The 56,613-nt window shown below is 62.7% G+C and carries 53 protein-coding genes, 1 tRNA gene and 1 riboswitch (1 of these 55 only partly in view); of the genes, 21 read left to right on the top strand and 33 right to left on the bottom strand.

Annotated features, from left to right (window positions below; genetic code table 11):
- The 4 genes from NKG99_RS27670 to NKG99_RS27655 all read left to right on the top strand — a co-directional run.
- Positions 1-331, top strand: the 3' portion of a protein-coding gene (locus NKG99_RS27670; protein ID WP_352872198.1) for a YaiI/YqxD family protein. 137 nt of this gene lie to the left of the window's left edge; the window shows 331 of its 468 coding nt (coding positions 138-468); the start codon falls outside the window, past its left edge; its stop codon occupies positions 329-331.
- 32 nt (positions 332-363) lie between these two features.
- Entirely contained in the window at positions 364-1,035 is a 672-nt protein-coding gene (locus NKG99_RS27665) for a DUF1345 domain-containing protein (protein WP_352872197.1), read from the top strand.
- Positions 1,036-1,138: 103 nt separating this feature from the next.
- Entirely contained in the window at positions 1,139-2,020 is an 882-nt protein-coding gene (locus NKG99_RS27660) for a cytochrome b/b6 domain-containing protein (protein WP_352872195.1), read from the top strand.
- Position 2,021: 1 nt separating this feature from the next.
- Positions 2,022-2,813, top strand: a complete 792-nt coding sequence (locus tag NKG99_RS27655; RefSeq protein WP_352872194.1) for a molybdopterin-binding protein — start codon at positions 2,022-2,024, stop codon at positions 2,811-2,813.
- A gap of 39 nt (positions 2,814-2,852) precedes the next feature.
- Here the strand turns inward: NKG99_RS27655 and NKG99_RS27650 are convergent, their stop codons facing one another.
- Positions 2,853-3,647 (bottom strand): maleate cis-trans isomerase family protein, encoded by a 795-nt coding sequence (locus NKG99_RS27650; RefSeq protein WP_352872193.1) that lies wholly within the window; start codon positions 3,645-3,647, stop codon positions 2,853-2,855.
- A gap of 210 nt (positions 3,648-3,857) precedes the next feature.
- Here NKG99_RS27650 and NKG99_RS27645 point away from each other — a divergent pair, with 210 nt between their 5' ends.
- Positions 3,858-5,138: a D-amino acid dehydrogenase gene (locus NKG99_RS27645; RefSeq protein WP_352872192.1), complete on the top strand. Its 1,281-nt coding sequence runs from the start codon at positions 3,858-3,860 to the stop codon at positions 5,136-5,138.
- 8 nt (positions 5,139-5,146) lie between these two features.
- A complete protein-coding gene (locus tag NKG99_RS27640) occupies positions 5,147-5,875 on the top strand; it encodes a GntR family transcriptional regulator (RefSeq protein WP_352872191.1) in 729 nt (242 codons plus the stop codon).
- A gap of 38 nt (positions 5,876-5,913) precedes the next feature.
- Here the strand turns inward: NKG99_RS27640 and NKG99_RS27635 are convergent, their stop codons facing one another.
- Positions 5,914-6,915 (bottom strand): hypothetical protein, encoded by a 1,002-nt coding sequence (locus NKG99_RS27635; RefSeq protein WP_352872190.1) that lies wholly within the window; start codon positions 6,913-6,915, stop codon positions 5,914-5,916.
- Between the two features lie 281 nt (positions 6,916-7,196).
- A riboswitch (glycine riboswitch) is annotated at positions 7,197-7,284 on the top strand.
- A 149-nt stretch (positions 7,285-7,433) separates the two neighbouring features.
- On the opposite strand from NKG99_RS27635, the gene gcvT reads away from it, so the two are divergent.
- From gcvT to gcvP, 3 genes are read left to right on the top strand one after another with little or no spacing between them, the layout of a single operon-like run.
- Positions 7,434-8,534, top strand: a complete 1,101-nt coding sequence (gcvT, locus tag NKG99_RS27630; RefSeq protein ID WP_352872188.1) for a glycine cleavage system aminomethyltransferase GcvT — start codon at positions 7,434-7,436, stop codon at positions 8,532-8,534.
- Between the two features lie 5 nt (positions 8,535-8,539).
- The gene (gene gcvH / locus NKG99_RS27625) at positions 8,540-8,908 is read left to right on the top strand and encodes a glycine cleavage system protein GcvH (protein WP_352872186.1); all 369 of its coding nucleotides are present in this window, start codon (positions 8,540-8,542) and stop codon (positions 8,906-8,908) included.
- Positions 8,909-8,925: 17 nt separating this feature from the next.
- Positions 8,926-11,736 (top strand): aminomethyl-transferring glycine dehydrogenase, encoded by a 2,811-nt coding sequence (gene gcvP / locus NKG99_RS27620; RefSeq protein WP_352872185.1) that lies wholly within the window; start codon positions 8,926-8,928, stop codon positions 11,734-11,736.
- A gap of 8 nt (positions 11,737-11,744) precedes the next feature.
- On the opposite strand, the gene NKG99_RS27615 is transcribed toward gcvP, so the two are convergent.
- The 10 genes from NKG99_RS27615 to cpaB all read right to left on the bottom strand — a co-directional run bounded on the left by NKG99_RS27615 (position 11,745) and on the right by cpaB (position 21,897).
- Complete coding sequence (locus NKG99_RS27615; protein WP_352872184.1) at positions 11,745-12,920, bottom strand: GGDEF domain-containing protein; 1,176 nt, start codon at positions 12,918-12,920, stop codon at positions 11,745-11,747.
- A 166-nt stretch (positions 12,921-13,086) separates the two neighbouring features.
- Positions 13,087-13,557 (bottom strand): hypothetical protein, encoded by a 471-nt coding sequence (locus NKG99_RS27610; protein WP_352872183.1) that lies wholly within the window; start codon positions 13,555-13,557, stop codon positions 13,087-13,089.
- 132 nt (positions 13,558-13,689) lie between these two features.
- Positions 13,690-14,529: a PA3715 family protein gene (locus NKG99_RS27605; protein WP_352872182.1), complete on the bottom strand. Its 840-nt coding sequence runs from the start codon at positions 14,527-14,529 to the stop codon at positions 13,690-13,692.
- A gap of 78 nt (positions 14,530-14,607) precedes the next feature.
- A complete protein-coding gene (locus NKG99_RS27600; protein ID WP_352872181.1) occupies positions 14,608-15,570 on the bottom strand; it encodes a type II secretion system F family protein in 963 nt (320 codons plus the stop codon).
- Between the two features lies 1 nt (position 15,571).
- Positions 15,572-16,537, bottom strand: a complete 966-nt coding sequence (locus NKG99_RS27595) for a type II secretion system F family protein (protein ID WP_352872180.1) — start codon at positions 16,535-16,537, stop codon at positions 15,572-15,574.
- Between the two features lie 4 nt (positions 16,538-16,541).
- Complete coding sequence (locus tag NKG99_RS27590) at positions 16,542-17,963, bottom strand: TadA family conjugal transfer-associated ATPase (RefSeq protein ID WP_352872178.1); 1,422 nt, start codon at positions 17,961-17,963, stop codon at positions 16,542-16,544.
- Complete coding sequence (locus NKG99_RS27585) at positions 17,960-19,174, bottom strand: CpaE/TadZ family protein (protein WP_352872177.1); 1,215 nt, start codon at positions 19,172-19,174, stop codon at positions 17,960-17,962. The genes NKG99_RS27590 and NKG99_RS27585 overlap by 4 nt, the downstream gene beginning before the upstream one ends.
- 44 nt (positions 19,175-19,218) lie before the next feature.
- Entirely contained in the window at positions 19,219-19,488 is a 270-nt protein-coding gene (locus NKG99_RS27580; protein WP_352872176.1) for a hypothetical protein, read from the bottom strand.
- A 4-nt stretch (positions 19,489-19,492) separates the two neighbouring features.
- The gene (locus NKG99_RS27575) at positions 19,493-20,938 is read right to left on the bottom strand and encodes a type II and III secretion system protein family protein (protein ID WP_352872175.1); all 1,446 of its coding nucleotides are present in this window, start codon (positions 20,936-20,938) and stop codon (positions 19,493-19,495) included.
- Positions 20,939-20,970: 32 nt separating this feature from the next.
- Positions 20,971-21,897, bottom strand: coding sequence for a Flp pilus assembly protein CpaB (gene cpaB, locus NKG99_RS27570; RefSeq protein WP_352872173.1), 927 nt, complete (start codon positions 21,895-21,897; stop codon positions 20,971-20,973).
- A 237-nt stretch (positions 21,898-22,134) separates the two neighbouring features.
- Between cpaB and parE the strand changes: the two genes are divergently transcribed.
- Both parE and NKG99_RS27560 read left to right on the top strand, forming a co-directional pair.
- Complete coding sequence (parE, locus tag NKG99_RS27565; protein ID WP_352872172.1) at positions 22,135-24,189, top strand: DNA topoisomerase IV subunit B; 2,055 nt, start codon at positions 22,135-22,137, stop codon at positions 24,187-24,189.
- Between the two features lie 131 nt (positions 24,190-24,320).
- Positions 24,321-26,387 (top strand): FUSC family protein, encoded by a 2,067-nt coding sequence (locus NKG99_RS27560; protein ID WP_352872171.1) that lies wholly within the window; start codon positions 24,321-24,323, stop codon positions 26,385-26,387.
- A gap of 6 nt (positions 26,388-26,393) precedes the next feature.
- Here the strand turns inward: NKG99_RS27560 and NKG99_RS27555 are convergent, their stop codons facing one another.
- The 3 genes from NKG99_RS27555 to NKG99_RS27545 form a co-directional block, all read right to left on the bottom strand.
- The gene (locus NKG99_RS27555; RefSeq protein ID WP_352872169.1) at positions 26,394-26,852 is read right to left on the bottom strand and encodes a HEPN domain-containing protein; all 459 of its coding nucleotides are present in this window, start codon (positions 26,850-26,852) and stop codon (positions 26,394-26,396) included.
- Positions 26,845-27,183, bottom strand: coding sequence for a nucleotidyltransferase domain-containing protein (locus tag NKG99_RS27550; protein ID WP_352872168.1), 339 nt, complete (start codon positions 27,181-27,183; stop codon positions 26,845-26,847). Before NKG99_RS27550 ends, NKG99_RS27555 begins: the two co-directional genes overlap by 8 nt.
- Positions 27,184-27,261: 78 nt before the next feature.
- Entirely contained in the window at positions 27,262-28,386 is a 1,125-nt protein-coding gene (locus NKG99_RS27545; RefSeq protein WP_352872166.1) for a DUF2336 domain-containing protein, read from the bottom strand.
- 152 nt (positions 28,387-28,538) lie between these two features.
- Here NKG99_RS27545 and NKG99_RS27540 point away from each other — a divergent pair, with 152 nt between their 5' ends.
- Positions 28,539-28,991, top strand: a complete 453-nt coding sequence (locus tag NKG99_RS27540) for a MaoC family dehydratase (RefSeq protein ID WP_352872164.1) — start codon at positions 28,539-28,541, stop codon at positions 28,989-28,991.
- A gap of 3 nt (positions 28,992-28,994) precedes the next feature.
- Positions 28,995-29,876, top strand: coding sequence for an HpcH/HpaI aldolase/citrate lyase family protein (locus tag NKG99_RS27535; RefSeq protein WP_352872163.1), 882 nt, complete (start codon positions 28,995-28,997; stop codon positions 29,874-29,876).
- A gap of 104 nt (positions 29,877-29,980) precedes the next feature.
- Here NKG99_RS27535 and NKG99_RS27530 read toward each other — a convergent pair whose 3' ends face one another.
- From NKG99_RS27530 to NKG99_RS27520, 3 genes are all read right to left on the bottom strand, one after another.
- Entirely contained in the window at positions 29,981-31,882 is a 1,902-nt protein-coding gene (locus NKG99_RS27530; RefSeq protein ID WP_352872162.1) for a CASTOR/POLLUX-related putative ion channel, read from the bottom strand.
- A 157-nt stretch (positions 31,883-32,039) separates the two neighbouring features.
- Positions 32,040-32,648: a flavin reductase family protein gene (locus tag NKG99_RS27525; protein WP_352872161.1), complete on the bottom strand. Its 609-nt coding sequence runs from the start codon at positions 32,646-32,648 to the stop codon at positions 32,040-32,042.
- Complete coding sequence (locus NKG99_RS27520) at positions 32,649-33,233, bottom strand: nitroreductase family protein (protein WP_352872160.1); 585 nt, start codon at positions 33,231-33,233, stop codon at positions 32,649-32,651.
- Positions 33,234-33,390: 157 nt separating this feature from the next.
- Between NKG99_RS27520 and NKG99_RS27515 the strand changes: the two genes are divergently transcribed.
- A complete protein-coding gene (locus tag NKG99_RS27515; protein WP_352872159.1) occupies positions 33,391-34,353 on the top strand; it encodes an RgsD C-terminal domain-containing protein in 963 nt (320 codons plus the stop codon).
- 15 nt (positions 34,354-34,368) lie between these two features.
- Here NKG99_RS27515 and NKG99_RS27510 read toward each other — a convergent pair whose 3' ends face one another.
- The 5 genes from NKG99_RS27510 to NKG99_RS27490 all read right to left on the bottom strand — a co-directional run bounded on the left by NKG99_RS27510 (position 34,369) and on the right by NKG99_RS27490 (position 39,540).
- Complete coding sequence (locus NKG99_RS27510; protein ID WP_352872158.1) at positions 34,369-35,307, bottom strand: lysophospholipid acyltransferase family protein; 939 nt, start codon at positions 35,305-35,307, stop codon at positions 34,369-34,371.
- Positions 35,308-35,391: 84 nt separating this feature from the next.
- The gene (gene thrS, locus NKG99_RS27505; protein ID WP_352872200.1) at positions 35,392-37,368 is read right to left on the bottom strand and encodes a threonine--tRNA ligase; all 1,977 of its coding nucleotides are present in this window, start codon (positions 37,366-37,368) and stop codon (positions 35,392-35,394) included.
- Positions 37,369-37,546: 178 nt separating this feature from the next.
- On the bottom strand, positions 37,547-38,374 hold the full coding sequence (gene blaOXA / locus NKG99_RS27500; RefSeq protein ID WP_352872157.1) for a class D beta-lactamase: 828 nt from the start codon (positions 38,372-38,374) through the stop codon (positions 37,547-37,549).
- Positions 38,375-38,519: 145 nt separating this feature from the next.
- A complete protein-coding gene (gene yidD, locus NKG99_RS27495) occupies positions 38,520-38,897 on the bottom strand; it encodes a membrane protein insertion efficiency factor YidD (protein ID WP_352872156.1) in 378 nt (125 codons plus the stop codon).
- A gap of 193 nt (positions 38,898-39,090) precedes the next feature.
- Positions 39,091-39,540: an iron-sulfur cluster assembly scaffold protein gene (locus NKG99_RS27490; protein WP_352872155.1), complete on the bottom strand. Its 450-nt coding sequence runs from the start codon at positions 39,538-39,540 to the stop codon at positions 39,091-39,093.
- A gap of 239 nt (positions 39,541-39,779) precedes the next feature.
- Here NKG99_RS27490 and folE point away from each other — a divergent pair, with 239 nt between their 5' ends.
- The 3 genes from folE to NKG99_RS27475 all read left to right on the top strand — a co-directional run bounded on the left by folE (position 39,780) and on the right by NKG99_RS27475 (position 41,963).
- Positions 39,780-40,439, top strand: coding sequence for a GTP cyclohydrolase I FolE (gene folE, locus NKG99_RS27485; protein ID WP_352872154.1), 660 nt, complete (start codon positions 39,780-39,782; stop codon positions 40,437-40,439).
- A gap of 9 nt (positions 40,440-40,448) precedes the next feature.
- Positions 40,449-40,907: a phosphoribosyl-AMP cyclohydrolase gene (hisI, locus tag NKG99_RS27480; protein ID WP_352872153.1), complete on the top strand. Its 459-nt coding sequence runs from the start codon at positions 40,449-40,451 to the stop codon at positions 40,905-40,907.
- A gap of 84 nt (positions 40,908-40,991) precedes the next feature.
- Positions 40,992-41,963, top strand: a complete 972-nt coding sequence (locus NKG99_RS27475; RefSeq protein WP_352872152.1) for a patatin family protein — start codon at positions 40,992-40,994, stop codon at positions 41,961-41,963.
- 90 nt (positions 41,964-42,053) lie between these two features.
- Here NKG99_RS27475 and NKG99_RS27470 read toward each other — a convergent pair whose 3' ends face one another.
- A complete protein-coding gene (locus NKG99_RS27470; RefSeq protein ID WP_352872151.1) occupies positions 42,054-43,547 on the bottom strand; it encodes an MFS transporter in 1,494 nt (497 codons plus the stop codon).
- 154 nt (positions 43,548-43,701) lie between these two features.
- Between NKG99_RS27470 and NKG99_RS27465 the strand changes: the two genes are divergently transcribed.
- Complete coding sequence (locus tag NKG99_RS27465) at positions 43,702-44,673, top strand: GlxA family transcriptional regulator (RefSeq protein ID WP_352872150.1); 972 nt, start codon at positions 43,702-43,704, stop codon at positions 44,671-44,673.
- A gap of 80 nt (positions 44,674-44,753) precedes the next feature.
- On the opposite strand, the gene recJ is transcribed toward NKG99_RS27465, so the two are convergent.
- From recJ to NKG99_RS27425, 8 genes are all read right to left on the bottom strand, one after another.
- The gene (recJ, locus tag NKG99_RS27460; RefSeq protein ID WP_352872148.1) at positions 44,754-46,538 is read right to left on the bottom strand and encodes a single-stranded-DNA-specific exonuclease RecJ; all 1,785 of its coding nucleotides are present in this window, start codon (positions 46,536-46,538) and stop codon (positions 44,754-44,756) included.
- A 184-nt stretch (positions 46,539-46,722) separates the two neighbouring features.
- Positions 46,723-46,947 carry a DUF6434 domain-containing protein gene (locus tag NKG99_RS27455; protein ID WP_352872146.1) on the bottom strand — a complete coding sequence of 75 codons (225 nt, stop codon included), beginning with the start codon at positions 46,945-46,947 and terminating at the stop codon, positions 46,723-46,725.
- Positions 46,948-47,040: 93 nt separating this feature from the next.
- Positions 47,041-48,024, bottom strand: coding sequence for a class II fructose-bisphosphatase (gene glpX / locus NKG99_RS27450; protein ID WP_352872145.1), 984 nt, complete (start codon positions 48,022-48,024; stop codon positions 47,041-47,043).
- Between the two features lie 204 nt (positions 48,025-48,228).
- Positions 48,229-48,396, bottom strand: a complete 168-nt coding sequence (locus tag NKG99_RS27445) for a Thivi_2564 family membrane protein (RefSeq protein ID WP_352872144.1) — start codon at positions 48,394-48,396, stop codon at positions 48,229-48,231.
- Between the two features lie 71 nt (positions 48,397-48,467).
- Positions 48,468-48,824: a hypothetical protein gene (locus tag NKG99_RS27440; protein ID WP_352872143.1), complete on the bottom strand. Its 357-nt coding sequence runs from the start codon at positions 48,822-48,824 to the stop codon at positions 48,468-48,470.
- A gap of 132 nt (positions 48,825-48,956) precedes the next feature.
- Positions 48,957-50,270, bottom strand: coding sequence for a homoserine dehydrogenase (locus NKG99_RS27435; protein WP_352872142.1), 1,314 nt, complete (start codon positions 50,268-50,270; stop codon positions 48,957-48,959).
- Between the two features lie 43 nt (positions 50,271-50,313).
- Complete coding sequence (locus tag NKG99_RS27430) at positions 50,314-51,531, bottom strand: LL-diaminopimelate aminotransferase (RefSeq protein WP_352607046.1); 1,218 nt, start codon at positions 51,529-51,531, stop codon at positions 50,314-50,316.
- A 44-nt stretch (positions 51,532-51,575) separates the two neighbouring features.
- Positions 51,576-52,064, bottom strand: coding sequence for a hypothetical protein (locus NKG99_RS27425; protein WP_352872141.1), 489 nt, complete (start codon positions 52,062-52,064; stop codon positions 51,576-51,578).
- Positions 52,065-52,066: 2 nt separating this feature from the next.
- Between NKG99_RS27425 and NKG99_RS27420 the strand changes: the two genes are divergently transcribed.
- From NKG99_RS27420 to NKG99_RS27410, 3 genes are all read left to right on the top strand, one after another.
- Positions 52,067-53,902, top strand: coding sequence for a PHA/PHB synthase family protein (locus NKG99_RS27420; protein ID WP_352872140.1), 1,836 nt, complete (start codon positions 52,067-52,069; stop codon positions 53,900-53,902).
- A 215-nt stretch (positions 53,903-54,117) separates the two neighbouring features.
- Positions 54,118-55,368: a YcbK family protein gene (locus tag NKG99_RS27415; RefSeq protein WP_352872139.1), complete on the top strand. Its 1,251-nt coding sequence runs from the start codon at positions 54,118-54,120 to the stop codon at positions 55,366-55,368.
- A gap of 304 nt (positions 55,369-55,672) precedes the next feature.
- Positions 55,673-55,747 (top strand) — tRNA-Glu (locus NKG99_RS27410).
- 555 nt (positions 55,748-56,302) lie between these two features.
- Here the strand turns inward: NKG99_RS27410 and NKG99_RS27405 are convergent.
- Positions 56,303-56,613: pilus assembly protein (locus NKG99_RS27405; protein ID WP_352872138.1), on the bottom strand; the 311-nt coding region annotated here is incomplete at its 5' end.

Genomic DNA, 56,613 nt, shown 5'->3' with positions numbered 1-56,613 from the left:
CCGCAACGTCGTTGTGTCCAAGGGCGCCGATGCCGCCGACGACTGGATCGTCGACAATGCGCGGACCAACGACATCGTGATCACCGCGGACATTCCGCTGGCCGCCCGCGCGGTGGCGCTCGGCGCGCATGTGCTCGGGCCGACCGGACGTCCCTTCACGCCGGAAACGATCGGCATGGCGGTGGCGATGCGCGACCTCAAACAGCACCTGCGAGAGACCGGCGAGAGCAAGGGCTACAACGCCAGCTTCGCCCCACAGGACCGTTCGCGCTTTCTCGGCGAACTCGACCGCATCTTGCGGCGGGCGCTTAAATCCGTCACACCGCAATAGAAACCGAGCGCCATTCCAAGGTTGGAACCGCCATGGCTGCCGAAACCCCGACGAAGTCTCCCTTGCAGCGCCACATGCTGTTCGCGGTGTCGGCCTGCTTCGGCGTCGTGGCGCTTGCCGTGGCGTTGCTGCTTCATGCTTCGCTCGCCTATTCGATCGGCGCCAACGCATTCTTTGCCGCCTACGTCAGTCTTGTCGTTGCCCATATGCCAAAATTCACCGGCAGATATCTGAGCAAGAATGCGCGCGCCACCGACCAGCCGGTGCTGGTCATCTTCGCCGTGACGCTTGTCGTCGTCGGCGTTGCCACCTTCTCGCTGTTCCAACTGATCAATCAGAAAGGCAGCGCCCATCCCATCGAACTCATCTTCGCGCTGCTCTCGATCCCGCTCGGCTGGTTCACCATCCATGCCATGGCGGCGCTCCACTATGCCCATGTCTACTGGATGGACGGCGATGCGGTCGACGCCGAGACCAAGAAGAATATCCCCGTCGGAGGACTGCTGTTTCCGGGCGACAAACGGCCGGAAGGCTGGGATTTCCTCTACTTCTCGACGGTTATCGGCATGACGGCACAAACCGCCGACACCAACATCACGACCACGCATATGCGACGTGTCGTGCTTATCCATTCGATCCTTTCCTTCTTCTTCAATACGGTCATCGTCGCCGCCGCCGTCAATCTCGCCATCAATCTACGCTAGTCGTAATAAATCCGTGATCGGATGAAACATTGGTTTGGATCGCGACGTATCAGGAGGACAATGAACGCGCAGGCCACGCCGTGAGGCCCGGAGACGAGACAAGATGGAATCCGTTGCCAGAAGCCAATCCGCCGCCGATCCCGGTGCTTCGGCGTCGAACGAAAAACCGCTGATCTACCGGCAGTCGCGCTGGACGCGGCTGACGCATTGGCTCTGGGCCATCTCGCTGTTCTTCATGCTGCTGTCAGGCTTGCAGATCTTCAATGCCCGTCCGCAGCTCTATATCGGCAAGGAGTCAGGCTTCGGCTACAACAATACGATCTTCGCCATCGGTGCCGAAAACACCGACGCCGGACCGCGTGGCTACACCGAAATCCTTGGGCATCGCTTCGACACCACGGGCGTACTCGGCTGGTCGGGGCCGGCGGGCCAGGAGACGTCCCTCGCCTTTCCTTCCTGGGCGACCATACCGTCCTACTATGACCTCGGCACCGCCCGCGTCGTACACTTCTTCTTTGCCTGGATACTGACCACGACCTTGATCGTCTGGCTGGTCGCCAGCACTGTGAACGGCCATCTGCGCCGCGATCTCACGCCACGCCTCGATGATCTCAAGCGCCTGCCGCGGGACATCGTCGACCACGCGAAACTCAAATTCCATCATACGCGGGAATACAACACGCTGCAGAAGATGGCTTATGGCGGCGTGCTGTTCGTGCTGTTGCCGCTTATGATCATCACCGGCCTGGCGATGTCACCAAGCATGAATTCAGTGCTGCCGTATCTCAACGATCTGCTCGGTGGCCGGCAGACGGCACGCACCATCCATTTCACCGTCATGGTGCTGCTGGTCGCCTTCTTCGTCGTTCATATCCTGATGATCCTCGCCGCCGGCCCGATAAACGAACTGCGTTCGATCATCACCGGCTGGTACCGCACCGATCCATCCGCACAGGACGACAAGACAACCGAGAGGAGTGCGTGACATGGCGAAGTTTGAGATAAGCCGCCGCAAATTCCTGACGGGTGCCAGTCTCGGCGCCTCCGGCATCATGCTGTCGGGTTGCGATGCCTTCGACAGCCAGTTGAGCGTTGGCAGCGGCTTGCGCGGTTTTCTCGAAAACGCCAATGACCTGACATACCGGGCACAGCGCCTGCTTGCCGGACATGACGCCCTGGCGCCGGAATTCACCGAAGCCGACATCCGCCAGCCGCAGCGGCCGAACGGTGTCACCGCTCCCGATGATGATGTCTACAAAGGCCTGCTCGCCAACAACTTCGCCGACTGGCGGCTGGAAGTTTCAGGCCTGGTCGAAAAGCCGCTGTCGCTCAGCCGTGAGCAATTGATGAACATGCCGAGCCGCACCCAGATCACCCGCCATGACTGTGTCGAAGGCTGGAGCTGCATCGCCAAATGGACCGGCACGCCGCTGTCACTGGTGCTGGACCAGGCGATGGTCAAGCCGCAGGCACGCTACGTCATGTTCCATTGCCTCGACACGATCGACCGCGGCCTCTCCGGAGACATCAAATATTACGGCAGCATCGACCTGATCGATGCCCGTCACCCGCAGACGATCCTCGCCTATGGCGTGAACGGCAAGCCGCTGCCGGTCGAGAACGGCGCACCGCTGCGCGTTCGTGTGGAACGCCAGCTCGGCTACAAGATGCCGAAATATCTCTACAAGATCGAGCTGGTCGACGGCTTCGCCACTATCGGCGGCGGCAGGGGCGGCTATTGGGAAGACAATGGCTACGACTGGTACGGCGGGATATGAACCGCATGCCGCAAGCGCCTCGGCTCGAAATGGACGCGCCTACAGCGAGCGGCGAAACAGCTCGCCTTTTCCAGCAATCTGCTCGCTAATGCCGCCAAGTCGCAGCATATGCCAGGCAAGTGCATGATTGCTCGATGTGACCGGTTTCTTCAGCTCCTTCTCGACCTCCTCGATGACCCGGGCAACGCGCATGCTGGTGCAGGAAACGAACACGGCTTCGCAGTCGCTCGACGCGCCGATCTCCAAAATGGCCTGCTTGACCGATGCCGGCGTTATGCGCGCAACGACATTGTCGTCCGCTTCGTTGAAGGAGCCCATGACCGGAATATCCATCCCCCGCGCCACCAGCGATGCCCGCAGGGAGTGATTGATTTTCGCGAGGTAAGGGGTGAGCAGCGCGATCCGCGAGACGCCCAGGGCCTTCAGCGCGGCCCGCGCCGCCGTCACCGGGTTGGTCACTTGCACGCCCGGCAGCACCTCGTGAACGCGCGCGGCAACCTTGTCCTCGCCGATGACAAGCGCTCCCGACGTGCAGGCAAAGCCGATCACATCGAACTTGACGTCGGGCAACAGGCCGACCGTTGCGGGGATGACGGCCGACATCTTCATCAGGTTTTCCGGCGTGATCTCGACATCGCTGTAAAGACGAGCCTCGTACAGCGCGATGTCGTTCGCGGGCAGCGCGTAGCGGAATTCATCCTCAATGGTCTGATCGGTCCGCAGCACGAGCAGGCCGAGATTGGCGCGGGTGCCGATACCGTCGTCGGTCTTGAAGGGAATGTGTTCCTTGTCGAGGACAAGCGCGTTGTCGGCGCGGGTAACCGGGGCGTCCATGGTGCAGTCCCCTTTCCTGATCCCAATCAGAATTGTCGACAATAGAAACGGCAACAATGCCAGAGGTGTCAAGGGCTCCGCGCAGATTTGGCACCAGGAAATGCTTGCATTATGCGTTTGAGTGGACCGCTTGTCCATGCGCCGTTGACAAGGACCGGCGTCTTCCTATTGAATTGTCGACAATAGAAACGACAGTCATTCGGGACGGCGATGCGCGTATTGATCTTGGGCGGTGGCGTAGTCGGGATCACCACTGCCTATCAGCTGCAAAAGGACGGCCACGCCGTCACCGTTCTCGAGCAGGCACCGCGGGTGGCCGAGGGCGCAAGCTGGGCAAATGCCGGCATGATCGCGCCCGGCCACTCCTTCGTCTGGTCATCGCCGGCCGCCCCCAAAATCCTGCTGAAGTCGCTTTTCCTGAAAGACCAGGCGCTTCGTTTCAAACTCTCCGCCGACCCGCATCTCTACAGCTGGTCGCTGCGCTTCCTCATGCAATGCACGGCCGCCAGGGCGCGCCGCAACACCCTCCTCAAACATCGGCTTGCGGTCCATTCCCAATCGGTCCTGCAGGCCGTCGTCAGGGAGGAAGCGATCCAATACGACAGGACGTCGGCCGGCATTCTTTACTTCCATCGCAGCCGTCAGGCGCTCGACAAGGGCGTCGCCAACATGCGCCTGCTGGAAGCCGACGGCCAGGAGGTCCGCATTGTCGACGCGCGGGAAATCGTTCACCGCGAGCCGGCGCTGGCTTCGTCGCGCGGCAGCATTGCCGGCGGCATATTGTGTCCGACCGACGAAACCGGCGATGCCGCCAAGTTCACGCGCGCGCTGGCGGCCATCGTCGAAACGAGGGGCGGCAATATCCTGACCGGCACCAGGATCGTCGGGATCGAACGCAGAAACGACGTGATCGCGCGGGTCGTCACCGACAAGGGAGAGTTTCTGGCCGACGCCTACGTTCTGTGTTTGGGCGCGGAGAGCCCGATCCTCGCCCGCAAGATCGGCCTTGGTCTGCCGATCTATCCGGTCAAGGGATATTCGCTGACCATTCCAATCGTCGACCCCGCCCTGGCTCCAAAACTTCCCGTTATCGACGAGCACAATCTCGTTGCCATCACGCCGATGGGCGATCGCATCCGCGTCACCGCGACCGCTGAGTTCGCGGGCTATGATCGCAGCCACAAACCCTCGGATTTCGCCTTCATGAAGCGCGTGACGCAGGACCTGTTCCCGCGCGGCATCGCCTATGATCGCGCCGAAATGCGGGCCTGCCTGAGACCGATGACGCCCGACAACCTGCCGGTCCTCGGCCTGCGCAACATCAAAAACCTCTGGCTGAACACCGGCCACGGCCACATCGGCTGGACCATGGCGCATGGCTCGGCCCGCATCGTCGCCGATCTGATCGCCGGCCGGTCCGCGCCGATCGCCCTCGATGGTATCCTTCCCACACAGGCCCGGTTCACCGAACCGAGTGCCGCAAAGGCATGACAGACGCCATGCTCCGACCCATCAGGCAAACCAACCAGGACAACAGCGCCGCGTTGGCATCCAAGCCGATGAAGACCGGCCCGCGTGTCTATGAAGAAATCCGTCGCATGGCGATGGATTATCGCTTCAAGCCGAACGAACGCATCAACGAAGTGGCGCTTGCCGCGAGGCTGAATGTCAGCCGCAGCCCGATCCGGGAGGCCCTCCAGCGGCTGGTCACGGAGGAACTCATCACCTTTCAGACCAATCGCGGCTTCTTTTGCCGCGGCTTCGATGTCGACGAGATCGTCAATCTTTCCGACGTGCGGGCCGTGCTCGAGGAGCGCTCCGTCAGGCTGGCGATTGAGCGCGCAACCAATGAGGAACTCGCCGCGCTCGTCGACTGGTGGGCGCTCACCATGGCGCGCGCCGACTCATTTTCCAGCGCCGAACTGACCGCCAGGGACGAGGAATTTCACATCCGCATCGCCAGGCTGTCGGGCAATCCCGAACTGGCGCGCATGCTCGAAGGCATCAACACGCGCATCCATTTCGTTCGCAAGATCGAAGTGGAGAAGCACCGGCGACTGTCGACGACCTACACCGAACACAGCGAGATCGCCCGAGCCATGGTGACCCGCGATGCCGACAGGGCCGCCAGGCTGATGCATGACCACATCGCCATCAGTGTCGCCGATGCCATGTCGACCGTTCGGGAAGGTTTGGCCCGGATATACATCGACGCCGACCAGATCTGATCAGGCAACCCAGATTTGATCATTCGACCCTTGACCGGTCAGGCAATCTTGTCGAGCAGCGGCCTCAGCACCGGATGGATTTCCGGCGAGGCGTGTTTGATCAGCGTCAGCAGCGCGCGTTCGTTCTCATACAGAGGCCGGTCCACGCCGATATGCTCGATCAGCCAGCCGGCTTCACCGGCATCGATCGTCTCGGCGCGGCGCGCCAGGGCCTCGGCCGCCCTGTTCTTGGCTTCCCACTCCGCTTCGATGTCATCAGGGGACCGATAGGCCTCCATGATGCCGGCAAGGCCGCCGGAGACCATCCGGCTGAAGAAGCCGCCGATTTCCGGATCGGCGTGTTCGAGGAAGGCATCACGGCGTAGTGCCACATCGCGCGTCGGCGCTTCATAACCGGCGGAACACATGACGAAATTGGCGATCGCCTTGACGAACAGCTCGTTCCAGGACGGATCGTTGCTGGCTTGGGCGGTCCGCTCGTTGATCTTGAACAGCACCTCTGCCTCGGCGCGCGTGATGGCAATGTTGCCGTCGCCACCGTGGGCGTGGAGGATACGGCGCAGCAACTCGACCTCCGCCTTGGCGATCAGCCCGGGAACCAGTGCGCCGCCGAGCATCAGCGGCCCCTTGCCGTCGATGACCGCGTGGGCGACCTGTTGCAGCGCATAGACGCAAAGCTGGCCCGGCGACGATCTCGCCTCTTCCAGCACGTGAACCAGCAATTCGAGTTCGGTCCGGCTGTCGACCATGCCGTCGCGCGCGATCGTACGGATCAGCCAGTCGGCATTGTCCTGCGAGATATAGCCCGACGGCTTTTCCTGGTGGACGATGTAGTCGGTGACCGCCTCGATGAAGAAAAGCGGCCATTCCGGGCATTTGTCCTTCGGCGAGGCATCGAGCGCGAACAGTGCCTCGGCCTCGCCGCGCGTCACCACACCGTCGCCGAACACCTCATGGCGCAACATCGCCACGTCCTCCGCGGCGATGCGGCTTTTCGAGGTCAGCCCGGCCACCGGCGCACTCATGATCAATTCGCCCATTTGTCGTCCCCGTCCGCCGCCGTCCAATGCCGGCCCCAAAGCGTCATGGCCGCCAACATATCAGCAGTGTCTTGAAAAACCGGCAAACGGCGTGGTTAGCGAAGGCTTGTCGGCCAATGCATGTCGCCCAAAAGTGTGCCGCGGTTTTGGGCGAACGACAGGCATCAAAACAAGGATCGAAAGCGCATCGCCAGCGCGACGCGCTTTAGATGTCGCTGACAGGTGACAAGCCGTCGCGCACAAGCTATGGATGGCGCGTCGAGGACTCAGGGTCTGAGTCCTACCTGTTTGCGGGAGAGAGCAGCGAAAGCTGCCGCCGAAGGGGAAATCGCCCGAAATCTCTCAGGCAAAAAGAACCGTAGACGGGAAAGACACTCTGGAAAGTCGGGGCTTGCCCCCGCGCCGAAGGTGTAAGCGCCGCTGACAGAGTTCCGGCTGCGCAAGTCTCTCAGGCTTCAGACAGAGGGGCACGGACTGGTCGCCATTCGCGACCGATTGCGTGCGACTCTGGAGATGACATGACGGGCGACGACACAAAACACCTTCCCCTCGAAGATATCCATGTGGCCGCTGGTGCGCGCTTTGGCGCCTTTGCCGGCTGGTCGATGCCGCTGACCTATCCGGCCGGCGTCATGAAGGAACACCTTCACACCCGCGAACAGGCCGGCCTGTTCGATATCTCGCATATGAAACTGTTTGAGGTCAGCGGGCCGGAGGTGGTTTCACTGCTCAATCGCGCCTGCCCGCTGGACGCCGGCGCGCTCGAAATCTCGCAATCCAAACTGTCTTTCTTCCTCAACGAAGCCGGCGGCATTCTGGACGATCTGATCGTCACCAGGCTGGGCGATATCAGGTTCATGGTGGTCGCCAACGCCGGCAACGCCGTCGCCGACGAAAAGCATTTGCGTGCGCTTGCCGCGGATTTCGACGTCAGGGTCGAGCCGCTCGACCGCGTCTTCCTTGCCATCCAGGGTCCTGAAGCGTGGGCGGCCCTTTCCCGCGCCGGCATCGAGACCGGCTCGCTGCTGTTCATGCATGGGGTCGAACCGAGGAAGAACTGGTTCATGAGCCGCTCCGGTTATACCGGCGAGGACGGTTTTGAAATCGGCCTGCCGGAGGCCGATGCGCGCGATCTCGTTGCGAAGCTGCTCGGCGATGAACGCGTGCTGTGGATCGGGCTGGCCGCCCGCGACAGCCTGCGGCTGGAAGCAGGGCTCTGCCTGCACGGCCAGGACATCACGCCGGAGACCGACCCGGCCAGCGCCGCACTGATGTGGGCGATCCCGAAGGAGATCCGTGCCACCGGCGCTTTCATCGGCGCCGATGCGCTGCGCGCCGCCGTGGAACGGGGACCCGCGCAGAAGCGGGTCGGGCTGAAGCCGGAAGGCCGCCAGCCGGTGCGCGCCGGTGCCGCGCTCTTTGACGCCGACGGCAAGCCCGCCGGCCATGTCACGTCAGGCGGCTTCGGCCCGTCAGCCGGCCATCCGGTCGCCATGGGCTATGTCACGGCATCACTGGCCAAGCCCGGAACACGGGTTTTCGCCGATGTTCGCGGCACGAAGATCCCCGTCGATATCAGCTCCCTGCCCTTCAGACCGCATCGCTACCGCAAAGGATGATTTCAATGGCAACGACCTATTTCACATCAGATCACGAATGGCTCCGCGTCGAGGGCGGCATCGCCACTGTCGGCATCACCGACTACGCGCAGGAGCAGCTCGGCGATCTCGTCTTCGTCGAACTGCCGGAGATCGGAAAGAAGCTGAGCAAGGGCGATACCGCCGTCGTCGTCGAATCCGTCAAGGCGGCATCCGATGTCTATGCGCCGGTCGATGGCGAGATCACCGAAGCCAACGGCACGCTGTCGTCGGATCCATCACTGGTCAATTCGGCAGCAACCGGGGCCGGCTGGCTTTGGAAGATGAAGCTTGCCGACGAAAGCCAGCTCGCCAGCCTCATGGATGAGGCCGCCTACAAAGCTCGTATCGGCTGATATCAGGACGTATTGACATGACCGCAGCACTCACTCCCTTCTCGGCCCGCCATATCGGTCCTGATGTCAACGATGTCAGAGCCATGCTTGCCGTGATCGGCGTTCCGTCCGTCGAGACGCTGATCAGTCAGGCAGTGCCGCAGTCGATCCGCCTTGACTCGCCGCTGACCCTGCCCGCGCCGGCCAGCGAAGCGGAGGCGCTGGCCGAATTGTCGGCGACCATGGCCAAGAATACGGTGCTGAAGAGCTTCATCGGCGCCGGCTATCACGGCGTCCATGTGCCGCCGGTGATCCAGCGCAACCTGTTCGAGAATCCGGCCTGGTATACGGCCTACACGCCCTATCAGGCCGAGATCAGCCAGGGCAGGCTCGAGATGCTGTTCAACTTCCAGACGCTGGTCACTGAACTGACCGGCCTGCCGGTGGCATCGGCCTCCTTGCTCGATGAAGCGACCGCGGTCGCCGAAGCCGTCGGCATCGCCTTGCGCCACCACCGCGACAAGCGCACCAAGATCGCATTTGCCGGCACGCCGCATCCGCAGACGCTGGACGTGGTGCGCACCCGCGCCGAGCCGCTCGGCATCGAGATCAATGGCGACACGATCGACGACAACACCGCCGCCCTGCTCGTCTCCTGGCCGGATACGTTTGGCGTCTATGGCGATCACAAGGCAGCTATCGAAAAGGCCCGGGTGACCGGTGCCATCGTCGTCTTCATCGCCGACCCGCTCGGTCTGACGCTGACCGACGCGCCGGCCAAACTTGGCGCCGACATTGCCGTCGGCCCGATGCAGCGTTTTGGCGTGCCGATGGGCTTTGGCGGGCCGCACGCCGCCTATTGCGCCGTCTCCGACAGACTGACGCGGCTGATGCCCGGCCGCCTGGTCGGCCAATCCACCGATAGCAAAGGCCGGCCCGGCTACCGGCTTGCCTTGCAGACACGCGAGCAGCATATCCGCCGTGACAAGGCGACATCCAACATCTGCACCGCGCAGGCGCTGCTTGCCAACATGGCGACCGCCTATGCCATCTGGCACGGCCCCGCCGGGCTGCAGGGGATTGCCGGGCGTATCCACGCGCTGGCCAATCGTCTGGCAAACGGCCTCGAAGCGGCAGGCGTGTCGGTGATCGGCGCCAGCCGTTTCGACACGGTGACGGTGGAGACCAAGGGCAAGGCGGCGCAGATCGCCACCGCGGCTGAAAAGACCGGCCGGCTGCTGCGCGTCATCGATGCCGATCATGTCGGCATCAGCTTCGACGAAACCTCGACCGATGTCGATCTCGAGGCGATCGCGGCCCTGTTCGGCGCCAAGGCGGGTTCCTCAACCGGCAGCACGGTGCCCGGCAAGCCGCGCGGCAAGGAGTTTCTGACCCAGCCTGTTTTCCACGAAAACAAGTCGGAAACCGAGATGATGCGCTTCCTGCGCCGGCTGGCCGACAAGGACCTGGCGCTGGACCGCGCCATGATCCCGCTCGGATCCTGCACCATGAAGCTCAACGCGGCGGCGGAAATGATGCCGGTAAGCTGGCCTGAAATCGCCAATTTGCATCCCTTCGCGCCGGCAAGCCATTCGGCCGGCTATCGCGCCATGATCGACGAACTGGAAGGATGGCTGTCGGAGATCACCGGCTTCGACGCCGTTAGCCTGCAGCCCAATGCCGGCAGCCAGGGCGAGTATGCCGGCCTGCTCGCAATCCGCGCCTATCATCGCTCGCGCGGCGAAGGCCATCGCACCGTCTGCCTGATTCCTTCCTCCGCGCATGGCACCAATCCGGCGAGCGCGGCGATGGCCGGCATGAGCGTTGTCGTCGTGCGCTGCCTGGAGGACGGCAATATCGACATGGACGATATGAGGGCCAAGGCCAACGAGCATTCCAAGAATCTCGCGGCGCTGATGTTCACCTACCCCTCGACGCATGGCGTCTACGAGGAAGGTGCACGCCACCTCTGCGCCCTTATCCACGAGCATGGCGGCCAGGTCTATTTCGATGGTGCCAACCTCAACGCCCTGGTCGCCTTGGCGCGGCCCGCCGATATCGGCGCCGACGTCTGTCATATGAACCTGCACAAGACTTTCTGCATCCCTCATGGCGGCGGTGGCCCGGGCATCGGCCCGATCGGCGTCAAGGCGCATCTGGAGCCCTATCTGCCGGGACATGTCACCGAGGGTTCGGCGCATGCCGTGTCGGCCGCGCCGTTCGGCAGCGCTTCCATCCTGCCGATCACCTGGATGTACATTCGCATGATGGGCGCCTCCGGCCTGAAGCAAGCGACCGAGACCGCCATCATCTCGGCCAACTACGTGGCGACACGGCTCGCGCCGCACTTCCCACTTCTCTACAAGGGTAGGCACGATCGCATCGCGCATGAATGCATCCTCGACACCCGCGTGCTCAAGGACAGCGCCGGCATCAGCGTCGACGACGTCGCCAAACGCCTGATCGACTACGGCTTCCACGCGCCGACAATGTCCTTCCCGGTCGCCGGCACGCTGATGGTCGAGCCGACCGAGTCCGAGCCCAAGCGCGAGCTCGACCGCTTCTGCGAGGCTATGATCGCCATATCAGGCGAGGCGGCGAAAGTCGCCAGGGGCGAATGGCCTTTGGCCGACAATCCGCTGGTCAACGCGCCGCACACCGCCGCCGAGGTGCTGGCCGGCCAGTGGACCCATCCCTACTCGCGCCTGGAGGCGGCCTATCCCGCCGGCGACGCCGACACGGCAGCCAAGTACTGGCCACCTGTCTCACGCATCGACAATGTCGCCGGCGACCGCAACCTGGTCTGCTCGTGCCCGCCCCTGTCGGACTATCTGGGCGCGGCGGAATAGCCCTCAGACTACGCTGAGCGCAAGGCCGGCTTGATCGGATCGGCCTCGCCCATCCGGTTGCGGCTGACGACGCAATTTCGACCGGCGTGCTTGGCGGCGTAGAGCGCCGTATCGGCCTCGGTCAGCACCTTATCGAGGCTGCTCCCGTCGGCCTCGCCAAAGCCGAGGCCGCCGCTGACCGTGCTGCGCAACTTGCCGAGTTGGGTGGCGACGATCTCGGTGCCGAAGGCCACACAGATCTTGCTGGCGAGATCATGGGCCTTCTCTTCCGTCATTCGCGACATGACGACGGCGAATTCCTCGCCGCCCAGGCGAAAGGCGTCGACACCCGTCCTGGCATATTTCTTGATCACCGCGGCGAAGCGGCACAAAACCTGGTCCCCGACCGGGTGACCATAGACATCGTTCGTCCGCTTGAAATGATCGAGGTCGAACATGACGACGGACATGAACGGACCGAAACTCCGCTCGCCGTAGAGCGACGTCAACGCCCGGCGGTTCAACAAACCCGTTAGCGGGTCGGTCATGGTCTCGGCCTTCAGCTCGATCTGTGCCTGCAGATGGTGGAGGGAGAGCGTCAAGGCGCCGAGTCCGGTCATGCAGGCCACCGCCACGACGGAATTCAATCGTTCTGCCCAATTGTCTGGCGCGACCGCCAGCGTCCATTGCCCCTTGGTCAGCAGAACCGCGCCACAAAGCGCGAACGACACCGCGCAGGTGCCGCTCAGAAACGAAACCACAAGCAGGATGCGGCGATCGTGACCGCCGTTGATCCAGAACATGGCGCCGATCGCCGACAGCAGCGCCGTCACCGTGATGTAGGTGACGATGAAGCCGACGCCGTCAAGGCCCAGGAACGTCACCACGGCACAGACAGCAATGGCGGCAAGCGACGGTGCAACGGCACGTCTGTAGCCGGGCACGCCCAGATATTGCATGGCTGACACGCAGAGGATCAGGAACCCCAGAGTGAGCAGCGCAAGCACGATCTGGCAAAGCAGCGGATCGGGATCCTTGGTGCATCGCCAGAACAGGATCACATGCGCGACGAGCATCAGAATGCCGCACGCCGCCGTCAGGACGAAGCCCGCCTTGGGCGCGGTGAACCAGATCGCAAACATGGTGACGCTAAGGCAGATGCCCGACAGCGCGGCTGCGAGCAGGAGCGAACTGAAGTCCAGCATATCGGGCGAAGGCCTCTCCAGCGTCGGCGGGTTGCGCTGCATTCTAGGTCAGCGGCAGCCGTCAGATACGAGTTTTCAGCCGATCTTTCGACGCAACCTGCCGATAGGGTTTACAAAGCGTCGATGCCCTGTGTCCCGAAACCGGACCCAGGACGCAACGGCCAGATCAGCCCTTGTTCAGCAAGGCGAGGTTGGCGTTGACGACGGTGGGATCGACCATGCCCGCCTTCGCCTCGAGCAGCAACGCCTTGGCCTTCTTGCGATTGCCGCGCAGCAGTTGCGAATAGCCCATGTTGTTGACGATCTGAGGCTTGCGGCCGGCGACTTTCAAAAGCTGGCCGTAGGCGCGGTCGGCGAAGTCGAAACGGCCGAGCTCATCATAGGAAGCGGCGAGCCCCATCCAGGCCTCGGCATTGTCCGCCTTCAACTCGACGGCCTTGCGGAAGTGCTTTTCGGCGAGGCCGTAATTGGCGTCGCGAAACTGCGCCTTGCCTTGCGCCAGATCGGAGGTGTCGATGTTCTTTGCCGCCGGTTGGATCGCGGTGGTCTTGGTGGTGTCGACGCCGCCCGTCGTGCAGCCAGACATCATCAAGACGGCCGCCATAGCGGCCATTGCCGTGAAGTTATTGTGACGCATGCCCCTGCCTCATCGCCCGATTTGCCGGGTCGTTCTCAAGGAAACACGCTACATTAGCGGCGATTAAACTTCGGTGCCGAAACGCCGCTAAAATTTGGTTTCGGGCACACCAGCCATTAACCACGAAGGCTTTCACGGCTCCAAGGCTTTGAGCCCCTCGGGAAACTGGTATCGACTGCCGTCATCGCGCAGCCGGTAGGTGCGCTTCACGGACTTGCCGGGATGAGACTGGCACTCGCCATTCTCGTCGACGGACGGATTGTCCGTATCCGCCCGCTCGGCCACGGTGATGTCGTGATAGCCACGGTGGCTTGCCGGGTTCATAGCCAGGCTGACCTGGCTCGACTCAAAGGATCCCGCGCAATTGGTATCGCCTTCGCCGCCAAAGCCGGCCACGACGAAGCCGTCGAGCACCACGCGCAAGGCATCGCCGGCGAGCGCATAGAGCCGCAGGTCGGTTTCCCTGAAGGGGTTGGGCTGCGAATGGCTTGCCATTTCGATGCGCAGGCCGAAGGCGCTGACATCGAACGCCAGTCTATAGCGGCCGGTATCGAATTCGATCTTGCGGATGGCGATGGCATCGTCGGTTATCAGCCCGGGCTGGAGCAGGCGCTGGCGCACCTGCAGGCTGTTCCTGTCGACGACCAGAAGCTCGATATCGCCGACATGCCCGTCGTCGCGGGACTGGGCGCTGTCGATCAGCGGCACCGCGACCAACAGCAGGTCGTCATGGGCGGGCCAGATCTTGCAGACCAGGCCAAATGGCGTGTCGCTATCCGGACGCGTCAGGGCGATGCTGATATGGGGTTCGAGCGTGTACGAGCCGCCGTCGGCGCTCTTTTGAGCCTTGGGATAGGCCTGCCGCACCAAGGCGGAAGCATCGCCGCAGTCGTCGGCCGCAGCCCATGCGGGCGGCGAACTGGCCGTGGTAAGGCCGACGAAGAGAAAGAGAGTGCGCAACAGCATTCGCATGGGGTTCTCACGTCGCAGGGCCGAGTTCGGGCAGAATAACGGGTTGTCAGCCCCTTACTAGGACTTTCGTGGGCGCTGCTAATGCGCCGTCATTTTGACGATGACTGGAATGGCCGCGATCATCAACACCACCGGCAGGATGCATACCACCACCGGCACCGACATCTTGGCCGGCAAGGCGTGCGCCTTTTCCTCGGCCAGCGACATGCGCTTGTGGCGCATGTCGTCGGAAAACACGCGCAGCGCGCCCGACAGGCTGGTGCCGAGTTCCTTGGACTGTTGCAGCAGCGTGGCGAAGGAACGCACCTCGTCCAGGCTGAGGCGATCGGCGAGTGCCTTCAGCGCATCGTCAAGGCTGCGACCGGCCCTCAGCTCCAGCGACACCAGCTGCAGGTTCTGGCTGAGCGCGGGGTAGGTCTTGGCGAGTTCCCTGGAGACGCGCTCGATGCCGGCCTCCATGCTCATGCCGGCATCCGAGCAGACGATCATCAGGTCCATGAAATCGGGAAAGCCGTTGCGGTACTCACGCCTGCGTTCCCGCACTTTCTGGCTCAGCACCAGGCCGGGCAGGAAATAGCCGGCCGCTCCTGACAGGATGACGAATGTCCAGCGGCTGGCCATCGTCGCGTCCGGGCTGGCCATCCAGCGGTTGAGCACAAAGACGCCGATTGCCGTGCCGATCATAGCGGTGAACCGGATCAGGAAGAATGTGCCGACAGCGCGCGGCTCCATATATCCCGCCTGGATGAGCTTCATGCGCAGCCGGGCGACATTTTCCGGATCGCTCTTGGCGTAGAATTCCTGTGCCCTCTTCACCGCCTTCTCGCGCACGACGCCGGTATTCTTCTTCTGCGCAGGTTCGGATTTCGCGGCCACGGGACCGTCATCGACCTTGAGCCGGCGCTTGACCTCGTTGCGATCGCCCTTCGCCGCCATCATCGGCCAGGCAACGGCGGCAGCGCCCGCGGCCAGCAGCAGGATGGCCACCGGCATCAACGAGGTCGGCGCGAGCGAGGCGAGGAATTCGATGAAGCCCTGCATGTCAGAACTTGAAATTCGACATCTTGAACATCATCCAATTGCCCAGCATCAGCCAGGTGATCGAGCCACCCATCAGGTACCATGTCTTTGGCTCGTCCCAGACGTCGCGGTAGAATCCCGGCATCAGCGCCATGATGGCGGTAAACAGCAACACCGGGACCGCCGTCAGGATGTAGGCCGACATTCGGCCTTCTGTCGCAATGGCGCGCACCTTGCGGCGTAGCTTGCCACGCTCGCGGATCGTCGTCGCCAGGCCGTCTAGGATCTCGCGCAGATTGCCGCCCGAACTGGTCTGGATCGAGACGGCGGTGACGAACAGCGGCAGATCCTCCTGGCCGACCCGGTCGAACAGCGAGTTCAATGCCGAAACCAGATCGGAACCGTAGGACACTTCGTCTGCGATGACGCCGAATTCGGTGCCGATCGGGTCGGGCATCTCGCGCGCCACCATGGCGATCGCCACCGGCACCGGATGGCCAGCCTTCAGGCCGCGCGTGATCAGTTCCAATGCTTCCGGCAATTGCATGCCGAACCGCTTCACCCGGCGCTTGCGCTTGAAACGCAACGTCAGCACCGGCAGCACCGGCACAAGCACCACGAACAGGACAAGCCCCATCAGCGGCGGCAAGCCGTACCAGATGGCGACCAAGGCCATGGCCATCGCCACGCCGCAGGTGATCATCAGGAATTTCGACAGCGGCATGATCATGCCCGACTGGGTTCGCAGAGCGCGGAACCGGTCCGGCGAAAACAGCGGCGTGCCCGCGTCAAGGCCGCGCTCCTTGCGCAGTTGCACAAGCACCTGCTCCTGGCTGATCTTGTTTTCCTGCAGCTTCATGCGCCGGTTGATGGCGGTGCGCTTGTCGCTGCGGCCTGCATAAAGCAGGTAGCAGGCCTCGGCGATCAGGATGCCGGTCAGCGCCGCCGCGGCATAGACGACATAAATCGCGCTGAGTTCGTCGAACACTTGGCTACTCCTGCGGCCGGCCGGGTTCGAAATATCGTCCGGGGAACTCGATGCCCATGGCGCGCAGATCCTCGAGGAATCGCGGCCGGATGCCAGTCGCCTCATAGTGGCCGAGGATCTTGCCGTCTGCCTCCATGCCGGTGCGCACGAAGCGGAAGATCTCCTGCATCTGGATGACGTCGCCTTCCATGCCCGTCACCTCGGCGACACTGGTCACCTTGCGCTTGCCGTCGGACAGGCGCGTCAGCTGGACGATGAGGTCGAGCGCGCTGGCGATCTGGCTGCGGATCGACTGCACCGTCATCGGCATGCCGGTCATGCCAAGCATCTGCTCAAGCCGCGAAATGGCGTCGCGCGGCGTATTGGCATGGATAGTCGCCATCGAGCCTTCGTGGCCGGTGTTCATCGCCTGCAGCATGTCGAAGGCCTCCTCGCCGCGGCACTCGCCGAGGATGACGCGGTCGGGACGCATGCGCAGCGCGTTCTTGACCAGGTCGCGCTGCTTCAGCTCGCCATGGCCTTCGATGTTGGCGGGGCGCGTCTCCATGCGCGCGACATGCGGTTGCTGCAGCTGGAGCTCGGCCGCGTCCTCGATGGTGATCAGGCGCTCATCTTCCGGAATGAAGGCCGACAGGGCATTGAGCATGGTCGTCTTGCCGGTGCCGGTGCCGCCCGAAATGATCGTCGTCTTGCGGGCATGCACGGCCGCCGCCAGCACCTCGGCCATGTTCTGTGTGATGGCACCGAATTCGACCAGCTTGTGCAGGCCGAGCTTGTTCTTGGAGAATTTGCGGATCGACACCAGCGGTCCGTCGACCGCCACCGGGCGGATGGCCGCGTTGAAACGCGAGCCGTCCAGCATGCGCGCATCGACCATCGGCTGCGATTCGTCGACGCGGCGCCCGACCGCGGCAACGATCTTGTTCACGATGCGCAAGAGATGCGCCTCGTCCTTGAATGGAATGTGGACCGGCTGCAGCTTGCCCCTCTTTTCGACAAAGCAGTTCAGGTGGCCGTTGATCAGGATGTCGTTGATGTCGGGGTCCTTGAGCAGCGGCTCGAGCGGACCGAGACCGACCATCTCGTCGACGATGTCGTCAACCAGCGCGTCAAGCTCGACGGTGTTGATCGCCATGCGCTCCTGTTTGGTCTTTTCCGACACGAAATCATGCACTTGCCTGCGCATCTCATCCTTGGGCAAACGCTCCAGCGCGACAAGATTGATCTCCTCGAGCAGCAGCCGATGGATACGCACGCGCGCATCAAGCACCTTGTTGGCATTCTTTGCTGGCGCTGCGTCTGGCTTGGCCGGCAAAGCCTTTCGGTTCGTCGGAATGACAACAGCATGATGGGCGACCGGCATCGGCTCAGTCGCGCGCTGCGGACGCGCGTCGCGGTTCTGCAGGGTGGAAAAGCGGCTGGTCATCCGGCCTTCCTCTTCAACAATCCACGGCCCATGCCAAACAGCGAGCGCGATTTCGCTCGGGTTGGGATCGCCTCCTCCGGCAGGATGATCTTCTTCAAATCGTTGATGACATTGGCGTTCGGATCGATCTCGTGCAACGGCACGCCGCGATCGACCGCCTCGCGCACCAGCCGGTAGTTGTTGGCGATGCCACCGACGAAATGCTCGCCGAGGATTTCCTGGACGTCCGCCTGCTTGATGCCGTTGTCGAACATCTTCTGTTCGAAGCGATTGACGATGACGTTCGGCTTCACTTCCTTGCCGGCGGTCTCGTAGACCGCCTGGATCAGCCGCTGCGTATGGCGCAGGCACGGCACCGTCATCTCGGCGACGATGTAGAGCTTGTTGGAACCGAGCAGCACGGTCTCCGTCCATGGAAACCAGGTGCGCGGCATGTCGATGACGACATTGTCGAAATAGGCCGAGACGAGATCGAGCATGCGCACCACGACATCGGTCTTGAACGAGCGCATTTCCGATGGACGCGTGGGGGCAGCCAGCACGCAGAGCCCGCTCGCATGCTTGGACAGCATCACATCCAGCAGTTGCCGGTCGAGGCGCTCGGGCTGGTTCTCGATCTCGGTGATGTCGAAGCGCGGTTCGAGGTCGAGATATTCGGCACAGGCGCCTTGCTGGAAATTGAGGTCGACCACGCAAGTCGACGCGCCGCGCGTCACCGAATGATGCAGCTGGAAGGCGGTTTGTAGCGCCAGCGTCGTGGTGCCGACGCCGCCTGCTGCCGGCATGAAGGTGTAGATCTGCGACTCGGTGTTTTCCTCGCGCCCGGGGCCCTGCAGCGCACGCACCACGGAGCGCACGAGATCGGCGGTAGTGATCGGCTTGACCAGGAAATCCGCGACCTTGAGCTGCACCAGAATGCGCACCGCGGCGGCGTTGAACTCCTGCGTGACGACGACGACCGGCACCTTATCCTCCAGCCGGCGCATGATGCGCTGCAGCGACTCGACCTCCTCCAGCCTTGCCGCATCCATGTCGACGATGATCGCACCGAAGTCGGCTTCCTGGATCTCGCCGCGCAGCTCGACGACATTCTTCTCCACTGTCGAAAGCTGAATGATCTCGGAGGCCGCGAACGCGGTCCGCGTGTCCTGCACGAAGGTCCTGTCGGTCGATACGAGCAGGATCTTCCTGGTCTTGATGCCGTTTGCCATTCTCTCAGCCTGTCAGGTCGCCCGTTGACCAGTTGCCCGTTGAATCAGTTGCTCGTGGTGGACTGCGACGCTTTCGCACCGGCCGCCTGATCGGGGGGGACCGCCGCCGCGCTGCCTCTCTGGGCGGGCACCAGAAGTCTGGTGTTCTGGACCCCATATTTCCAGGGATCGACCATTTGCATGACGGTGTTGGCGGCCTGCGCCTCACCTGCGCCGGTCGTCGGCCCCTCGCTGCGCGCGTAGTCGTCGCTGGTGCAGCCGGCGGCAAGGCTGGCCAGCAGCAAGGCGATACTCGATCTCAAGACCAGACGCATGGCTTCAGTCCTTCGGCAGGTCGAGGAAATGCCCGACCGTGGTGACGGCGGCCGGCTGAGCAACGCTGCCGTCGGCCATTGCCAGCGCGCGGTTGGCGTCGGATGTCTTCACTTCCTCGGTATTGTTGAGAAAATAGTCGGCGCTGCTGGCCGGCTGCGTGCCGTCGGTCGGCTCGACGAGCTTCTTCGACGGATCGACCGGCTTGACCAGATAGGGGGTGACGATGATGACCAGGTCGGTCTCGCGCCGCTGATAGGATTTCGAGGAGAACAGTGCCCCAAGCACCGGCATCTTGCCGAGACCGGGAATGCGCGACGTGGTGATGTCGTTTTGCGACTGCAGCAATCCGGCGATCATGAAGCTCTGGCCGTTCTTCAGGTCGACCGACGTCCTGGCACGGCGCACAATGAAGCCGGGAACCGAGATGGTGCCAATATTGTAGGAGGCCGAAGCGTCGATCGAGGAGACTTCCGGCGCGATGTCCAGGCTGACCAGCCCGTCCTTCAGGACGGTCGGCGTGAAATCCAGGCTGACGCCGTATTTCTTGTAGCTGACCGAGATCTTGCCGTTGTCCTCGGAGACCGGGATCGGGAATTCGCCGCCGGCGAGGAAGCTCGCCGTCTGGCCGGACCGGGCGATCAGGTTCGGCTCGGCCAGCCGCCGCGCCAGGCCGCGCTCTTCCAGCGCCTTGATGGCGATATCGATCGACACACCATTCGACAAAAGCCGGCCGATAATCTCGCCGGTGCCGGCGGCCGGCACCGAACCCGGATCGATCGTTACATCTCGGCCGCCGATGCCGTAGGCAAAATTGGCGGCGTACTTGGCGCCGAGATCCTGGCCCGCCTGCCGGTTGATTTCGACGAAACGGACGTTGAGCTGGACCTGCTGCGATGACGAGATATTGACGGAGTTGATCACCTCCTCGGTGCCGGAAAAGCGCGTCGCGATCTTGTTTGCCTTTTCGGCGGCGACCGCGTCATCCGCCTCGCCCGACAGCACGACACGGCCATTGGCCGAGCCGACCTTGATCCTGGCATCCGGCACGCTGGCTCGAATGGTGCTGGCCAACTGGTCGGTGTCGAGTGTCACCTCGATGTCGACGGTGCCGACAAGCTGCTTCTTCTCGTCGAACAGCGCAATACCGGTGGTGCCGAGATTGTTGCCGAGCACATAGAAGGATTTGTCGGTCAGCGGATTGACGTTGGCGATCTCCGGATCGCCGATGACGATCTGGTAGAAGGCGGCACTGGTCATGATCGTCTTCGGCTTGCCCTTGGCAACCTTGATCGACGCGTTCTTGGTCGACGACACATAAACGATGTCGTTGTCGGCCCTTGCCGAGGCGCCGAAGGCCAGCATCGCGGCGGCAGCCACCGAAGCCGCGACAGCCGCAGTGCGCAAAACGCGCAACCGCCCCATGACCCGATATATGATCAGCCCCAGCATTGTCCCGTCCCTCACCCAGTCCCCACTGGCTTCTATTTCTGGTCCCGCGAAGGAACCTGGTATTCCTCGGCCTTTGTGCCGCGCGTCACGATGACGGTCTTGAACTTCGGTTTTTCCGGCTCTTTCACCACGGCATCGAACAGCGAACCGGCAGCGCCCTGCACATTCGAGGCTACCGATCCACCGAAGGAAGAGATGGTGGTGACGCCATTCTTGCCGTCGCCGCCCTCGCTGGAGGACCGAAGCGACAAGGACAAGGTGCCGACGGTGCGGGCCAGCGCCACCTTCTGCGCGCCGTCGGTCGTCACCTCGATGGTCACGGAATTGGAAATCTGCGGCGTCGTCTGGCGCTCGTCGGCCCCCTGCCCGACGCTCAGCACCTTGGCGTCGGCGGCAACGATCTCGGAGGTGATGGTGGAACCGGCAGCGCCCTGAGCGTTCTTGGCCACTTCCTGGATTTCGCCGGCATCGCGTGTCAGCACGACATCAACCCTGTCGCCCGGCGTGATGAAGCCGCCAACCCCGGCGATCTCATCGGTTCGGATAGTCACCGCCCGCATTCCTGGCGTCATCATGTTGGAAAGCGTGGCGCGGCCATTTGGTCCGGACAGCTTGGTCAGCAGCACCGGTTCGTTGACCTCGATCGGCGACAGCACCACGCGACTGCCATCGGCGAGCAACGCATTGATGGTGGTGAAGGCACCCTGCGGCACGGACTCTTGCGACCACGGGATTTCTCTGAGCTGCACCCGGTCGAGTTCCATGCCATAACGCAGCGGCGCATTGGCCACCACAATGGTCTTGAACTCCACCCCGGGCACAACAGGTGCCGGGATCGACGACGTCTTCTCCTCGGAATCGGCCTTGGCCTGGCTCTTGACCCAGAAATCCGCGGCGAAGATCGAGATCGCGCCAAAAACGGCGGCGATGCCGATCATCGATATGGCCTTGCCCCTCACGCCGAAACCCCTGATGCCCGCAGTTTCTTGTTTTGTTGGGCTCAGGCTAGGCGGCATTGTTAAAGAATTAGGAATCTTGTGTGGCGGTATTGGATCTATTTCCGCCTGCTTGGTTATCGAATGGTTTTGGGGTAAGAGGGGCCGGATCCCCGAACGGAACAGGAACCTCGGTCGCTTGGCGCTGAAAAGCGTGGCAGTATCGCGAGGTGATTCGCAGCACCGGACCCTATGGCAGGCATGGACGACAACAACGATCTCTTCGGCAATATGGACAAGCAGCCGCAGCCGGTTCGCACACCGGCACGTCCGGCGGATCCGCTGGTGCAGGCCACGAAGCGTCCTGCCGCGACAAAGGATGGCAGCGAGGGCTATAGCGCCGCCGACATCGAGGTGCTGGAAGGGCTGGAGCCGGTGCGGCGCCGGCCAGGCATGTATATCGGCGGCACCGACGACAAGGCGATGCACCATCTGTTCGCCGAGGTCATCGACAATTCGATGGACGAAGCGGTGGCCGGCCATGCCACCTTCATCGATGTCGAGCTCTCGGCCGACGGCTATCTCACCGTCACCGATAATGGCCGCGGCATCCCGGTCGACCTGCATCCGAAGTTCAAGAAGCCAGCGCTCGAAGTCATCATGACGACTCTGCATTCGGGCGGCAAGTTCGACTCCAAGGTCTACGAGACATCGGGCGGCCTGCATGGCGTCGGCGTGTCCGTGGTCAACGCGCTGTCGGACCATCTCGAGGTCGAGGTCGCGCGCGGCCGCCAACTCTATCGCCAGCGCTTTTCGCGCGGCGTTCCCGTGACCGGCCTGGAGCATTTGGGCGAGGTCCACAACCGGCGCGGCACAAAAACCCGCTTCCACCCCGACGAGCAGATTTTCGGCAAGGGCGCGGCGTTCGAGCCGGCGCGGCTCTACCGCATGACCCGCTCGAAGGCCTATCTGTTCGGCGGCGTCGAAATCCGCTGGACCTGCGACCCGTCGCTGATCAAGGAGAAGGACCAGACGCCGGCCAAGGCGGAATTCCACTTTCCCGGCGGCCTGAAGGACTATCTCAAGGCGTCGCTCGGCGACGAGTTCCAGGTGACGCGCGAAATCTTCGCCGGCAAGAGCGAGAAACAAGGCGGCCATGGAGCGCTCGAATGGGCGGTGACCTGGTTCGGCGGCGACGGCTTCATCAATTCCTACTGCAACACCATTCCGACCGGCGAAGGCGGCACCCACGAGGCCGGCTTCCGCAATGTGCTGACGCGGGGCCTGCGCGCCTATGCCGATCTCGTCGGCAACAAGCGCGCCTCCATCGTCACCTCGGAAGACGTCATGATCTCGGCGGCGGGCATGCTGTCAGTGTTCATCCGCGAGCCGGAATTCGTCGGCCAGACCAAGGACAGGCTGGCGACGATCGAGGCGATCCGCATCGTCGAGACCGCGATCCGCGACCCATTCGACCATTGGCTGGCCGACAATCCGCAGGAAGCGTCGAAGCTGCTCGAATGGGTGATCGCACGCGCCGACGAACGGGTGCGCCGCCGCCAGGAAAAGGAAGTGTCGCGCAAAAGCGCGGTACGCAAGCTGCGGCTGCCCGGCAAGCTCGCCGACTGCACGCAGAATGCCGCAGCCGGTGCGGAACTCTTCATCGTCGAAGGTGACTCGGCGGGTGGCTCGGCCAAGCAGGCGCGCGACCGCGCCAGCCAGGCTGTGTTGCCATTGCGCGGCAAGATCCTCAACGTCGCCAGCGCCGGCAACGACAAGCTCGCCGGCAACCAGCAGATCTCGGACCTGATCCAGGCGCTCGGCTGCGGCACGCGGTCGAAATACCGCGACGAGGATTTGCGCTACGACCGCGTCATCATCATGACCGACGCCGACGTCGACGGCGCCCACATCGCTTCGTTGCTGATCACCTTCTTCTACCAGGAGATGCCGGCGCTGGTGCGTGGCGGCCACCTTTATCTCGCGGTGCCGCCGCTTTACTCTATCCGGCAAGGTGGCAAGGTCGCCTATGCCCGTGACGACGCGCACAAGGAAGAGCTCCTGCGCACCGAATTCACTGGGCGCGGCAAGGTGGAGCTTGGCCGTTTCAAAGGTCTGGGCGAGATGATGGCCGCCCAGCTCAAGGAAACCACCATGGATCCGAGGAAGCGCACGCTGCTTCGGATCGATGTGATCGACGCCGAAGCAGCGACCAAGGACGCTGTCGATGCGTTGATGGGCACCAAGCCGGAAGCTCGCTTCCGCTTCATCCAGGAACGCGCCGAATTCGCCGAGACGGAAGTGCTGGATATCTAGCCGCCAGCCGGTCTATCTCCTTGTTTTGACGCAATTCCCAAGGGAAAGCGCTATGCGCTTTTCCCGGGAAAACCGTATCACACTTTTCCTGGAATTGCTCTAGCTTGCGCTTCTGATACGGAGACCGGCATGTGATCTCGGCGCGGCTGAAGGGTTATTTCGAGACGAGTTTGGCGGGGTTGACGCAACCGACGCGCTCGGACTGGATTTTCGCCCTGCGCACCGTTTCGGCCGGGCTGATCGCGCTGCTGGCCGCCTACGCGCTGAAGCTCGACCATCCGCAATGGGCCATGATGACGGTGTTCATCGTCGCCCAGCCGGTTGCCGGCATGGTGCTGGCGAAAGGCTTCTACCGGTTGCTCGGCACGCTGGTAGGCGGTGTCGCGGCGATCGGCATCACCACGGTGTTCGGCACCGGCCCGTGGGCGCTGGTGACGGTGCTTGCCGTCTGGATCGGCATCTGCACCTTCGTCTCGTCACTGCTGCGCAATCCCGAAGCCTATGGTGCCGCCCTTGCCGGCTATACCGCGATGATTATCGGCCTGCCCGCCTTCGGACAGCCGCATCTCGTCGTCGACCTCGCGGTCGCGCGCTGTGCCGAGATCGTGCTCGGCATCGTCTGCGCCGGCCTGACAAGCCGGCTGATCCTGCCAAGACTGGCCAGCAACGCCATCGTCTCGCGCCTGAAGCGCTGCATTCTCGATCTTGCGACTTACGCGGCCGGTGCGTTCTCCGGCGGCGATCCTGCAACGCTGTCCGGCCTGCACCGAAAGCTGGTCGCCGACACCCAGACGCTCGGCGAGATGCGCGCCTATGCCAGGCTCGAAGCACCGAGCTTCGCGCCGCGCGCCCATCCGGTCCGGCGTACCATCGGACAGCTGCTCTCGGCCCTCTCGGCGGCCCGTGCTTTGCATTCGCACGCCGCCCCCAGGAACGCCGCACTCATTCCGGTGCGCTCGGAATTGCAGTCGCTGGTCGGCGAGCTGTCGACAAAGCCCGGCGCGCTGGACGACACCGCGCCCTGGGTAGCGCGGCTCGATGCCATCACGGCCAAGGCCCGGCAAATGCCCGATGCCTCGACCGACCAGGGTGACGACAGGGTCGGCACCATCACACGCCTCACCATCGCCGCCGATTTCGCCGAGGCGTTCAAGCAGGTGCTGCGCGGTCTTGACGCCTTGCGCACGCCTGCCACGCGCCCGATCCGGGGCAGCCGGCAGCCTGCGCTGGTCGTGCATCGCGATTACTCCGGCGCATCGCGCAACGCTATCCGCGCTGCCCTTGCCACCTTGCTGGTCGCGGCCTTCTGGCTGACGACGAAATGGTCGGAAGCGGCCGGCACGGTCATTCTCGTTGCCGTCGTATCGAGCCTGTTTGCTGCCCGCCCCGACCCCGTGCAAGTCGCCTGGGGCTTCTTCAAGGGAACACTGCTCGCTTTGCCCTTTGCCTTTCTTGTCGGTCAGATCGCGTTGCCCGCTTTGCCCGGCTTCGGCTGGTTCATGCTGTTTGTCGTGCCGATCCTGGTGCCCACGGCGCTGGCGATGGCCAATCCACGCTATGTCGGCGTGGCGACGGCCTTCGCTATCAACTTCCTCGCCTTCCTCAGTCCGCATCAGGCGATGACCTATGATCCCGTGCCCTTCTTCGCCGGCTCGGCGTCGATCCTGGTCGGCATTCTGCTGGCGATCGGCGTCTTCATCGTCGTGCTGCCCGCCGATCCGTGGCTTGCGGCCAACCGCATCGTGCGCGCCATGCGCGAGGATTTGGCGCGGCTTTGCCTGCATGAGCGGGTGCCGAGGCGCTCGGCCTTCGAGAGCCTCGCCTATGACCGCATCAATCAACTGATGCCGCTGGTGCAGAACGCCGGCAGCAAGGGCGATGCGGTCCTGGGCGGTGGCGTCGCCGCCGTCACCGTCGGCCTGGAGATCCTGCGGCTGCGCGGAGCAAGCCAAAGCCATGCCATCCCATCCGAGACCGCGCTTTCGATCACGAACTTCCTGCGGGGGCTGGCGCGCGAACTCCTCTTCCGCGCCCCCGGCGATCCGCGGACGTCGACCGTCGCCGTCGCCCGCCAATATGCGGCGAGCATCGCCCAACGAAACGGCGCCGGCGAATTGCTGCAGATAGCGGCATCGTTGCGCATCATCGCCGCGGCGATGGAGGATTTCCCTGATTTCTTCGCGAGCAACAGGCCTTAGCGAATGTCATTGCTGGCTGGATCTGCGCATAGGCGTCCCGTTCTCGGCTGGCTTTGATTCATCGTCAAGATCGACCCTGAAGTGCTCCGCGACCCGCGCGATAAGGCTCGAGATACCGCCTATGGCTTCCTGAAGCTTTGCCTTGTCAGGCGCACGAGGTATCTGGCCTGAAGGCAACGTATATCTGAAAGTGGTCGCATACGCCTCCAGCCAAACGAGTGACTTCAACGCCGTTTTCTCGGCGTGATCGTCCGGAAATCGCCTTACAATCTTGTCCAGCTGATGTGCATCGTGACGTTCGATGTGAATTGCCTCCGAGGTCGCCAGCGCCCGGATTATCTGCTCGATCGCCTGTTGGCTGAGATAGGCGGCGTTGCGAGACCCTGATGCAGCCAGAGTGCGTGCATCCCTGATACAACCATTCGCCAATCGAAGAGCGCTGGCGATGGTCCACTGGTCAGACATCCAATCGACGCCCGTCCCGAGCAACGTCATACGCGATCGTATTTCGCGAATCCCAACTTGCCGCCAAAGCGCTCGATGTAGTGGACAGGATAGTCGCTGGAATTCCGATTTCGTGCTGGATTTCCCAACCAATGAGCGGGTCCAGGAGTTCCGGCCTAGCATCATCCGGCAACGCAACGAGAATATCCCAGTCGCTATCGGGCCGATTGTCGCCCCGTGCTCGGCTGCCGAACAGCCAGATAGAATCGGGGTTCAGGCGAACCCGGATTTTATCGATCAGCGGCTTGATCTCGGTCGGTACCGCGAGACGCTTTGAGGATGGATGGCGCATGCTCAAAACATAATACCAATTCTTTACTTCGACAACGCAATGGCATCGAAACCGTCCAGCCGTCAAATGGATCCAAAGCTAGGCGGCGGCGATCGCCAGCGCGTGGCCTCGCGCGTTCTCGCGCAGCGCATCGAGATGGATCGACCTGACCAGCGCGGCCAGATCGCCTTCCGCCGACTGTCCACCCACCTCCTTCAGCATCAGCCAGCTGACCTCCTGCACACCGGCGACGCGCTTGCCGTTGGCGACCTCGCGCCAGATCTTCAGTGCGCGCAGGATGATGGCGTGCGTTGCGGCGGCGAGGCCGGCGCTGCGGAACAGCGCCTGCAAGGCGACATCGTGCCCGCCAGCAAGCAGCGCCCTCACCCTTTGTTCGGACTGCTGGCTGAGCGCGACCAGCGCCGAGCCGAAGAAATCGACCTTGCCATGCGCGATGGTGCGGATGAGGAAGCTGGCGGTGAGATCGCCGCGCAGCCTGAGATGCTCGATCAGTGCGGCATGTTCTTCCTGGCGCGTGCCCTCGATCAGCGTCACCGAAGCCTTGACGCACGCGTCGCGCATGACGCGGTCGGCGCGCGCCGCGCCCATCATTGCCATGACCAGCGGCGACGTTTTCAGCATCTCGCCGAGCTTGACGAGCAGCATATGCCGGCAGTCGGCAGGCAGCCGGGCGTCCGAGATCAGCGCCTCACGAACCAGAGGCAGATGGCCGTGGCGTTCGGCCATGCGGCGAAAGCTGAGCGAGGCGATGTCGGCGCCGCTGTTGGCAAGCAACACGGCGCAGGCTTCCGCCTCGCCGATCTCGGCAATGGCCGCCGACAGCGCCATGGAGACGACCGGCCGGTCGGCGATCAATTTCTGCGTCGCCTTCGGGCTTGAGGCCACGCGGTTGATCAGGTCGGCGTCGGTGAGCAGCGGCGAGCGCGCCAGCACTACCCCGGCGACTTCCGGCTGGTCGGACGCCAGCACGCTGATGATCTGCAATGGCGCGTGGTGGCTCATGGACAGCGCCTCGGCCATCGCCAGACGCACCTTCGACGAGGCATCGTCGAGCAGCAGGGTCAGCGCCGCTTCGGCGGCGCAACGATCCTCGAAAGGCAGGTCGGAATTGACATAGGCTCGGGCCAACGCGCTGGCGGCGGCGGCGCGTTCCGACACCCTGGCCGTGTAGATCCATTTCAGGAAATGCGAAACAACAACCATGCCCGTCTGCTTAAGCCCCTTGCCAGAAGGTTTCTGGCCCCGGTCAGGACGGTAGGCAGAAATGGTTTACGAACGGTTCACCATGTTCATTAACTGGCTTGCGAGCACCGAATGCAGCGCTTATCAACCCCATGGCAGCAGAGGAGCAGGATATGGCCGGGCTTTATCTCCAGGAGTTCGTTGTCGGCCAGGTCTTCCAGCACACGCTGCGCAAGACCGTTACCGAAAGCGACAACATGCTGTTTTCGGTGATGACGCTGAACCCGCAGCCGCTGCACATCGATTTCGATTTTGCCGCCAGGAGCGAATGGGGCAAGCCGCTGGTCAACTCGCTGTTCACGCTCGGGCTGATGATCGGCATCTCGGTCAATGACATCACCGTCGGAACCACGGTGGCCAATCTCGGAATGAAGGAAACCGTGTTTCCGTACCCGGTCTTCCATGGCGACACCATCCGGGTTGAAACCACCGTCATTTCAGTGCGCGAATCCAGGTCGAAACCCGATCGCGGCATCGTCGAATTCGAGCATCGCGCCTACAACCAGCATGGCGATCTCGTCGCCAAATGCACGAGGCAAGCGATGATGCTGAAGAAGGCGGCCTGAAGCATGCGTTCGCTGCTGTTCGTCCCCGGCGATTCCGAGAGGAAGCTGGAAAAGGGCTTTGGTGCCGGCGCCGATGTCGTCATCGTCGATCTTGAGGATTCCGTGGCGCCGCACAACAAGGCGCTGGCGCGCGAGGTGGCGGCGCGCTTCCTCGCCAAGCGCAGGGCGCAAACCAGTTCGGCCATCTATGTCAGGGTCAACGATCTGTCGACCGGGCTGACCGATGACGATCTGGCGGCATTGGTGCCGGCAAGACCCGACGGTATCATGCTGCCCAAGTCGAACAGCGGCCAGGATGTGCAGCATCTCTCGGCAAAACTCAGGGTGCACGAGGCCGAAAACGGTCTCGCCGACGGCGTGATCAAGATCCTGCCGATCATCACCGAAACGCCGGCGGGCGTGCTGGCGGCGGCGACCTATGCCGGGACAAGCGCACGGCTTGCTGGCCTCACCTGGGGCGCGGAGGATCTGTCGGCGGCGATCGGCGCGCGCTCGACCCGCGACGAGCGCGGCCGCTACACCGACGTGTTCCGCTTTGCCCGCACCATGACCATCCTTGCCGCGGGTGCGGCGGAAGTCGAGGCGATCGACACCGTCTTTCCGAATTTTCGCGACATGGCGGCCTTCGAAGCGGAATGCGCCGAGGCCGAGCGGGACGGTTTCACCGGCAAGATGGCGATCCACCCTGACCAGGTGCCCGTCATCAATGCCGCATTCACGCCGTCAGTCGAAGCCGTGAGACAATCGGCGGCAATCGTCGCGGCGTTCAAGGCGGCGGGAAATCCCGGCGTCGTCGGCATCGACGGCAAGATGTACGACCGCCCGCATCTGCGGCTGGCCGAACGGCTTCTGGCGCGTGCCAGGGCGGCCGGCGTTTCCGCTTAGAGCAATCTCCAGGAAAAGTGTGAAACGGTTTTCTATCCGAAACTGCGTCAAAAAGGGAATTAGAGCGGTTCGGCGTTTTCGTGAAACGGTGAACCGCTCTGGTCTCAGTCCCGCGCCAGCACGATGATGCGGTCCTCCGGCAGATAGGCCAGTGCTTCCGACCTCAGCGGGTTGACGGTGACGCCGCCCAGCGCCCGCTGGTCGGCCTCTCCGGCGCGAATGCGCCGGTAACCTAAGGCGATTTCGCCCCGCAACCGCGCCGATTCCGCGATCGTCCAGAAGGTCAACGGCTGATCGATGGCGACATAGTCGGCGATCGGACGCATGTAGATTTCGGAGCCCTTCTCGTCGAGCAGGTCATCGAAGATCGCGGCAAGGTGCTGGTTCTCGGACGCCTGCGCCAGCATCAGGCTGACCAGCCTGTTGCTGACGACGAAATCATCGGCCTTGGTCACTGCCGCAAGCTCTCGGTTGCGCACATCGATCATCTCGCTGACGATGCTGATGTGCATACCGGCATCATCCGCGATCTTGCGCAGATGCAGCAGCGTCACCAGCGTGCGCGTATCGGCGGGCTGCGCTGCCATGGTTTCGCTATAGCCGAGGACCAGCACGTGGTCGTAGGAAGGCACGTCCAGACTTGCCAGCGCGGTGCTGCTCGACGTGTCCGTGACGCGGCAGTAAACTGACAGATTGTCACCGGCGACGGGCAGGCCGGCAACTTCCTGCTCGAGGCCGGGCGTATCGGCCGCGATGGTCAGGATCGAACCAGGCGCGACGTAGCGCGACAGTTCGTAGGTTATGATCGGACCGCGCCGGTTCCAGCCGAGGACAAGCGTGCGCTCCGGCTTCGTCTGGACGGGCCGCGGCTCGAGGATCGCCGCCGCGTCGATCTTGATCCCGGCGCTCCGCAGCTTTATCGCCGCATCGTCCTCGGCGATGATGATGGCGCGCATGTCCTTGCCGATCACCAGGTCCGATGGCGGATTGAGATTGACGCGCCCCTTTTGGTCGCAAAGCCCGATCAGCGCGCAGTGTTCATACGCCATCACGGCCTCGCCGAACGTCCTGCCGGTGAGGTCCGGCTGCTCGGTCGTGTAGATTTCGCAGCCGTCGAAATCGAGCAGCTCCGAATAGACGCCGCTGAGGCCCGACTGCCGGCTCGAATGCACGACGATGCGCGAGATCAGCTGGTCGGCCAGCACGAGCTGCACCTCGGCTCCGCCGACGACGCGCGCGACCTCGGCGTTCTTGCCATCGCGGATCTCGGCGGCGATGTTGTAGGGGGCGGTGCGCCGGTTCGGATCGTTGACCAGCGCCAGCACCGTCTTGATGACCTGCGAATCCGGATCGTCGCCGTCCGGCGACAGCACGATGACCGACCGCGAGGTCTGCGGGTTGACGATGGCAAGGTCGTAGAGATCGGTCGGGTCGCCGCTGCGGCAGATGATGCGCGTGTTGCCTAGTTTGCCGACCTTGGCCGCGATCTCGTCCTCCATCTCGACCTTGTCCATATTGGCCATGACGACGATGCGCGGACGGCGGCGGCTGCCATTGGCGATGACGAGTTCGGAGATGACGTCGAAGATCGACGGCGACCAGTTGAGGATGATGGTGTGATCGGTCTCCAGCACCCGCGAGCGGCCTTTGCGCAATTCATCGAGCTTGCTGTCGACGCCGGCGCTCAGCACGCCGATGAGGGCCGACACGACGAAGATGCCGGCAAGCGTGACAAACAGCATAACGAGACGAAAGGCCCAGCCAGCGTCGCCGCCCATCGTACCGGAATCGAGCGTGCGCATCAGTGATTCCCAGAACGCTTCGACAAAGTTCAGCGGCTCGCCGCCTTCAGGCGCGATGCGGGTCACCGCAAGGAAACCCGCGGCGGCGATGATGATCAGCAGGGAAACCCCGGCAAGCCAGCCGATCAGCGCGATCGGGCCGGCGGCCATGCTCTTGTCAAACCCGTAGCGCAGCCGGGTTCCCAGCGAGTCTCGTTTCTTCATGTAGCCGATGCCCCGCAATATCCCCAAGGTCGATGCGCCAATGCCAGCGCATCGCCGAAGCCGCTCTCTTAGCCTGTGTTCAAATAAAGGGGAATCGCATTCGCGTGCTCACGGCAGGGAATCCGCCGACGCGGCAGACGGCGGCCGACTCCAACGGTTAGTCCTTGTCCCAGCGTGGCCGGCGCATCGAAAACACCTCGTCGACGCTGGCATAGTCCATATAGCCGAGGCGAGCGACGTTGCCCGCCTTGGTGATGTCGAACAGACCGTCTGTCAGGAAGGCGTCGTCGATGTATACGCCGACCACTTCGCCGGCGACGACGACAGCACTTGTCGGCGATCCGTCCAGCGCCTTTGGCCGAAAGACCTCCGTCACCCGGCATTCGAGTGCCGCCGGCGCCGCCGCCACCCGCGGTGGCGCGACCAGGCGCGACGGCGCCATGGCAAGATCGGCATAAATGAATTCATTGAAGCCGCGCGGTGCACTGACCGATGTGCGGTTCATCTTGTCGGCGAGATCGCGGCTGACCAGATTGGCGACAAACTCACCGGTTTCCTGCGCGAAGGAGGCGCTGTCTTTCTCGCCCTCGGAGGAGAACCAGACGATGAACGGCCGTGTCGAAACGGCATTGAAGAAGGAGTACGGCGCGAGATTGACCTCACCGGCCTTGTTCAGCGTTGAAATCCAGCCGATCGGACGCGGCGCCACGATCGCCTTCGAAGGGTCGTGCGGCAGACCGTGGCCCTTTGAAGGTTCGTAGAACATTCAGTCCGCCCACGGCCCCGAATAGTCGCGGTAAAGCGTTGCCGGATCTGGCCGTGGCCGCTCCGGCGCCGGCCCCGCATAGGAGCCGATATGGATGAAGCCGACGACGCGCTCCTGCGGCGCCAGCCCGAGCAGGGCCCTGCCCTCCGGCACATCCGAATACCAGTTGCTGATCATGTTGGTGCCATAACCCAGCGCGTTGGCTGATATCATCAGGTTCATCGCCGCCATGCCGCCCGACAGGAACATTTCCCATTGCGGGATTTTTGGATTCTCCCTGGGGATCGACACGACGCCGATCACCAGCGGCGCGCGCGAGAACCGCGCCAGTTCCTGGTTACGGCGGCCTTCCGGCAAGGGTCCCTCCCGCTGCTCGGCAAGCGCGGCCAACTGTCTGCCGATCTCGATACGAGCGTCGCCACGATACAGGATAAAGCGCCATGGCTCCAATCGGCCATGATCGGGCACCCGCGAGGCGGCGGCGATCATCGTCGCGATCTCCGCATCGCTCGGCGCCGGCTCCTTCAAATCAGGGATCGGCGCGGAGTTTCGGGTCAGCAGGAAGTCGATGATCGGCGACGCCATGGGCGCAAGTCTCCTAAACATTCTGTTTTGAGCTGAAGCGCACCATCGGGAATTCGGGCGGCTCGGGCATTGGCGTAGTATACGCCGGACGGAAGAGTCGTATCGATCGGACTCTTAAGCCTTGAAATTGCCACTGCCATGAGCTTCAACGCAAGGCATGTTTGAGGGGACTGTCCGTCTTTTCCTGGTCTGGCTCGGCGCCCTGCTGTTCATGGCGCCGGTTTCGTTCGCCATGGCGCAGAACGTCGATGGCGTAAGCGACCTGAAGCTCCCGGGAATCTCGAGCTATGCGACGCCGAAAGGCGAGAGGTCGCTGGCGCTGAGCGGCGGCGGCGCCATCACGCTGTCCGCCCAACTGACCGACAAGGGTTCGGATATCACCCGCGGCATCGTCTGGCGGGTCTTCAGGCCCGAAGCCGTCAACGGCAAATTGCCGATGGTCGCCTCCGCCCATGGCGGCACGGCCGTCTTCCAACTCGAACCCGGCAGCTATCTGGTTCACGCCTCCTACGGCCGGGCCGGCGCCACCAAGCGTATCACTGTCGGCAAGGACGCCAAGCGCGAGAGCCTCGTGCTCGATGCCGGCGGCCTCAAGCTCGACGCCGTGCTGTCTGGCGGCGTGCGCATTCCGGCGAAAAAACTGCGCTTTTCGATCTACGAGGGCACCGCCGAGGCCAATGGCGACCGCGCGCTGATCATTCCCGATGTCGAGCCAAACAGCGTCGTGCGGCTTAACGCCGGCATCTACCATGTCGTCTCGACCTATGGCGCGGTCAACGCGGTCATCCGCTCCGACATCCGCGTCGAGGCGGGCAAGCTGACCGAAGCCACCGTCGAGCACCACGCCGCCGAGATCACGATGAAGCTGGTGCGCGAAACCGGTGGCGAGGCGATCGCCGACACCTCCTGGTCGCTGCTCAACGAATCCGGCGATCCGATCAAGGAAACCGTCGGCGCCTTCGCCTCGATGGTTCTGGCCGAGGGCGACTACACCATCATCGCCAAGAACCGCGACCGCATCTACCAGAAGGATTTCACGGTCGTGGCCGGCCAGAACCAGGAGATCGAGGTTCTGGCCACCGAGGCCGCGGCGATGGACCCTGAGGAGGGCGCGGACTAGCCTTCGTTTGCTGATTCAAGCAGCCAGCTTGGTCCGCGCCGGCAGGAACGGAATGCGGCGACGCGCCACGACTGGCGCCAGGTCGAACACACCGCGATAAAGGCGATCGAGCAAGGCCTTGCGGTCGCGCAACGGCTCCAGTTCGCTCCAGCTCAGCACCTCGCCGACACGCACCTCGATCGCCTTGCCGGACAGCCGCGCGAATTCGGGAATGAGCAACGATGTACGCAATGTCAGCGACGCCTTGCCGACGAATTTCGCCACCCGGCCGTCGCGTTCGGCCATGTTCATCGGCCCGCTGACCAGATGGAACAGCCTGCCATTCTGCCCGGAAAAATGCATCGGAATGACCGATGCCTTTGCCTCCTGAATGAGACGCGCCGGAAACATCTTCCACGGCAGGTCGCGCGCCCGGCCAAAACCTTTTGGCGCGGTGGCGACGCCGCCGGCCGGAAACACCACGATGGTGACGCCTTCCTTGAGCAGCCGCACCGCCTCGTGGCGCACGGCCATGTTGCTCTTCAGCGCGTCCTTGGTCCCGGAAAAGTCGATCGGCAGCGAGTAAGGCTCCATCTCGCGGATCTTGAGCAGGTCCTTGTGGATCATCACCCGGAACGGGCGTCCGAGTTGTTCGGCCAATGACAGCACCGCAATGCCGTCACCGATACCGAACGGATGATTGGCGACGATCACCAGCGGCGTATCCGGCAATTGTGCGGGTGGCCATTGATCGGCGGTTCGTACCCGCACATCGATCAGGTCGAGCATGCGGCTGAACACGCGTTCGCCGGTCGGTACGACCTGACGGCGCCAGAAATCGTAAGACGCGGTGTAGCGGTCGCGGCCCGAAAGACCTTCGACCGAATGAATGAACCAGCGCGTCAGCGCCGGCTGGCGCGGATTGGCATAGGAAAGCTCGGGAAAAGGTCGTTCGCGCAATTTCAGCTTGAGCATATGGGCTCGTTACAAGGTCGGCGTGACATGGATATGAAAATGGCGGTGGATCGCTCCACCGCCATTTGGTCGGAACTGTGCCGATCAGGCCGCGCGTTTGCGCCTGCGGTCGGGTGTAACAGCTTCTTCGGCCAACTGCGCGATCGCCTGGTCAAGACCAAGCGATTCCTGGTCGCGTGAACCCAGCCGGCGCATGTTGACGGTCTGCTCCTCAGCCTCGCGCTTGCCGCAAACGAGGATGACCGGAACCTTGGCTAGGCTGTGTTCGCGGACCTTGTAGTTGATCTTCTCGTTGCGCAAATCCGCTTCCGCCAACAGGCCGGCGGCCTTCAGCTTTGCCACGACCTCTGTCGCATAGCCGTCGGCGTCCGACGTGATCGTCGCCACCACCACCTGCAGCGGCGCGAACCACAGCGGGAAATGGCCGGAATAGTTCTCGATCAGGATACCGAGGAAGCGCTCCATCGAGCCGCAGATGGCGCGGTGCACCATCACCGGCTGCTTCTTCTCCGAATCCGAGCCGATATAGAAGGCACCAAACCGCTCCGGCAGGTTGAAGTCGACCTGCGTCGTGCCGCATTGCCATTCGCGGCCGATGGCGTCCTTCAGCACATATTCGAACTTCGGCCCATAGAAGGCGCCCTCGCCTGGATTGATCGAGGTCTTGATGCGATTGCCGGAACGCGTCTTGATCGCTTCCAGCACGCTGCCCATGATCGCCTCGGCGTGATCCCACGCCTCGTCGGTGCCGACGCGCTTGTCCGGCCGTGTCGACAGCTTGACGCTGATCTCGTCAAAGCCGAAATCGGCATAAGTCGACAGGATCAAATCGTTGATCCGCAGGCACTCCGACGCCAGCTGTTCCTCGGTGCAGAAGATGTGCGCGTCGTCCTGCGTGAAGCCGCGCACGCGCATCAGCCCGTGCAGCGCGCCCGACGGCTCATAGCGATGCACATTGCCGAATTCCGCAAGTTTTACGGGTAGATCGCGGTAAGACTTCAACCCATGCTTGAAAATCTGCACATGGCCCGGACAGTTCATCGGTTTCAGCGCGAAGACCCGGTCGTCATCGGTATCGTCGCCGGCGACTGTCACCTTGAACATGGCGTCGCGATACCAGCCCCAGTGGCCTGACGTCTCCCACAGGCTCTTGTCGAGCACCTGCGGCGCGTTGACCTCTTGGTAGCCCTGCTCGTCGAGTCGGCGGCGCATATAGTTCACCAGGTTCTGGAACATCTTCCAGCCCTTGGCGTGCCAAAAGACGACGCCCGGCCCCTCTTCCTGGAAATGGAACAGGTCCATCTCGCGGCCGATCTTCCTGTGGTCGCGCTTCTCGGCCTCCTCCAGCATCGTCTGGTAGGCTTCGAGCTGCGCCTGATCGGCCCAGGCCGTGCCGTAGATACGCGTCAGCATCGGGTTGTTCGAGTCACCGCGCCAATAGGCGCCGGCCACCTTCATCAGTTTAAAGGCGTTGCCGATCTGCCCGGTCGAGGCCATGTGCGGGCCGCGGCAAAGGTCGAACCAGTCGCCCTGCGCATAGATCTTGAGGTCCTGGTCCTCAGGAATGGCGTCGATCAGCTCCAGCTTGTAGCGCTCACCCTTGTCGGCAAACACTTTTTTCGCCTTGTCGCGCGACCAGACTTCCCTAGTGAACGGCTTGTTGCGCGCGATGATCTCGCGCATCTTCTTCTCTATCACCGGGAAATCATCAGGCGTGAACGGCTCATTGCGGGCGAAGTCGTAATAGAATCCGTTCTCGATCACCGGCCCGATGGTCACCTGCGTTCCCGGCCACAGTTCCTGCACGGCTTCCGCCAGCACATGCGCCGCGTCGTGGCGAATCAGTTCCAGCGCGCGCGGGTCGTCGCGGGTGACGATCTCGACCTTGCCGGACTTGCCCAGCGGATCACCGAGGTCGCGCACGGTGCCGTCGATGGCATAGGCGACGGCCTTCTTGGCCAGCGATTTCGAGATCGATTCGGCCAGACCAGCACCGGTCATCGCCGCGTCGTATTCGCGGACGGAGCCATCGGGAAATGTCAGGGAAACGGAATTCAGCATCATGTATCTCCTATCCAGTCCCGCAAACGAGCGCGGGTGGTTAAAATGCATGCCCCCCAAAAGTGTATGGCGGTTTTGGAGTTACGACATGCATAGGGAAAAGCCGGATGCGTCCGGCGGCGGCTGTCTTTTATGGACAGTTTCCGCCGCCGTAAAGCCCGGCTCGGGTGTCAGGCGTTCATTTCACCAGCTGAGGCAGATCTTTCAGGAACGCGGCCCGCGTCTTAAGGCCCTTGGGCATGTCGGTGCGGTTGGTGTCGACCACCAGCCGCGCAAAGACGATCTGGCGGCCGTCCTTATTCGCCCAGCCGACGAACCAGCCGAGCGAGCGCTTATCCCTGACCTTGTCGGCATCGTTAGCCAGCTTGGTGCTGCCGGTCTTGCCTTGCACCGTCCACCCCCCAGCCTGGAATGTCGGGACGATGGCTGATGTCATGTCGTAGGCCTTGGCCGAGACCGGCAGCTTGCGGGTCAGAAGCTTGCGCAGGAAATCGACCTGCTCGACCGGCGTGATCTTCAGGGAAGAGTTCACCCAGGACTGGGTCAGGCCATCATTCTTGCCGGGGTTGCCGGAAACGTCGGCGTTGCCGTAGTCGAACTTCGACACATAGCCGGCAAAGCTTTGCGGCCCAAGCCGGCGGGTGATTTCCCTGGAGAACCACAGAATCGAATCCCGCTCCCAGATCACCGGATCGACGGTCTTCTGGTCCCGCTTCACCGCCTTGAATTCAGGTTTGTAGTCCCAGCTCGGCGTGTGCTCGTCACCCAGGATCCCACTATCATAACCGATCAGCGACAGCGGCACCTTGAACGTCGACGCCGGGCTGAACCGCTGATCGCACACCCCATCCCGGTAGAGCGCCTTGCCGCTCGCCGCATCGGCGATCACCGTGCATTGGACGTCCTTCAGCGGCGCCGATTGCGCGCGCAGCGGAAATCCCAGCAGCCAGGCGAGCAGGAAAAGGATCCCGGCAAAGATGAAGGGAAGACGGTCGAAATTACGCATTTTTGCTCGCTCCAGAACGGGTGTTCGAGCGGCTTAGCGAGGTCTCTTGTCTCGATTTTGTCTCAAATGCGCAGTCTTTGTGCAGGCTGGCGTTAACCCTACCAGATCGTAAACTCGCAGAGCCGCCGGAGCGTGACCGGCTCGATCAGCCTTGCGCTTCGCCGGGCTTGCTGCCGATCCGCCAGTAGCGCCATGGCGTGAACCAGACATAGCGCTCAGCCAAGGTTTCCGGCACGCGGTCGATGCCATGCGTGCCGAATGGCCCGCAGCGCAGCACGCGAAAAAATCCCATCCAGGCGCCGGCCCACAGGCCATGGCGGGCGATCGCCTCATGAGCGTATTCGGAACAGGTCGGCAGATGCCGGCAGGAATTGCCGACAAAGCCGGACAGTGTCAGCTGGTAAAGGCGCACAATCGACGTGCCGAGGAGACGACCTGGCGTCTTGCGCCACGGGCCGGGCCAGTTGCGACCGCGCTTTGGCGGTCCGGCGCTACGCGCATGTCCATGCTGGTCGCGCACCATAGTCTCCGTTCCAGAGCATGATCCCGAAAAGTGGAAACCGGTTTTCTCCGACGAACGGAAACCGTTTGTCAAAGACCATGCTCATACGATCGCGTTTCCCAGGCGATAGATGTGAGCTTCCACTGGAGAACGCAATCCCCTCCTGTCACGGACGGAAACGGCGAAACGGTCGCCGGCGGTCGATCATCGGCCCTCAGGCCGCTTGTTCTTCGGCGCGCTTCTTCTCGATCTGGCCGATGGCATCGACGACGGCATCGAAAGTCAGCATGGTCGAGGCGTGGCGCGCCTTGTAGTCGCGCACCGGCTCCAGATATTTCAAATCCGCGAAGCGGCCGTCAGGCGGCGCGCCATTTTCCTTCAGCATTTTCAGCATCGTTTCGCGCACCGCACGCAGTTCCTCGGCATTCGCGCCGACGACGTGCCGCGCCATGATCGAGGACGATGCCTGGCCGAGCGCGCAAGCTTTCACGTCATGGGCGAAGTCAGTGACCACGCCGTCCTGCATCTTGAGGTCCACCGTGACGGTCGAGCCGCACAGCTTGGAATGCGCCTTGGCGGTCGCGTCGGGATGATCGAGACGGCCGATGCGGGCGATGTTTCCGGCGAAACCCAGAATTTTCGCATTGTAGACGTCGTTTATCATTATTTTCCAATCCGTCGCCGCCAAGCGAACAGCGATTGCCGCTGACGTGTCTTCCTTTCGCTCGTCACGATCTTATATAATGCTGGCAGTCCGGTATCGACAAGACAACGAAAGTCAGTGTTCTTGCCGGGAAGTTCACGCCACTTGCGGGGCTGGAAACGGGGCGAGTTTCCTACACCGAAAGGTCGTGGTCCGTTCAACTCGTTCCTCCGCCGAGAGGAACTACGGGAGACGCCTTTATGGATGCCGTCATCAAGAAACTCATGCCCCAGTCAGCCTATATGGAGAAGCCGGTTACCGACCGGCCGAGCGAAGCCGAAGTCGAAGCCGCCGTGCGCACGCTTTTGCGCTGGACCGGCGACAATCCGGACCGCGAAGGGCTGATCGACACGCCAAAGCGGGTGGCCAAGGCCTTTCGCGAAATGTTCGGCGGATACGATATGTGCCCGGCCGAGGAGCTTGGCCGCACCTTCGAGGAGGTCGCCGGCTACGACGACCTGGTCATCGTCAAGGACATCACATTCCACTCGCACTGCGAACACCACATGGTGCCGATCATCGGCAAGGCGCATGTCGGCTATCTGCCCGACGGCAAGGTCGTCGGCCTGTCCAAGATCGCGCGCGTGGTCGATATCTTCGCCCATCGCCTGCAGACGCAGGAGGCCCTGACCGCGCAGATCGCCGGCGTCATCCAGGATGTGCTCAATCCGCGCGGCGTCGCCGTGATGATCGAGGCCGAGCACATGTGCATGGCCATGCGCGGCATCCGCAAGCAGGGTTCAACCACGCTGACCTCGACCTTCACCGGCGTCTTCAAGGATACGCCCGAAGAGCAGGTTCGTTTCGTCACCATGGTGCGTGGCGGCGGATCTGATAGCCCCACCGACTTCGCTAGATAAGGACCGGCGATGTCGGGACTGGAATTTCCAAAAGCTCCGTCGGACAAGAAAGCGTTGGAGGAAGGCGCTGTGTTTTCACCGCGCTTCGACGCAGCCGGCCACGTCACAGTCGTCGTCACCGATGCCGAAGACGGCATGCTGTTGATGGTGGCGCACATGAATGCGCAAGCGCTGGCGCTGACGCTGGAGACAGGCATCGCCCACTATTGGTCGCGTTCGCGCAACGCGCTGTGGAAAAAGGGCGAAACGTCAGGCAATTTTCAGCATGTCGTCGAGATGCTCACGGATTGTGACCAGGACGCCATATGGTTGCGCGTCAAAGTGTTGGGCCACGACGCAACCTGTCACACCGGCCGGCGTTCATGCTTTTATCGGACTGTGGGGCTGATCGACGGCAAGGGGACGCTTGCCGACGATGGCAGCAAGCCGCTGTTCGATGCGGAAAACACATATCGGAAACCAGCTTGAACCTTCTGCCTGACACCAGCGACACAGATTCATCATTTCGATACGGCCCGCCAGTATATTAGCCGTGGGACAAGGGAGATCGTGATGCTCGAGTGGGCGTCATCGCGTAGCAGACCAGATGTCAGGGAGGCCAACGGCCTGTCCCCGTCCGGCGGCGCTTCGGGGACACAACCACCAAGGAAGACCGGCATTTCGCTCGCCTTGGGCGGAGGTTGCGCCCGCGGCTGGGCGCATATCGGCGTGTTGCGCGCGCTCGACGAAGCCGGCATCGAAGTGTCGATGATCGCCGGCACCTCGATCGGCGCGCTGGTCGGCGGCTGCTATCTCGCCGGCAAACTGGACGAACTGGAAGAATTCGCCCGCAGCCTGACCAAGCGCCGCATCTTCGGCCTGCTCGATCTCAACCTGCGCGGCAGCGGCCTGTTCGGCGGCATGAAGCTCGACGCCCGGCTGCGCGAGCACATGGCCGGCATTCGTTTCGAGGACTTGGCCAAGCCGTTCGTCGCAGTCACGTCCGAAATCCGTACCGGCCATGAAATCTGGCTGTCGAGCGGCTCATTGATCACCGCCATGCGCGCCTCCTATGCGCTGCCCGGCGTGTTCGAGCCGGTGGATTGCAACGGCCGCGTGCTGGTTGACGGCGCGCTGGTCAATCCGGTTCCGGTGTCGGTCTGCCGCGCCTATGAGCAGCCCCTCGTAGTGGCGGTCAATCTTCACTACGACCTGTTCGGGCGCGCCGCGGTGATAAAACACAGCGCCGGCGAGCTGGTCATCGAAAAGGATGCGCCGAGGCCCGGCCAGATCGACGCCGAGCACCGGTCGCATCAGACCCGGCTCGGCATCACTGGCGTCATGGTCGAGGCCTTCAACATCATCCAGGACCGCATTTCGCGCGCCAGGCTTGCGGGCGATCCGCCAGACATGTCGCTGCAGCCGAAGCTCAGCCATATCGGCCTGACCGAGTTCCACCGTGCCGACGAGGCGATCAACCTCGGCTATCAGGCGACGATGGCGCAGATCGGCGAACTGACCCGGCTGCAAACGGTCCTCGCCTGATGCAGGTTTTCCAATGCAGGAAACAACCACTTGAAGCGCGTCGCCTAAACTCAACACGACGCGCTTCAAGCACAGGTGGCTGGCGACGGATCAGCACGCAGCTTCGGCGGACGGGGCGGCATCCTGAGGTATTGCCGGATTCTGCCTAAGCATCAGAGCCAGAACCGCGCCAAGGAAAACCGCGGCGGCGGCGAACAATCCGGCCATACGCAATCCGTCGACGACATCCGATGCGGCAGTGGCCTCGCCACCCAAACCAACATTGGCCACGACAAGAACGGCGGCCAGGCCCAAGGCCGCGCCGATCTGCAAGGAGGTCGACCCCAGCGCCGACGCGACCCCCTGTTCGTTGGCGGCAACCCCGGAAGCGGCGGCTACGAACAGCGTCGTAAAGGCGATGCCGCCACCAAAACCATAGACGAGGATCCCGGGCAGAACGGCCCAGTACGAACCGCCCGGCGACAAGGCGAGAGCAATCGCCACCAGTCCGATCCCATAGATCGACATGCCGGTGAACATCGTGGCGCGAGTCCCCCAATTGGTAAGCAGCAATGCAGCGCCCTTCCCTCCACCGATCATCGCCAGCATCCCGAGCGGGACGAATGCCAAGCCGGCGGCAAGTGCGTTGTAGCCGAGCAGGTTCTGAAAATAGGTCGTGAGAATGTAGTACCCGGAACTCAGCGCCATGTGATGAAAGAAGCTCACCCCCATGGCCGTAGCGAGGCTGCGATTGGCAAACAGCCGCAGTGGCGCGAGCGGATCGCGCACGCGTCTTTCGATGAGAATGAAGGCACAAAGCAGCAGCACGCCGATTACAAGCGATCCGGTGCTGCGAACCGTGTTCCACCCCACCTCGGGTCCGCTGGCCAAGCCGAACACCAGCAATGTTGCTGCTGCGGTAACCACCAGCGCGCCCGGTAGATCAAAACTCCGCCGCTGGCCTTTACCTGCCGGATCGGGCGCCAGAAGAGCCGGCGCGGCGATAAGAGCGGCGCCCAGAGCCAGTGGAACGGTGAAGAAGAAGACCGCTTGCCAACCCCAGCCATTGGTCAGGACGCCTCCGATGATGGCGCCGGCCGCCAGGCCGCCACTTCCCGTGGCACCCCAGACCGCCAGTGCCCGATTGCGTTCGGCACCTTCCGCGAAGCTCGTATTGATCAGCGCCAGCGTTGCAGGAAATAGAAGCGCCCCACCCAGGCCCTGAACGGCCCGGGCGACCACCAGCGTGAGAGCGTCAGGTGCAAATCCGCCTGCGAAGGACGAGACGCCATAGAGCATGAGGGCCAGGATGAACATGCGCCGTGGGCCGAGCCGGTCAGCCGCCCGTCCGCCGAGCAACAGAAAACCGCCAAAGGCCACGGCATAAGCACTTACCACCCATTGCAGCGACTGCGGCGTAAAGCCGAGATCCCGGCCGATATCCGGCAGGGCGACATAGACGATGTTGTAGTCGATCGCGATTATGAACTGCGCGAACGCCAGCAGCGCGAGCTTCAGCCCGGACCAACGTGGCGGTCGCGTGACGCCGGTTACGTCCAGCGCACTCAACGCGTTCCTATCGGTTTGATTTGGCGATTTCTGCATTTGCATCTTTCCCAGCTTTCGATTCCGCCGCCCTTCGGCAGGGAGGCCCGCATACGGCCACCCTGGAGGCGCCACGGCCGTTTCGGAATTGGCATTTTTGACAAAGATTGTGTTAAACTTGCCAACCGGAGAAACGCTACCCGGAGTGCGGCGAATGACTGCAAAGGCCATCCACGTTGTGATCTGGCTGCCTTCCGATTTCTATTCGGCGGTTGTCTCGACGCTGGTCGAAATGTTTCAGCTCGTGAATGACGTCCGCGGTTCGCAGGTTCTTTCATGCGAGTTCGTTTCCAGGACGTCGCCTGCAATTTCGACGGCCGGAATTTCCTTCCCTGCGAAGACGCAACCGTCCCGAAAAATGGATGTGCTGATTCTCATCGCGATGCCGGGCGCCGAGATTCCCGAGCTTCTGCGCTCGCTCGACGAGGAGAGTGAACACTCAAAACCGCTGATCGCGCTCGCGCGGCAACAGCAAGCGATCATCGCGGCACATTGCGGCGCATGTTATCTGCTCGCCGATACGGGCCTGTTGGATGGCAAGCGTGCGACGATATCCTGGTGGTTGAAGTCCCACGCAAGCAGCCGATTTCCGCAAGTCCAATGGGACTCGTCGCGCATGCTTGTTCGCGACGGTCGCCTTTACACCTGCGGCGGCGGATTTTCTGGACTGGAACTCGCCAAGGCATTGCTGGTCGATCTTGGCTTCTCGAACGAGGAGCGGATTGTCCGAAAGCTCTTGGTTCTTCCGCCTTCGCGCAAATATCAGAGCCCCTACGAATTCCCTCTCGAAGAATTGCCGAAAGAGACAAATCCACTGGAGTACAAACTGCGTGGACTCGCGGAAAACAAGATACGGGAAATCGATTTGAGCTTTCTCGCGGCGGGACTTGGCATGTCTGCGCGAACGCTATCCCGCAGGTTTGCCAGCGAGCTCAAGACGACGCCGGGAAAATGGATCCAGGAAAAACGGCTTGAATTGGCAAGGTCGCTGCTTGAGGGAACAACGCTGAGCATTTCAGAAATCTGCTATCGGGTGGGCTACCAGGATGTCGCTTCGTTCAGCCGCACGTTTTCCAAAACGACCGGCATGGCGCCGGGCGAATTTCGCAAGCAGATACGATCATAGCGTTTCTCGGATGCCCGCCCCTGCCATGACTTTGCCGCGCTAACCCGCGGTTCAAAGAAGATCATGGCCCCACAAGAACCTTATGCGCGCGCCGCATCGGTGATGCGAAACTGTACGGTGCGGTTGCCGTTCCAATGGTTACCCGACAGCGAGCCGGCGACGTGGATTGTCTTGCCGCGGTTCTTGAACAGGAATTCGCCGAGTGCGGTATCGACGGCGCGAAAGGCGATCGCCTGGATGCGCCCGCCGCTCTCCGATTGCAGCTCGACGCGGATGTGGTTGGTACCGACCGGCCGCGCATCGGCCAGCCGGTGACGCGGCAGCACGAAAACGGGGGCTGCATGCCCGGCACCGAAAGGTCCGGCCTTTTCCAGCGCGTCGAGCAGGCCGAGCGTCGCGCCTTCGGCGGCAAGCGCGCCGTCGATCGCTAGGCTTTCCTCGCCTTGCAGCCGGAACACATCGGCCGCCGCCCGCTCTTCGAAAAACGCCCTGAGCTCGCCGAGCTTCGCCCGCTCCACGGTGATGCCCGCCGCCATGCCGTGGCCGCCGCCCTTGACGATCAGCCCGGCATCGGCCGCCTCGCGCACCAGCCGGCCGAGGTCGAAGCCCGACACCGAGCGGCCCGAGCCGGTGCCGGTGCCGTTTGCATTGAAGGCAATGGCGAAGGCGGGCCGGCGCGCATGATCCTTCAATCGCGAGGCCAGCAGTCCGACAATGCCCGGATGCCAGTTGTTGCTGGCGGTGACGACGATGGCCGGGCCATTGCCGCCGGCAAGCTCGGTATCGGCCTCGGCGCGCGCCGCCGCGAGCATCTCCTGCTCCATCAGCTGCCGTTCCTGGTTGAGCCGGTCGAGCGTTTCGGCAATGGTGCGCGCCTCGACCGGATCGTCGGTCGCGAGCAGGCGGCTGCCGAGTGCGGCATCGCCGATGCGTCCGCCGGCATTGATGCGCGGGCCGATCAAATAGGCCAGATGGAATGTGTTGATCGGCTCGCCGATACGCGAGACCCGTGCGAGTGCCGCCAGCCCTTCGTTCTTCTGCTGGCGTGCCATCTGCAACCCCTTGACCACGAAGGCGCGGTTGACGCCGGTCAGCGGCACCACGTCGCAAACGGTGGCAAGGGCCACGAGATCGAGCAGCGAAAGCAGGTCCGGCGGCGTGGCATCGGCCATGCGGCCGCGCAGGATTTTGGCGGTCTGCACAAGGGCGAGGAAGACCACGCCGGCGGCACAGAGATGACCCTGCCCGGAAAGGTCGTCGTCGCGGTTGGGATTGACGACGGCAATTGCCGCCGGCAAGGCGCCGCCGACCTGATGGTGGTCGAGCACGACGACATCGGCCCCGGCCTCGTTGGCGGCATCTATGGAGACGGCGCTGTTGGTGCCGCAATCGACGGTGACGATCAGCGTTGCGCCACGCGAAACCAATTCGCGCATGGCGTCGGGATTGGGACCATAGCCCTCGAAAATGCGATCCGGGATGTAGATTTCCGACGGCACGGAGAAATGCGTGAGGAACCGTTTCAGCAAGGCCGACGAAGCGGCGCCGTCGACATCATAGTCGCCGAAAATCGCCACTTTTTCCCTGGCCATCACCGCGGCGGCGATGCGGGCCGCCGCCCTGTCCATGTCGGTCAGCGATGCCGGATCCGGCAGAAGGTCGCGGATCCTCGGATCGAGAAATCGCTCGGTCTGCTCGGCGGTGACGCCGCGACCGGCAAGCACCCGCGCGACGATGTCGGGCACGCCATGGCCTTGCGCGATGGCGAGCGCGATCATGTCCTGGCGCTCACTCAGCCGGTGTTCCCAGGAAACCCCTGATACCGACTGCCTGACATCGAGGAAGAGGCGTTTTTCGCCGGTCATACGGTTTGCCAACTCATGGTTGGCCGCAGGATAGTGCACGTCGCCCCGAAAGTGCGCAGCGGTTTTGGGACAACGACATGCATAAACAACAATCTAAAGCGCGTCGCGTGAACGCGACGCGCTTTAGGCCAGAGGCTGGCAAAGCCAAGCGATTCGCGCGCCGTCCCGGGAGATTTCAAGAAAACTACGCTTTCCGCTTTTCAGCCTGGCGACGAAGCCATTCGTCGACCGCATCGCCCATCGTCTTGTCGGCACCGTCCTTGAGCCAGGCCATGAAAGGCCGGTCGAACCTGAACGCGTCGCCGCATTCCCGGATGAGAAAGCGGCGCGCGTTCTGGGTGTTGCGATAGGACTTCGTGATGGCGGTGGCGCGCGAAATCGGATCCGCGTGCCAGTCGAACGGTTTCATCGTCAAATCCCTGCGCCCAGCATCATCCTATGCAGCCACAGGGCTAACAACTGCGATGCCGGTCCGCAAGCACCCGAGCCAACAACAGTGAACCTAGAACTTATCCAGGTCCTGATGGCGAGCCTTGATCTCGCGCACCGTCCGCGACGACGAGCGCAGCACGATCGTGTGGGTGGTGATGGTGTTGCGGCCAAACTTGACCCCTGCCAGCATGTTGCCGTCGGTGACGCCGGTGGCCGCGAACAGCACGTCGCCGCGCGCCATGTCTTCGGCCCGATAGACCCGTTTCGGATTGGAAATACCCATCTTCGCCGCGCGAGCGACCTTTTCCGGCGTGTCGAGGATCAGCCGGCCCTGCATCTGGCCGCCGGTGCAGCGCAACGCCGCCGCGGCCAGAACGCCCTCCGGCGCGCCGCCAGTGCCGAGATAGATATCGATGCCGGTTTCCTCGGAATCGGTGGTGTGGATGACGCCGGCGACATCACCATCGCCGATCAGCCGGATCGCTGCGCCCGTGGCGCGCACGTCATCGATCAGCTTGGCATGACGTGGCCGGTCGAGGATACAGGCAGTGATGTCCGACACGGCGACGCCCTTGGCCCGGGCGAGATTGGCGATGTTTTCGGCCGGCGAGGCATCAATGTCGATGACGCCGTCTTCGTAGCCCGGACCGATGGCGATCTTGTCCATGTAGACATCGGGCGCGAACAGCAGGCTGCCCTTCTCGGCGATGGCGATGACGGCGAGCGCATTGGGCAGGTTCTTGGCGCAGATCGTCGTGCCTTCCAGCGGATCGAGCGCGATATCGACGGCCGGACCTTTCCCGGTGCCGACCTCCTCGCCGATATAGAGCATCGGTGCCTCGTCCCGTTCGCCCTCGCCGATCACCACCGTGCCCTTGATGGCAAGCCGGTTGAGCTCCTGGCGCATGGCATCCACGGCGACCTGGTCGGCCGCCATTTCGTCGCCGCGCCCGCGCAGCCTGGCCGCCGCGACGGCTGCCCGTTCGGTGACGCGCACCAGTTCCATGGTGAGTATCCGGTCAAGGCCGGCGACGATGTTCTGGGCCACATTCATCTGGTGATTTCCTCGTTGGCAATGCTGCCTCCCGCCGGAGGCGGGCCTGTTTTGTCAAACGAGCATGACAACGGCAAGACCCGCCAAGGATATTATCGAATAGCCAGCAATATCAATCGATTAAACCGTATTTCAAAACGACGCGGGCCCGACCGCAATGAACCGGGCCGGGTTGAAAAAATGGAAGTCGGCGCCCTTTGCGGCCTAGAAGACCGCGAGATATCTGAGCAATGAAACGATGCCGATGATGATGACGATGATCTGGACGATCTGCCTCATTCGCCCGTCGAGCGGCAAGCGCTGAACCAGATAGAGAACGAGGATGATGACGAGGAATGTGATCAGGATGCTGATCAAGGCGGATGAAGCCATAGTGCCCTCCTTAAAAATGATCTGCTGAAACAGGGAAATGTGCCGGCAAACCCGGCCCTATCGCGCCGCGGTCAATACCAGCGGCGCGACGTATCGTTCGTCGACTGACCAATGGCGAATCCGGCCATAAAGCCGAGCAAACCGATCACGCCGACCAGGGCGGTCGTGGTGCCGGGATTTTCGCGCGCTACTTCCGAGACAGCCTGAGCTTGGCTGCGCAACTGCTGTGCGGTTCGCGACGCGCGGGTAGCCGCCGTGTCATAGAACTCGGAAGCCTGCTCGCTGGCGTCATCGAGCATTTCCGCGCCCCGTGCCGAAATGCTCTTGTTGATCTTGGTGATCTCCTTGCGCAGTTCGGCAATCTGCTTTTCCAGCGTCTTCTGGATGTCGTTGATATCAGGGGTATCGGATTTGTTGGTATCGGCCATGAAGCGGCTCCCTCTGGTTGCTGACCAAGAGAACGGCTCCGACGCGAATTCGTTCCGGTCGTGGCCATCGCCATCGGACCGACATCCAACGCCCGCTGGATTCGTGGCCCCGCGCGGCTACCGGGCGGAAAACTACCCTGCCCGCTCGATGCGGATGACCTGCGGCTTGTCGGTCAGATGGCCGTCCTTGGTGATGCCGTCGACGGCCTTGCGCACGGCTGCCTCCGTCGTCTCATGGGTGACGAGGATCACTGTCTTCTGTGCCGCCGCCTCGCCGTTGACCGCGTGCTGGACGATCGATTCCAGCGAGATGTCATTGTCGGCCATGCGCTTGGCTATTGCCGCGAACACGCCGATGCGGTCATGCACGGTCAACCGGATGAAATAGCCGCCGGCATGGCTGCGCATCTGCGCCTTCTTGTAGGGTTTCAGCTCCTTCGCCGGCTGGCCGAAGACCGGACCGTGCTGGAAACCGGGCCGGCTCTTGGCGATGTCGGCGATGTCGCCGATGACGGCCGACGCGGTGGCGTTGCCGCCAGCACCCGGGCCGGACAGCAGCAGCTCGCCAAGAATGTCGGTCTCGATCGCCACCGCGTTGGTGACGCCATGCACCTGCGCGATGACCGAGGCCGTCGGCACCATGGTCGGATGCACGCGCTGTTCGATGCCGCTCTCGGTGCGCTGGGCGACACCAAGCAGCTTGATCCGGTAGCCAAGATCGCCTGCCGCGCGGATGTCGGCCTGGGTGATGTTGGAAATGCCTTCCATGTAGATGTCGTTGGCGGCAATCCTGGTCCCGAACGCAAGGCTGGTCAGGATCGACAGCTTGTGCGCGGTGTCGTGGCCCTCGATGTCGAAGGTCGGATCGGCCTCGGCATAGCCCAGCCGCTGCGCGTCCTTCAGGCAAGCGTCGAACGAAATGCCCTCGGCCTCCATGCGGGTCAGGATGTAGTTGCAGGTGCCGTTGAGGATGCCGAAAACGCGGGTGACCGAATTGCCGGCCATCGCCTCACGCATCGTCTTGATGACGGGAATACCGCCCGCCACAGCCGCTTCGTAGTTGAGCAGCACGCCCTTCTTCTCGGCGATCTCGGCCAGCGCCACGCCATGCTTGGCGAGCAGCGCCTTGTTGGCGGTAACGACGTGACGGCCGGCTTCGAGTGCTGCCTTCACCGATAGGCGCGCCGGCCCCTCGTCGCCGCCGATCAGTTCGACGAACACGTCGATTTCGGCGGTCTGGGCCATCTTGACCGGATCGTCGAACCATTTTGCGGCACTGAGATCGACGCCGCGATCACGCTTCCGGTCGCGCGCCGAGACCGTGGTGACGACGATATCGCGCCCGCATTGCCGGGTCAGTTCCGCCGCCTTGTCACGCAGCACGCGCGTCACCGACGCGCCGACGGTACCGAGACCGGCAATTCCAACACGCAATGCTTCAGCCATGTCCGGCGACGTCCCTCAAAATTCGAAATTGTCTGCGGCAAGCTTACCGATGAGCGGAGAGCGGCACGACATTGTTAGGCTGCTTGGCGCTGGTTGCCAGGAAGCGCTTGATGTTGCGCGCCGCCTGCCGGATCCGGTGCTCGTTCTCGACCAGCGCAATGCGCACGTGATCGTCGCCATGTTCGCCGAAGCCGACACCCGGCGCTACCGCCACGTCGGCATGTTCGATCAGCAGCTTGGAGAATTCGAGCGAGCCGAGATGCCTGAACGGCTCCGGGATCGGCGCCCAGGCGAACATCGATGCCGCCGGTGCCGGGATGGTCCAGCCGGCGCGGCCGAAGGCATCGACCATCACGTCGCGGCGCTTGTGGTAGATGTCGCGGACTTCGGCGATGTCGGCGCCGTCGCCGTTGAGCGCGTGTGCCGCCGCCACCTGGATCGGCGTGAAGGCGCCGTAGTCGAGATAGGATTTCACCCTGGTCAGCGCCGAGATCAGCCGCTCGTTGCCGACCGCAAAGCCCATGCGCCAGCCAGGCATCGAGAAGGTCTTCGACATCGAGGTGAACTCGACGCAGACGTCGATCGCGCCCGGCACCTGCAGCACCGAAGGCGGCGGATTGCCATCGAAATAGATCTCCGAATAGGCCAGGTCGGACAGTATGATGATGTCGTTCTTCTTGGCGAACGCCACCACATCCTTGTAGAAGTCGAGCGAGGCGACCAGCGCCGTCGGGTTCGACGGATAGTTGAGGATCAGCGCAAGGGGTTTCGGGATCGAATGCTTGACACCGCGCTCGAGCGCCGGGATGAAGCCGTCATCGGGCTCCACCTGCAACGAGCGGATGACGCCGCCCGACATGATGAAGCCGAAGGCGTGGATCGGATAGGTTGGGTTCGGGCACAGGATCACGTCGCCCGGCGCGGTGATCGCCTGCGCCATGTTGGCGAAGCCTTCCTTCGAACCAAGCGTGGCCACCACTTGCGTGTCGGGGTTGAGCTTCACGCCGAAGCGGCGGGCGTAATAGTTGGCCTGGGCGCGGCGCAAGCCCGGAATGCCGCGCGACGAGGAATAGCGGTGCGTACGCGGATCGCGCACGACCTCGCACAGTTTGTCGACGATGGCCTTGGGCGTCGGCAGGTCCGGATTGCCCATGCCGAGGTCGATGATGTCGGCGCCGCGCGAACGAGCGCTGGCCTTGAGCCGGTTGACCTGCTCGAAGACGTAAGGCGGAAGCCGGCGGACCTTGTGAAATTCTTCCATGGCAGTTCCAGACAGCAAAGGGGTATTGGGCGCGCGCTATATACTTATTTGCAGGTAGGGTCGAGGGCGGGGTCGCATTTGGCTTCGATCTGCTTCAGCGTTTCGTCGCCGTGCTTCTTGGCGAGATCCGTCAGCGCCGCCTGATTAGCGACCTTCGGACCGCCGCCTTTTGCCGCCTGCGAATTCTCATCCGCCTTCAATTGCGCAAGCTTGGCGTTCTTCTCGGCTTCGGTGAACTGCGGTGCCGCCACTTGCGGCTTGATGTTCAGGTTCGGAAAGGTACCGGTATCCTTCGGTCCCGCGCTCACGGCAACCGGCGTCGGGCCACTGGTGTTGGTGCTCGAGCACCCGGCAATCCCCATGAGGACGATCGCCGCACCGATGCGGCAAAAACGTCCGGCGCCGAAAAAAACAGTCTCGCCAAAATTAATCGTCATATTGTTTCCTTGGCAGCCGGGGTAGAGCGAGATTGGACCCGGTCGGATGTCCCATGTTAATATGTCAAGAAAAGGCCCCGGGAGGAACCCCGCCAACCATGTCCAAAACACCCGATTCGGGCAAAGCGGAAGATGACGAGCCTTCGACCGTCGAGCAATATCTGGTGAAGGACCCGGAACGCTTCGCCCTGAACATGGCGCGCATGATCGAGCAGGCCGGCAAGGCCGCTTCCGCCTGGGCCGAGCCGCGTGAAAAAGGCGAGGTACGCGATCACGTCGCAGAGCCGGTCGTCGACATGGTGAAGACCTTCTCCAAGCTCAGCGAATACTGGCTGTCCGATCCGCAGCGCGCGCTGGAGGCGCAGACGCGGTTGTTCTCCGGCTACATGACGGTCTGGGCCAACGCCATTCAGCGCACCAGCAACGCCGCGGAAGAGACCGAAGACGCCGTCAAGCCGGAGCGCGGCGACAAGCGCTTCCTCGACCCGGAATGGGGCCGCAACGCCTTCTTCGATTTCCTCAAGCAGGCCTATCTCGTCACCTCGCGCTGGGCGGCCGATCTGGTCGAGCACGCCGAGGGCCTCGACGAGCACACCCGCCACAAGGCCGGCTTCTACGTCAAGCAGGTGTCCAACGCCATCTCGCCGTCGAATTTCATCCTGACCAATCCGGAACTGTTTCGCGAAACCGTCGCCTCGAACGGTGAGAACCTGGTGCGCGGCATGAAAATGCTGGCCGAGGACATCGCCGCCGGCAAGGGCGACCTGAAGGTGCGCCAGGCAGACTACTCGCCCTTCGAGATCGGCAGGAACATCGCCACCACCCCCGGCAAGGTGGTTGGCCGCAGCGATGTCGCCGAGATCATCCAGTACGATCCGGCGACCGAAACGGTGCTCAAGCGACCGCTGCTGATTTGCCCGCCATGGATCAACAAGTTCTACATCCTCGATCTGAACCCGCAGAAATCCTTCATCCGCTGGGCGATCGAACAGGGTCATACCGTCTTCGTCATCTCCTGGATCAACCCGGACGAGCGCCACGGCACCAAGGGCTGGGAGGCTTACATCCGCGAGGGCCTTCAATACGGCCTCGACACGGTCGAGAAGGCCACCGGCGAAAGCGACGTCAATGCGATCGGCTATTGTGTCGGCGGCACGCTCTTGGCGGCGGCACTGGCGCTGATGGCACGCGAAGGCGACGACCGCATCAAGTCGGCGACCTTCTTCACCACGCAGGTCGACTTCACCCATGCCGGCGACCTGAAAGTGTTCGTCGACGAAGAGCAGGTCGCGGCGGTCGAAAAGTCGATGAGCGAAAAGGGCTATCTCGACGGCACCAAGATGGCGACCGCCTTCAACATGCTGCGTTCCGGCGACCTGATCTGGCCCTATGTCGTCAACAACTACATGCGCGGCAAGGATCCCCTGCCCTTCGATCTGCTCTACTGGAATGCCGATTCGACCCGCATGGGCGCGGCCAATCACTCTTTCTACCTGCGCAACTGCTATCTCGAGAACAACCTCTCGCGAGGCATGATGGAACTGGCGGGCCACACGGTCTCGCTCGGCGACATCACCATCCCGGTCTACAACCTCGCCTCAAAGGAAGATCACATCGCACCGGCGCTTTCGGTGTTCCTCGGCTCGAAATATTTCGGCGGCAAGGTCGAATACGTGATGGCCGGATCCGGTCATATCGCCGGCGTCGTCAATCCGCCGGCATCCAACAAATATCAGTACTGGACCGGGGATACGCCGACGGGCGATTTCGGCCAGTGGTTTGCCAAGGCCACCGAGCATCCAGGGTCCTGGTGGCCGCACTGGCAAGACTGGATAGAGACCAAGGACAACACCCGCGTGCCCGCCCGCAAACCCGGCAAGCATATGAAAACCTTGGGAGATGCTCCCGGGACCTATGTGAAGGTGCGTGTGTAACGGACTGTAATGTCTGGTGAGTTGACGCACCGGCAAAAGCGGGCGAGATGGTGTAGTCAACCATCAAGCAGCCGTAATTCGGCAATCGCCGCAAAAATACTTCCAGGCTTGCGGATTTGACACAGGTCTCGTTTCCGGATCGGAGACAAAGGTCACCTTGACGCGGCGTATCGGTGCCGCACCAGGGATATACCGACCGGACATCGAGGGGGAATTTGGCTTTGAAATCAGCAGGATGGAGCCTCGCAAAGGGAGAACGCCGCGCCATCGTGGCAGCGCTCTGTTCATTGCTTCTGGCCTCCTGCACCTCGGCTGGTGACCCGACAATGTCGGTTGGAATGCCCGGTTATAACGCCACGGCATCGGACATAAATGCCGCCTCCAGCGCCACGCCGACCGCGGTCGCCGATTCGTCCGAGGTCACGACCGAGCAGACGACCGTGATGACGGCGAGCGATACGGCACTTCCCGAGAAGGTCGCCTATGTCCCTATAGCCAAGCCCCAAGCCGCCTTTCCGCTGACCACGCCGGCCGGCACCGAGACGATTATCGGACAAACGCCTCAGTCCTTGCAGCAGCAGGCACCGGCGACCCAGCAGAGCGACGCGGTCGCCGAAAAGATCGCTGCCGCCGATGCCGGCGTGAATGCGCCGAAGCCGGCAGCCGCACCAGCAATGGACAATCCGGTCTATGTGACGGCTGGCGAGATGCCGCAGCCCGAAGCACCGAAGAAAAGAGGTTTCCTGGCCTCGATGTTTGGCACCACACCGGCCTCGGCGACATCAGCACCCCTCATCAACACCCGGTCGGGCGAGCAGCCAACAGTGCAGGCCAAAGAAGCGCCAGCGGCGGCAAAGCCGATCATCACGCTTGCCTCGGCCAATTCCGCGGCAAAGCCGGTGCAACTGGCTTCGCTTGGTGGCGATACCGGCCACATCACCGGTAGCGACGCCCTGCCCGGCGTGCGCCAGACAGCCCTGTTCGAAATCAAGCGCAAGTCCGGCCTCGACGATGAAAGCGACGTCGACCTCAACGAGGACGAAGGTACAGGCGCTGGCGCCTATCAGATGGCATCCGCCGCCGGCATGGCCCGGTTGGCGCCCAACGGGCTGCTCAAGCAGAACGAGAGCGTCGATGTGGCTTGCCTGAAGCCGTCGCTGGTCCGCGTGCTCAAGACGATCGAAGGCCACTACGGCCGCAAGATGACGGTGACTTCGGGCTATCGCGACCCGGCCCGCAACCGCCGCGCCAACGGCGCCAAGAATTCGCTGCACATGTATTGCGCCGCAGCCGACATCCAGGTCCCCGGCGTTTCGAAATGGGAACTGGCGAGCTACATCAGAACCATGCCCGGCCGCGGCGGCGTCGGCACCTATTGCCACACAGAATCGGTTCACGTCGATGTCGGGCCCGAGCGCGACTGGAACTGGCGTTGCCGCCGGCGCAGCGGCGGTGGCGACGGCTAGCGGCGCGGAGCAGACGAGGCCTATTGGCAGCCAAGATCGTTCCGTTGGACCATCCCTGACGTCCTGATCAGCCTAAGCCTTCCGCACTTCGTCATCCACGGGCGGGGCAAGGAGCGAAGCGATGGCGGCGCAGACCCGAGGATGACGAAGCGATGGGCGTTTCCGCTGATCGCCAAGGCATGCTGGCGCTTTGCCCAGCCATGGCGAATGTGCCGCTTCGACAGCTCGCAAAAAAGTTGCCCAAGGTGGCACCTGACGGGTTGCCGGTTGCGCGCAACGCCAGTATAAGCCGCTTCGTCTGAGCGCGCCCATCGTCTAGCGGTTAGGACACCGCCCTTTCACGGCGGTAACAGGGGTTCGATTCCCCTTGGGCGTACCAGAGACTTCACCCGCATCTTGCGACATGCTTCGGCCGGCGGCTCGAGCGACAAGGACGGCGTTGCGTGAGTGCCTATGCTGAAACGGGCGCTTGCCGGTTAAGGCGGCTCCCTTCAGCGCTTGAACTTGGCGTCCGCCAAAGCAAAGTCAAAAGCCAGTTATAATCCACGGATTCGAGTCGTATCCGAGGCGCGGCCCTGCCTTTGCGCCGCTGTCTTCCGATTTGGCGGTTCCGGTCACACTACAGTCAAGATTTGGAACGGGCTTCTTGGTTGACGGGTTGGTAGAACACAAGGCGGCGGCGTCACTGGCTGGCACCTTCTTCTCCTTGGCAACTGCGACACCCGTCGCAGCGAACACGATAGCCGCGCAAAATATAGCCACTCTCATTGGAACCCCCACAGTGCACACTTCGAGACATGCTCGGACATGACGTTGCGACAGCTTTATATTAGCATTAATGAATATATAAGCTAGCCCTGTGCCGTCGAAAGCCGGCCGGAGTGCCAAGCTTGCGTTACATGACCGCCCAAAGCCCGTACTGGGCAGATCTAGCCTAACTCCCGACCATCGGTACCGTAACGGTTGTCGCGTAGTTGATCGGAAAGTTGCTGAAGTAAGGGAAGTCGATGACGAAGGCATAGCTGGCGGTCAGATGCGCCATGCGGAAGCCACCGCTCGCCGGGTCGAAAGCGATCGTGACGTTCACATCCTTCAAACCCAGGGCCTCCAATTTCTGCGTGGCGATCGATTGGATGTCGGCCTGGGTCAGCGTGTTCTTAAGCTGCAGCGAGCGTGATGATGTCTCCAACACATAGCGAACGCTGGACACGGAGTGCATCGACCAGCCGAAGGCGAAGATCCCGA

It is taken from the genome of Mesorhizobium sp. M1409, from assembly GCF_040317535.1.
Lineage (GTDB): Bacteria > Pseudomonadota > Alphaproteobacteria > Rhizobiales > Rhizobiaceae > Mesorhizobium.
This window is presented reverse-complemented; position numbering and strand designations above follow the sequence as displayed.

What these genes read in the sequence shown, in the direction of transcription:
- NKG99_RS27665 (WP_352872197.1), top strand. Translation starts at nt 364, where the DNA reads ATGGCTGCCGAAACCCCGACGAAGTCTCCCTTGCAGCGCCACATGCTG.
- NKG99_RS27660 (WP_352872195.1), top strand. Translation starts at nt 1,139, where the DNA reads ATGGAATCCGTTGCCAGAAGCCAATCCGCCGCCGATCCCGGTGCTTCG.
- NKG99_RS27655 (WP_352872194.1), top strand. Translation starts at nt 2,022, where the DNA reads ATGGCGAAGTTTGAGATAAGCCGCCGCAAATTCCTGACGGGTGCCAGT.
- NKG99_RS27650 (WP_352872193.1), bottom strand. Translation starts at nt 3,647, where the DNA reads ATGGACGCCCCGGTTACCCGCGCCGACAACGCGCTTGTCCTCGACAAG.
- NKG99_RS27645 (WP_352872192.1), top strand. Translation starts at nt 3,858, where the DNA reads ATGCGCGTATTGATCTTGGGCGGTGGCGTAGTCGGGATCACCACTGCC.
- NKG99_RS27640 (WP_352872191.1), top strand. Translation starts at nt 5,147, where the DNA reads ATGCTCCGACCCATCAGGCAAACCAACCAGGACAACAGCGCCGCGTTG.
- NKG99_RS27635 (WP_352872190.1), bottom strand. Translation starts at nt 6,915, where the DNA reads ATGGGCGAATTGATCATGAGTGCGCCGGTGGCCGGGCTGACCTCGAAA.
- gcvT (WP_352872188.1), top strand. Translation starts at nt 7,434, where the DNA reads ATGACGGGCGACGACACAAAACACCTTCCCCTCGAAGATATCCATGTG.
- gcvH (WP_352872186.1), top strand. Translation starts at nt 8,540, where the DNA reads ATGGCAACGACCTATTTCACATCAGATCACGAATGGCTCCGCGTCGAG.
- gcvP (WP_352872185.1), top strand. Translation starts at nt 8,926, where the DNA reads ATGACCGCAGCACTCACTCCCTTCTCGGCCCGCCATATCGGTCCTGAT.
- NKG99_RS27615 (WP_352872184.1), bottom strand. Translation starts at nt 12,920, where the DNA reads ATGCTGGACTTCAGTTCGCTCCTGCTCGCAGCCGCGCTGTCGGGCATC.
- NKG99_RS27610 (WP_352872183.1), bottom strand. Translation starts at nt 13,557, where the DNA reads ATGCGTCACAATAACTTCACGGCAATGGCCGCTATGGCGGCCGTCTTG.
- NKG99_RS27605 (WP_352872182.1), bottom strand. Translation starts at nt 14,529, where the DNA reads ATGCGAATGCTGTTGCGCACTCTCTTTCTCTTCGTCGGCCTTACCACG.
- NKG99_RS27600 (WP_352872181.1), bottom strand. Translation starts at nt 15,570, where the DNA reads ATGCAGGGCTTCATCGAATTCCTCGCCTCGCTCGCGCCGACCTCGTTG.
- NKG99_RS27590 (WP_352872178.1), bottom strand. Translation starts at nt 17,963, where the DNA reads ATGACCAGCCGCTTTTCCACCCTGCAGAACCGCGACGCGCGTCCGCAG.
- NKG99_RS27585 (WP_352872177.1), bottom strand. Translation starts at nt 19,174, where the DNA reads ATGGCAAACGGCATCAAGACCAGGAAGATCCTGCTCGTATCGACCGAC.
- NKG99_RS27580 (WP_352872176.1), bottom strand. Translation starts at nt 19,488, where the DNA reads ATGCGTCTGGTCTTGAGATCGAGTATCGCCTTGCTGCTGGCCAGCCTT.
- NKG99_RS27575 (WP_352872175.1), bottom strand. Translation starts at nt 20,938, where the DNA reads ATGCTGGGGCTGATCATATATCGGGTCATGGGGCGGTTGCGCGTTTTG.
- parE (WP_352872172.1), top strand. Translation starts at nt 22,135, where the DNA reads ATGGACGACAACAACGATCTCTTCGGCAATATGGACAAGCAGCCGCAG.
- NKG99_RS27555 (WP_352872169.1), bottom strand. Translation starts at nt 26,852, where the DNA reads ATGTCTGACCAGTGGACCATCGCCAGCGCTCTTCGATTGGCGAATGGT.
- NKG99_RS27550 (WP_352872168.1), bottom strand. Translation starts at nt 27,183, where the DNA reads ATGCGCCATCCATCCTCAAAGCGTCTCGCGGTACCGACCGAGATCAAG.
- NKG99_RS27545 (WP_352872166.1), bottom strand. Translation starts at nt 28,386, where the DNA reads ATGGTTGTTGTTTCGCATTTCCTGAAATGGATCTACACGGCCAGGGTG.
- NKG99_RS27540 (WP_352872164.1), top strand. Translation starts at nt 28,539, where the DNA reads ATGGCCGGGCTTTATCTCCAGGAGTTCGTTGTCGGCCAGGTCTTCCAG.
- NKG99_RS27535 (WP_352872163.1), top strand. Translation starts at nt 28,995, where the DNA reads ATGCGTTCGCTGCTGTTCGTCCCCGGCGATTCCGAGAGGAAGCTGGAA.
- NKG99_RS27530 (WP_352872162.1), bottom strand. Translation starts at nt 31,882, where the DNA reads ATGAAGAAACGAGACTCGCTGGGAACCCGGCTGCGCTACGGGTTTGAC.
- NKG99_RS27525 (WP_352872161.1), bottom strand. Translation starts at nt 32,648, where the DNA reads ATGTTCTACGAACCTTCAAAGGGCCACGGTCTGCCGCACGACCCTTCG.
- NKG99_RS27520 (WP_352872160.1), bottom strand. Translation starts at nt 33,233, where the DNA reads ATGGCGTCGCCGATCATCGACTTCCTGCTGACCCGAAACTCCGCGCCG.
- NKG99_RS27515 (WP_352872159.1), top strand. Translation starts at nt 33,391, where the DNA reads ATGTTTGAGGGGACTGTCCGTCTTTTCCTGGTCTGGCTCGGCGCCCTG.
- NKG99_RS27510 (WP_352872158.1), bottom strand. Translation starts at nt 35,307, where the DNA reads ATGCTCAAGCTGAAATTGCGCGAACGACCTTTTCCCGAGCTTTCCTAT.
- thrS (WP_352872200.1), bottom strand. Translation starts at nt 37,368, where the DNA reads ATGCTGAATTCCGTTTCCCTGACATTTCCCGATGGCTCCGTCCGCGAA.
- blaOXA (WP_352872157.1), bottom strand. Translation starts at nt 38,374, where the DNA reads ATGCGTAATTTCGACCGTCTTCCCTTCATCTTTGCCGGGATCCTTTTC.
- yidD (WP_352872156.1), bottom strand. Translation starts at nt 38,897, where the DNA reads ATGGTGCGCGACCAGCATGGACATGCGCGTAGCGCCGGACCGCCAAAG.
- NKG99_RS27490 (WP_352872155.1), bottom strand. Translation starts at nt 39,540, where the DNA reads ATGATAAACGACGTCTACAATGCGAAAATTCTGGGTTTCGCCGGAAAC.
- folE (WP_352872154.1), top strand. Translation starts at nt 39,780, where the DNA reads ATGGATGCCGTCATCAAGAAACTCATGCCCCAGTCAGCCTATATGGAG.
- hisI (WP_352872153.1), top strand. Translation starts at nt 40,449, where the DNA reads ATGTCGGGACTGGAATTTCCAAAAGCTCCGTCGGACAAGAAAGCGTTG.
- NKG99_RS27475 (WP_352872152.1), top strand. Translation starts at nt 40,992, where the DNA reads ATGCTCGAGTGGGCGTCATCGCGTAGCAGACCAGATGTCAGGGAGGCC.
- NKG99_RS27470 (WP_352872151.1), bottom strand. Translation starts at nt 43,547, where the DNA reads ATGCAGAAATCGCCAAATCAAACCGATAGGAACGCGTTGAGTGCGCTG.
- NKG99_RS27465 (WP_352872150.1), top strand. Translation starts at nt 43,702, where the DNA reads ATGACTGCAAAGGCCATCCACGTTGTGATCTGGCTGCCTTCCGATTTC.
- recJ (WP_352872148.1), bottom strand. Translation starts at nt 46,538, where the DNA reads ATGACCGGCGAAAAACGCCTCTTCCTCGATGTCAGGCAGTCGGTATCA.
- NKG99_RS27455 (WP_352872146.1), bottom strand. Translation starts at nt 46,947, where the DNA reads ATGAAACCGTTCGACTGGCACGCGGATCCGATTTCGCGCGCCACCGCC.
- glpX (WP_352872145.1), bottom strand. Translation starts at nt 48,024, where the DNA reads ATGAATGTGGCCCAGAACATCGTCGCCGGCCTTGACCGGATACTCACC.
- NKG99_RS27445 (WP_352872144.1), bottom strand. Translation starts at nt 48,396, where the DNA reads ATGGCTTCATCCGCCTTGATCAGCATCCTGATCACATTCCTCGTCATC.
- NKG99_RS27440 (WP_352872143.1), bottom strand. Translation starts at nt 48,824, where the DNA reads ATGGCCGATACCAACAAATCCGATACCCCTGATATCAACGACATCCAG.
- NKG99_RS27435 (WP_352872142.1), bottom strand. Translation starts at nt 50,270, where the DNA reads ATGGCTGAAGCATTGCGTGTTGGAATTGCCGGTCTCGGTACCGTCGGC.
- NKG99_RS27430 (WP_352607046.1), bottom strand. Translation starts at nt 51,531, where the DNA reads ATGGAAGAATTTCACAAGGTCCGCCGGCTTCCGCCTTACGTCTTCGAG.
- NKG99_RS27420 (WP_352872140.1), top strand. Translation starts at nt 52,067, where the DNA reads ATGTCCAAAACACCCGATTCGGGCAAAGCGGAAGATGACGAGCCTTCG.